The following is a 55057-nucleotide window of genomic DNA, read 5'->3' as shown; positions in this document are numbered from 1 at the left end:
GCGTCTGTGGCGCGAAGCCGCAAAGCGTATCATTTTCGTCCAGGCTGATCATTTTCGCGACTGCGCCGTTTCAAAAAGGTACAGTTTTTGGCGTCTCATCCGCGACGCCCACATCCAGTTATCCATGAAATCGCTGTGCATCCAGCGACCAGCGACGGAACGGCTCAAGCGCCGCGCGTTAGCACGCAATCTGCAGATTAACGAGATATTGCGCCAAGTTGCGTCAAATTGGAACGTGCGGCGGCTACTTGTCGATGCCTGAGATGCGCATTGAAAGACAGCCATTCGGCAATGTGACCCGCCGCACTGCTGAGCAATCAGTTTCCGACGCAAGTTGCGCAATACCTCGGCCAAGCGGACAGGCAACCCCGCTTCAGGCCCAAAACTGGGGATTAGAGCGCTGATGTCGATCGCGAATCCAAAAGAGATGCTGAAGCCCTTCGTCGCGCGCGCCAATGGCGAAGACGTCGAACATGAAATGGCGTCGCATGAAGACGGCGCGCGCGGCACGCTCACGCGCGAGGACATTGCGCTGGCGATCCATCGCCGGCTCGAAGGCATGTCGCGCCGCGAAGCCAAGCGCCTGACCGATCTGGTGATCGAGGAAATGGCGGCGACTCTCGCGTCCGGCGAGTCGCTCAAGCTGCACGACTTCGGCTCATTCATCGTGCGCACGAAACGCGAGCGCGCGGGCCGCAATCCGCGCACCGGCGCGCCGGTGCCGATCGAAGCGCGGCGAGTCATCACGTTCAAGGCGTCGCCCAACATGAAGGCGACCATCAACGGCGAGATTCCTGTGACGAAGGTCAAGAAGCGGGCCCGTGGCCGCGTCGCGCGGCAGCAGAACGGGGCCGAAGTGGTGAGAATCTTCGCCCCATGAACTTCCGGTAGTCCGCGCTCCTCCCTGTGAGCGGACCTTGGGCCCGATCGTTCGCCGCACGCCCCGGCGAACCTTCGGGCCCTCTCTATTTACGGCAAGGCCGCGCGATTGAGCTTGCCATTGGCGTTGCGTGGCAGCGCGTCGAGGAACATCACCGCGCGCGGACATTTGTAGGCGGCGAGATGCGCGCGGCAATATTCGAGGATGGCGGTCTCGTCCCGCGCCACGCCGTCGCGCGTCACGACATAGGCCTTGATGATCGTCGCGGTTGCGTCGCGCCCGGGCCGTTCCGCCGCCGCCGCTTCGACGACGCCGTTGATCTCGAGCAGCCTTTTCTCGACTTCCGCCGGCGAGACCCGGTAGCCGCCCGCGTTCATGACTTCATCGACGCGGCCGTGGCGCCACATGTAGCCGTCGGCGTCGAATTCGACGAGATCGCCGGAGACGAACCACTCGCCGCGAAACGCCTCGCGCTCCTCGTCTTCACGGTTCCAATAGCCGAGCATCATGCCCGGATCGTCCCGGCGCACGGCGAGGAGGCCTGTTTCGCCTGGCGGAAGCGGAGTCTCGCCGCCCTCTTGCGGCAGCGCAGCCACCGCCCTCCCCGGCTGCGGCCTGCCGGGCGAGTCCGGACGCACCGGCGCCGTCGGCCCGCTGGAGATGAAGGTCGAAATCTCGCTCATGCCGAAGGCTTCGAAAATCTCTTTGCTCGTGCGGGCGCGCCAATCGGCGAGCAGGCTCGACGGCAGCGCCGCGCCTGCCGAGAGCGCATGGCGCAGGCTCGATAGATTGGCGCTCTCCGGCGCGCCATATTTGAGGATCTGCCGAAAGACGCCCGGCACAGCGGCAAAGATCGTCGCGCGATAGGTTTCGATGAGACGCGGCCATACCGCAGGATCTGGATGCCCGTTGTAAAGCACCGCGCTGGCCCCGGCCGACAGCGGATCGACGACGCCAACGCCAAGCGTATAGGTCCAATTGATGGCGCCGGCGTGCAACATCACGTCGCCGGGGCCAAGCCCCGTCCAATGCTCCCGCATCGGCCGTCGGCCCCAAGCGGCGCGATGCGCATGCAACACACCTTTCGGCCGGCTCGTCGTGCCTGAGGTGTAAACGAGATAAGCGGGATCGTCGGCGCCGGTGTCCACATAGTCCGGGATGGGCGCGCTCTCGGCGAGCCGCGCCAGATCGGCGCCGCGCAAGATGTGAAAGTCTCCGCTATGCGGCTCGTTCTCCAAGGATGCGCCCAATGCGAGCACGGACGCGCCGCAATCGCGCGCCATGAACTCGGCTTCCTCGAAGGTGAGCTGAGAGGACGCGAGCAGCGCCACATAGCCGGCGGCGATCGCCGCGAAATAGGCGAGCGCGGCGTTGGCCTCATTGCCCATCCGGATCATGACACGCGCGCCCGCCGGAAGGCCGAGCGACCGCAAACCGGCGGCCAGACGCCGCACCTTCAAATCGAGCTCAGCGTGGGTCCAGCGCTGCGCGCTGGCGTCGCCGACGACGGAGAGCGCCGTCGTGTCGGGCCGCAGCCGCGCATTTTCGGCGAGGCAATAGCGCGCGAGATTGAAACGCGGCGGGACGGGGTCGTGCATGAGAGAAATCTTCGCAGTCACACGGCCTTCTGGCATTCGGCGCCAGCTTGGGCAAGAGCGCGCCGCCATTTGACAAATGTCGAAGCAAATGGCCACGGAATTTGGTCGCAGCCACATCGTATCGATTTGAGATTGACGAGCGCCAAGTCGATATGCACGGCTTTGACATGACCCGCTATATCGCGCTGTTGCGCGCCGTAAATGTCGGAGGAACCGGCAAACTCGCCATGACCGAACTCAAGGCGATGTGCGTCGACGCTGGTTTCGATCATGTCCAAACTTATATTGCGAGCGGAAACGTCGTCTTTGAAAGCAAAGCCTCTTCGAGAAGGGTAAAGTCGGAGCTGGAGGCGAGGCTGCTCGCCTATGCGGGAAAGCCCGTCGCTGTTTTTGTGCGCACCGCCGATGAAATGCAGGCAGTTCTCAATCGAAATCCCTTCCCCGAAAAACCGGCCAATTTCACCGTGGCCATTTTTCTCGATGGTCCACCGCCGCCCGATGCATTAGATCGCGCCAAAGGCAAAGCGGACGAGGAAATGCGTTTGGGATCACGCGAGATTTACGTTCACTATGGCGCAGGGATGGGGCGCTCGAAACTCGAAATTCCCGCTGCCATGCATGGCACGGCGCGCAATATGCGCACGATCGCAAAACTCGTCGACATGGCGCGCGAAATATGAAAATGCGCGCCGACGCCACGGCAAGTCGGGACTAGTTGCTACCTGCGCGCATCTCACGCGCGGATTGTCCAAACCGCCGACGGAAGGCGCGGCTGAAATGCGAGAGATCGCTGAACCCCCAGCGGTAGGCGAGTTCGCCGATCGGCGCGCAAACGTCGGCGCAGAGGTCGCGGCGACAATTCTCGAGACGCCTCGCCCATACATAGCGCATCAGCGAGAGGCCCTCGGCTTCGAAAAGCGAATTGAGATAGCGCGACGAGAGACCCAGCGTCTGCGCGGCCATCGTTGGATCGAGCCGCGGATCGCCGAGGCGGCTCTCAATGAACCGCTTCACCCGGCGCAGCGTGGCCTCGCGCCCTCGGTCTATCCGGTGATGTTCGCTGGGTTCTAAGAGCGACAAGGCGATCAGATCGGCGCAGTGACTGGCCATCGCATCGAAGGATTCCCCGGTCAGCTCGCCCGCATTGGCCGCGAAGGACCGGATGTAAGACACAGCCATCGCGCCGACTCCCGCGGTGCCTGAGACTCGCAACGCCGCGCAGCGGTCGACTTCGGGCGAGAACGCACGCGTCGTCGCTCGCGGCAGCGAGACAATCAGCTTGGAGAATTTTCCCGGGCAGTGAATCTTATGCGCCCGCGTTGCGTCGTAAATTGTCATATCGCCGGGCTTCAACGAGACTTGGCGTCCGTCCTGCTCCAGAAAATATTCGCCCGAAAGCAGTACGGCGGCGAGATAAACATCGTGGCTGTCGGGTAGCGACGGCCGGTTGGGCTTTTCGATTAAAATGGCGTTTGAGCGGATCGAAGAAAGACGAACATCCTTCCCCGCATATATCGTCATTTCGTTGAACAGGCGTTGCGCCGGAAGAGGACGCACGTCGACGCGCGCGTATTCGCGTCCGATCACCTCGCATAGCCACTCGCGTCGCCGATTCGGCGGAGCGTGCTCGGTCGAAAGGATCTGCGCCTTCGTCATCGATAATCCCCCTAGAAAGGCAGCGGACGGCCGTTTCAGACAAGTTTATCAGCCGTCCCGGTCAAGCGCTTTCGTGCTGAACGCGGCATGTATCGAGCTTCCGGCGATCGCCAGAGAAGAACCGAGGATGTCGTGATGACGGACAACGCGCAATCGGCCGAGACCACAAATATTATCCTATTGAGGGGCGCCGCCCTGTGGATTCTCGTCGCGCTCGTTCTGGCGTGGTGTCTGGTGTCGCTCAAAATGGAAGCGCCGCTCATGCTGGCGATTTTCCCGGGGAAATTTTCACGGGTCTTGCAGGCGCATATCGATTTTCTGCTGATGAGCGCGCTCCTGCTCGGCTTCTATGGAACGCGCATCCCGTTGGTCTGGCCCGTGCGCTGGGCGATGGTGATCGGCGCTTTCACCAATTCGAGCCTGTTCGTCTTGCAGGCGGCGTTTCCAATCCTCGACGGCGCGCCCGCTGAAGGATGGGGCCCGGCTCTATTCGGCGTCTATCTCAAGGCGAGCATCGTGACGACGACGCTCGGCTTCGCCGGCGCTTGCGTCACCGTCCTCCGCTTCCGTCCGAAACCCTCGCGACTCGATGTCTGACTGACGCAGCTCGGCGGAATGTCTAATCGAACAGGCTGGAGACGCTCTCTTCCCTGGCGGTTCGGGCGATCGCCTCGCCGATCAGATGGCCGATCGGAATGACGCGGATGTTCGGGGCGGATTCGACCGCGGCCGTCGCGCGGATCGTGTCGGTGACGACAAGCTGCTTGAGCTTCGAGTTGGCGATGCGCTCCGCCGCCGCGCCCGACAGCACGCCATGGGTGATGAAGGCGTAGACGGAGCCTGCTCCCGCCGCGAGCAGAGCTTCGGCGGCGTTGCACAGCGTTCCGCCCGAATCGACGATATCGTCGATGAGGATGCAGTTGTGGCCGCTCACGTCGCCGATGATGTTCATGACCTCGGAGTCGCCGGCGCGCTCTCGGCGCTTGTCGACGATGGCGAGCGGCGCGTCGATGCGCTTCGCCAGCGCCCGCGCGCGCACCACGCCGCCGACGTCCGGCGACACGACCATGACATTCTTGAGCTCAAGGTGGGACTTGATGTCCGCCACAATGACTGGCGCGGCGAAGAGATTGTCCGTTGGAATGTCAAAGAATCCCTGAACCTGGCCGGCGTGTAGGTCCACGGTCAGAACGCGGTCCGCGCCCGCCCGCGTGATCAGATTGCTGACAAGCTTGGCCGAGATCGGCGTGCGCGGCCCCTGTTTGCGGTCCTGGCGGGCGTAGCCGAAATAGGGAATGACCGCCGTGATGCGACGCGCCGAGGCGCGGCGCAGCGCGTCGATCATAATCAGGAGCTCCATCAGGTGGTCGTTGGCCGGCGCGGATGTGGACTGGATCACGAACGTGTCCTGCCCCCGCACATTCTCCAGGATTTCGACCCAGATTTCCTGGTCGGCGAAGCGGCGAACCTGGGCCCGACAGAGCTGAACGCCCAGGTGGGCGGCGATCGCCTCCGCCAGCGGCCTGTTGGAGTTGCCCGCCAGGAGTTTCATCGCCGCCATTTAAATCCATCCCCGCGCCTTAAACGCCGCGGCGTCATAGCAGCGATGGCGGCTGCGAACAATATGACGCAGGAATGTCGGATCTGCGAAAAACTTCGACAGGATTGCCTCTTGGACGGGTAATGCTCTAAATGGTGACAGCGGCCTCACCGATGCGCGGCGGGCCGGGGCTTTTGCGCCCTTCACCCATCTCGCCCCACTTTCCGTATAAAAACAGGCGTCGCTTCCGAAAATGACGAATAGCGTATCGGATCATGCGCCGCAGCCTTCCTCGCCGCGCGAGACGCGCGTCGTCGTCGCCATGTCGGGCGGCGTCGACTCCAGCGTCGTCGCCGCTCTGCTGCAGGAGCAGGGCTACGACGTCGTGGGCGTCACGATGCAGCTTTATGATCACGGCGAAGCCACCCACCGCAAGGGCGCCTGTTGCGCGGGGCGCGACATCCACGATGCGCGAAATGTTGCGGCGCGACTGGGCATTCCGCACTTCGTTCTCGATTACGAGAGCAAGTTTCGCGAGAAGGTGATCGACGAATTCGCCGCGAGCTACGCCAGCGGCGAGACTCCCGTGCCCTGCGTCGCCTGCAACCAGTTCATCAAATTCGCCGATCTCATGGAGACGGCGAAGGACCTCGGCGCGCACGCGCTCGCGACCGGCCATTACATTTCCGCTCGCGACGACGGACGCGGCGGCCGTGCGCTCTACCGCGCCAAGGATGCGGCGCGCGACCAGAGCTATTTCCTGTTCGCGACGACCCGCGAGCAGCTGCGGATGCTGCGCTTTCCGCTCGGCGACTATACCAAGGCCGAAGTTCGCGACATGGCCCGTCGCTTCGGACTCGAGGTCGCCGATAAGCCAGACAGCCAAGACATCTGCTTCGTGCCGACGGGGCGCTATACAGACGTCGTCGAGAAGCTTGCGCCAGCTTCGGTGGTGCCCGGCGAGATCGTGCACCTCGACGGCCGTGTGCTGGGACGCCACGCCGGCGTCATCCACTACACCATCGGGCAGCGCCGTGGCCTAGGACTGGGCGCAAAAGTCGCCGGCCGCGACGCGGAGCCGCTTTACGTCTTGCGCCTTGACGCCGCGAAGGCTCAGGTCGTGGTCGGCCCGCGCGAGGCGCTGGACACGCGCGCGGTGCAGCTCCGCGACGTGAACTGGATTGGCGACGGCGCGCTCTCTTCCCTGCCGCCTGAGGGCCTCGACATCATGGCGCGCGTGCGCTCGACGCGGCCGCCAGTCCCCGCGCGATTGATCCCGGGCGGGGAAGGCGGCGCGCTGGTCGTCTTCGCGGCAAGCGAATTCGGCGTCTCGCCTGGGCAGGCGTGCGTCTTCTACGACGCAGACGAAAATGAAGCGCGCGTGCTCGGCGGCGGATTTATCGCCGGGATCGAGCCTGCAGCAATGATGATGGCATCAAAGGCGCCGCCGCTGCGCGCCGCAGAAGTGCGAAGGGCGCCTCGATGAGCGAAGCAAGGAATTTTTTACGGGAAGTCGAAACGCTCGACAACGGCAATGTCGAGGCCGCCTATGCGCGCTGGGCGCCGATCTACGACCTGACGTTCGACATTTTGTTGAAGCCAGGCCGTCGCGCCGCCGCCGCGGCTGCGTCCAACACGCACGGACCGATCCTCGACGTCGGCGTCGGCACGGGACTTGAACTGCCGATGTTTGCGGCCAATACGCAGGTCGTCGGCGTCGATCTGTCGGAGCCGATGCTGCGCCGCGCCGCGCAGCGCGTGCGCCGCGAGCGTCTCGGCCATGTCGCCGGCCTCGTGAAAATGGATGCGACGCGCATGGCGTTCGCCGACGCGAGTTTCGGCTGCGTCGTGGCGCCCTACGTCCTCACGGTCGTGCCAGAGCCGCAGGCCATGCTCGACGAACTCGCGCGCGTGCTGCGTCCGGGCGGCGAGATCGTGCTCGTCAATCATGTGAGCGGCAAGGACGACGCCATCGCGCTGCTCGAGGCGTGGCTCGACCGCCATATGGCGCCGAAACTCGGCTGGCGCCCGCAATTTCCCTGGTCGATCATCGGCGACTGGATCGATCGGAACCCGCAGATGAGGCTCGTCGAGCGCCGCCCGCTGGCGCCCTTCGGTCTGTTTACGCTGACGCGGATCGAGCGTCTCCCAGTGGAGAGAAAAGAACGCGAAAGGTCCGCGCCAAGGGAGTTGGCGCTCGCCTAGAGCGTTTCCGATCACACGGACTCATGTGATCGATAAGGAACTGCTCAAATCGAAATTTGGAGCAGGTTCTAAACGAAAAAGTCCGTCGACTTTATCGGAACCTGCTCTGGCGAAACTCGCAGACGCCACTGGCGCCCGGCCGCGCATAGCGCTACATTCATTGGGCGGCGCTGCGGGGTGCGTGCAGGACTATTATTCCCCGGGGCCTTATCGATCCTTATGGGAGCTGTCCCTGGCCTCGCCCGTGGGCTTGGTCATATGGCGCCCACCTACGTTGTAGGTTCCCGGGATCGATGTCCCACGGCTCTTGTGGCCCGCACTCTTCTTCCCTGTTATTGCTCTCGCATGAGCGATTTGAAAGCCGAGCTGCGGCGCCGTTCGCTGGCGCGCCGCGATCTCATCGCGCCGCACGAAGCGCATGAGGCGGCCGCTTCCGTCGCGCGCCAGGGCGTCGCGCTCGTCGCCGGCATTGCGCGCGATGCGAAACTGAGCGCGCCGCCTGTCGTTTCCGTCTATTGGCCGATCCGCAGCGAGTTGAACACCCGACCGCTCATCGATGCCCTCACAGCCGCAGGTTTTTGCGTGACGCTGCCGGTCATGCACAAGGTCCGCCATCCACTGGTCTTTCGCGTCTTCGCGCCGGGCGACGACCTCGTCAAAGGGCCGTTCGGCCTGTCCGAACCCTCCGACGACAAGCCTGCATACGATCCCGATATTGTATTTTCGCCGCTCGCCGCCTTCGATCGGCGCGGTTTTCGGCTGGGCTATGGCGGCGGCATCTATGACGCCACGCTCTCGACCCTTCGCGCCAAAAAGCCGGTCGTTGCCGTCGGCGTCGCCTATTCCTGCCAGGAAGCCGACCATGTGCCGATCGAACCGCACGACCAGCGGCTCGACGCCGTCATGACCGAGCAGGAGACGCTGCGGTTCGCAACCTCCGCCTAGAGCGCGCTGCGAAAAAGTGGGAACCGGTTTTTCGCGTAGAGCGCGCTCTACACTTTGGGAGTCGATCACGATTATCTGCATTTGGGCGATGCGCCCAAATGCAGCGTGATCTAGGACGCGGAACCAATTAGAACGCAGCACGTTAACGTGCTGATGCGGACTATTTAAATTTCTTTTTCGGAGAGTTTGAGATGAAGGCTTGCTATACAGCGGCCGCCCTCACGGCGGCCCTCTTGTTATTTCCGGCCAGCGCGCAGGCGACCTGCCGGATTTTCCAGCATCGAGACTATGGCGGCTCCGGCTACACGCTCCACAATTTCGAGCGGATGAAGATGGTGCGCGGCGAAAGTCTCGGATGCACGACGAACGGCCACGGCGGCGGGTGTGAAAGCACGATCTACAATCCGTCGTGGAACGATCATGTTTCGTCGTTCCGCGTGAAGGACGGCTGCACGCTCACATTATGGCAGCACGTCAATCAGGGCGGCTCGAGATTTCGTTCGAACAGAAGCTACCGTTACGTGGGCGACCGTTGGAACGATCAGGCTTCCGAAGCGCTCTGCATGTGCTGATTGGGCGCGGACTCGTTCACAGGCGTCTCGGCGGTTCGACAAGAGCCGCCGAGAATTCGCGCCATATACTCCCTCACCTCATCGCGTCGGCGCCGACGGCAGGTTGACGAGCTGACCGGCGCGCAGCTTTTTCGACTTTAGATCGGGATTGCGCTCGGCGATCGCGCGCCATTTGCTGGTTTCGCCGTAGAGCCGCCTGGCGATCGATTTAAACGTGTCCCCCGCGCGCGCCGTATAAACTCCAGGGTCCTTCGCCGCGGTGGCCGAGGGTTCGACAGTCGCCTGGCCGACGGCTTGCGGGGCGTCCGCCGACGCGCTTTCTCGGCTCTCTGTCTTCGGCTCTTCGTTGGTCGCGGACCTATTGGCTTCCGCGGCGGGCTCCTCGCTGGTCGCGGTCTCGACGCTCGGGGCGGTCTCTTCGGTCCGCGCCTCCTGCTGCGCCGGATCCGCCTCCGGCCCGATATGCGCCGCTTGCGGTCCAGCGACGAGCAGAAAGGCGATCGCGATCGCCGCGGCCGCCAGCGAAGCTTCGGCGAGACCGCGACGGCGTTTTGGCATGAAGAGCGGCGGCCGCTCGCGATCGTTGGCCCCAGCAGACGGCGCGGGCTCCTGCGCCTCGCGGCCGCGCAGCCAGACGAGCGCCTCGAATATGAAATACAGGAACAGCGCCGCGGTCACCGGCGGCTTTCGGAATGAGTCCGGCGCAAACATGTAAGCGACGACGCCGAGCTGGATCAGCGCCGAAAGCCAGGGCAGCCCAATCGCGCCGAGCATCATGCGCCGACGCGCCGCAATGCCCGCGGCGAGAAGGAAAAAAACGAGGTAGACCCAAAGCAGGACGCCTTGTCTCTCGAACGTCCAGCCGAAGGCGGTCGCGCCCAATAGATAAAACAGCCCCAGTGCGGCGGCGGCATAGGCCGCGTGAAGCATCCGCTGCGGACCCAGGATTCGACTGAGATGAAAGGGCATCGCCGCCGCAAGCGCCGCCATCAAGACCACCGCCACGTAGGCGGATGAAATATTGGAGTTCATGTAACCGCGCTCCTCAGGGGTCGGTTTTGACTTCAATGCGCTGCGGATGTGACAGTTTCTTGAGTGGAAGCCGCCCTCCGTGAATCATTCCGATTTTTCCGATACGCCCGCGCTATCGAACGTGGCCATGTCGCTGTGACATGCAAGCGCCGCTTTGATCAGACCGATCGCGAGCGCCGCGCCTGAGCCTTCGCCAAGCCGCATGTCGAGATCGAGCAGCGGGCGTTTGCCAAGCCGCGTCAGAACGTCGCGATGCGCCCCCTCCGCCGAGACATGTCCCGCTAGGCAATGGGCGATCGACTCGGGCGCGATCGCATGGAGCAGCGCTGCGGCGGCGCAGGCGACATAGCCGTCAAGCACCACGGGAATGCGGTTGAGACGGGCGGCGGCGATGGCGCCCATCATCGCCGCGATCTCCCGCCCGCCGAGCCGGCGCAGGATTTCCAAAGGATCGGCGAGATCCCGCGCATGCAACGCCAGCGCGGCGTCGATTGCGGCGTTCTTGCGCGAAAGCCCGGCGTCGTCGACGCCCGTGCCGCGTCCTGTCCAGCGCGAGGCCGGCCCGCCGTAAAGCGCGGCATAGATCGCCGCCGCGCTCGTCGTATTGCCAATGCCCATCTCGCCCGGGGCGAGGAGATCGATATCGCCCTGGATCGCCTCCATCCCATAGGCGAAGGTCGCCGCCGCTTCGCGCTCGTCCATGGCGGGAGATTCAGTAAAGTCGGCGGTCGGCCGTTCCAGCGCCAGCTCATAGACCTTCAGGCCGACGCCATAGGACTTGCAGATCTGATTGATCGCCGCGCCGCCAGTGAGAAAATTCGCCACCATCTGTTGCGTGACGCTCGCCGGGAAAGCCGAAACGCCCTGCGCCACGACGCCGTGATTGGCGGCGAAAACCGCGACGAGCGGGCGCTCGATCGCAGGCGCCGCCCTGCCCTGCCAGGTTGCGAGCCATTCAACGATCTCTTCCAGACGACCGAGCGCGCCGGGCGGCTTGGTGAGCCGGCCGTCCCGCGCGCGGACCGCCTCCGCGGCTCGTAGATCGGGGCCGGGCAGCGCCGCCAATAGGATGCGGATTTCTTCAAAGGGATGAATGGCGTCAGACATGCCGCCGGCTTTACCGGGTCGCGGCGACATTGGCGAGCGCTCCGCCTCCTCGCAGCGCCGCTACGCTTCCCGCAACGAAGGTTGGGCCCGCACGGCCTCGAAAGAGGCGAGCGCGCGCTCCCGCGCCTGGGCATGGTCGACGATCGGATGGGGATAGGTGACGCCAAGCACGACGCCGGCCGCGCGCAAGACGTCGTCTGGCGCCGCCCACGGACGATGGATGTAGCGGACGTCGAGCCCCGCGAGCTCCGGTACGTAACGGCGCACATAAGCGCCGTCCGGATCGAATTTTTCACCCTGAAGCGCGGGATTGAAGATGCGGAAGTAAGGCGCGGCGTCGGCGCCGCAGCCCGCCACCCATTGCCAATTGGCGCTGTTGTTGGCGAGATCGGCGTCGACCAGCGTGTCCCAGAACCAGCGCTCCCCCTTCCGCCAGTCAATGAGCAGGTGCTTGATCAGGAAGCTCGCCGAAACCAGACGCGCGCGATTGTGCATCCAGCCCGTGACCCACAATTCGCGCATCGCCGCGTCGACGAGCGGATAGCCGGTCTGACCGTTCCGCCAGGCGTCGAGCGACGTCTCGTCGTCGCGATAGGGAAAGCGCTCGAAACTCCTGTCCAAAGGGCGGTCAGGCAGGTCCCAGTGGGAGATCAGCAAGTGATGGCAGAACTCCCGCCAGCCAAGCTCCCTCAGATAGGCTTCGCCGCCGATGCTCCCGGGGTCGCTGATCGCGTGCCAGACTTCGCGCGGCGACAATTCGCCAAAGTGCAGATGCGGGGAAAGCCTGGAGACGCCGACTCTGCCCATGAAGTCGCGTTCAACCTTGTAGTCGACCACGTGGTGGCGCGCGAAGTCTGCAAGTTCGGCGCGCGCGGCCGTCTCGCCGACGAGCCAGACCTTGCGCATGCCGATCGCCCAATCGGGGTTCTGGGGCAGCAGCCGCCACGCGTCGAGATCGTCGCTGTCGGGCGGAAGCGGCGCGGCGTGCAAAACCTCGGGCGCCGCAAGCGGCCGTTCCGGCATCGGCGCGGCGAGGCAGGCCCGCCAAAAAGGGGTGAACATGCGGAAGCTCTCGCCCTGTTTGGTGCGAAGCGTCTCCGGCTCAAAGAGCAGCGACTCATGGAAACAACGGGCTTCTACTGCATCGTCGGCCAGCTGCGCCTCGAGTTCGGCGTCTCGCCGGATCGCCCAAGGCTCGTAGAGCTTGTTCCAGAAGACGGCGCCGGCGCCGGTTTCGGCGATGATCTGCTCGAAGACATAGGGAGCGCGCCCGCGGCGCAGGGTCAGCGTCAGGCCCCTGCCGGCGAGGCTCTCGGACAGCGCTCTGAGAGAATGGTGCAGCCACCAACGCGCAGCGGCGCCGGTGCGCCATTCTCCGGGACTTTCATCGTCCAGGATGTAAAGGGCGACGAGCGGCGCTCCCGATCGTGCAGCCGCCAGAAGCGCCGGATTGTCAGAGATACGCAAGTCATTGCGAAACCAGACGATCGCCGGCGCATTCATATCGCGAGAACTCCGTTTGACATCCCGAAAGGTCACGACCCGATCATTCCGCTGCGACGAATGATCGGGACTAAGTCGTAACCTCGCCGGCCGCCAAGGGTTCCCCCGTCCGCGCTTTCAGTCCCTCAATCTCGTCGCGCCAGCCGCCTAATGGAGGCGTTTGGCGTGCTTGATGCCATAGAAGAGGTAGATGGCGACGCCGATGACGGTCCAGATCAGCAGCCGCAGCCACGTATCGAGCGGAAGCGCGACCATCAAGGCGAAACAGGACAAAATGCCTGCGATAGGCAGCCAGGGGGTCCCGGGCGCGCGGAACGGGCGGCGGAGTTCCGGGTGCATTCGACGCAGGCGCAGCAACGACAAGCAGACGAGCGCGAAAGCCGCCAGCGTCCCGATGCTCACCATTTCGCCGAGAATATCGAGCGGCAACAGACCCGCCGCGAGCGCCACGACCACGCCGACCAGAATCTGGCTTACGGCGGGCGTGCGCCATGCCGGGTGAAGCTTCGCGAAGATCGGGGGCAGCAGACCGTCATGCGCCATGGCGAAAAAGATCCGCGTCTGCCCATAGAGCAGCACCAGAATCGCCGTCGTCAGTCCCGCCAGTGCGCCGAGCTTCACCGCCCAGGCGAGCCACGAGACGCCGGTGCGATCCATGACGAGCGCCATCGGGTCCGGAACGCCCAGCTCCTTGTAGTTGACGACGCCGGTCGCCACCGCCGCCACGGCCACATAGAGTATCGTGCAAATGATGAGCGAGCCGATGATGCCGATCGGCACGTCCCGCTGTGGGTTATGCGCCTCCTGCGCCGCAGTCGAGACGGAGTCGAATCCGATATAGGCGAAGAACACCACCGAAGCGCCGCGCACGACGCCGCTCCAGCCGTAAGCGCCGAACTCGCCCGTGTTTTCGGGAATGAGCGGCGACCAGTTGGCGTGATCAATATGCGCAGCGCCAAACACAATCACCATCAGCACGACAGTGACCTTGATGGCAACGATGACGTTATTGAACAGCGTCGACTCGGAGGTGCCGCGCACGAGCAATGCGGTGAGCAGCAGGACGATCCCGGCGGCGGGAACGTTGAACAATCCATGCACGGCGCCGGGCGGCGCCCCGTGTGCCGTCGGATCGGCAAAAAAGGCGGTCGTCAGTTCCGGCGGCACATGTATGCCGAACCCTTGCATGACGCGATTGAAATAGCCGCCCCAGCCGACGGCGACCGTCGCCGCGCCGGCGGCATATTCGAGCACCAGATTCCAGCCGATGATCCAGGCAAAAATCTCGCCGAGCGTCACATACGTATAAGTATAGGTGCTCCCGGAGACGGGAATGAGCGACGCAAGCTCCGCATAGCAGAGCGCGACAAAGGCGCAGGCGAGCCCCGACAGCACGAAGGAGATCATGACGCCCGGCCCGGCGTAATTCGCCGCCGCCGTGCCGGTCAGCACGAAAATGCCGGCGCCGATGATTCCGCCGACGCCAAGCGACATCAGCGACGCCCAGCCCATCGCGCGCTTGAGGCCGTCTCCTCCGGCGGCGTGATCGTCGATGATCTTATGGACGGATTTGCGGCTGAGATAGCTCTTGCTGGCGGCTTGGAACAAGCGTCACCCTTTCGAATTCGCGACGTGGCGAGCGCGCCGCGCCTTCGGCGGCGCCGATTATCATTGCGGCGCCAAAACATACAAGCGGAAAGACTACGCGAAGCGAAACGCGATCGCGGCGCGCGTCAATTAGCGTTCCAGATCCATGACTTCGCCCTCGTCTGCGCCCCGCGGCGCGCGCCGTCGGCTTGCCTTGCAGCAGCCTTTGCTATAGCACGACGCGAGCGCGCGGCGTCGGCCGCCTGTTAAGGGGTCGAGCTCGAGAATGACGTCATGAGCCAGAAGCCCATCAATTATCTGCGCCTGTCGACGCTCGTCGCCGTGGCGATCTTAGTTGGCACCGAGCTTGTCGGCGCATCCTGGGCCGCGGGCTGGGCGCTGGGCGGGCTTTTTCAGCTTGATCCCCTCATCAGCCGCTCGCTCGAAATCATCTTCTCCCTCGCCGGACTCATCGGACTCTACTTCTTCATGCGGACCGCCATCCGCAATGAGCCGATTCGCGGCTAATAAGGGTCCTGCGCTTTAATGTCTCGCGCCCCCCGACAGGCTCGCGGCGGCGGTAGACCCAGGCGCGCATCTCCCAAACTTCGCAACAAGGACGCCGAGATGGTCGAGAAGCAGGATCGTCGCTCGTTTATCAAAGCGGCGGCGGCGACGAGCGCCTTGGGCGCCGTCGGCGCGCCCCGCAGCGAGGCGGCGACGAGCGTCTCCAATCTTCGGCTCGGCGAAGCGCGGCCATTCTCCTTCGAGACGCTCAAGCAGACGGCGCAGCGCCTTATCAAAGAGCCTTACCGCAAGCCGAATATCCCTGCCCCCGAGATCACCTCGCAGATCGACTACGAGAAGTGGGGACAGATTACCTACAACACCGATCACGCGCTTTTCGCCGACACCAAGGACCGCTTCCCCGTAGAGTTCTTCCACCTTGGGATGTTCTTCAAGAAAGCCGTGCGCATGAATGTCGTCGAAAACGGCGAGGCGCGCGAGGTTCTTTACGATACGAGCTACTTCAATATGCCGGCGGATTCGATCGCGCGCCAACTGCCGCCCGGCGCCGGCTTCGCGGGATTTCGCATTCAGGAGGCCAAGGACGGCGCGCTCGACTGGAAGAAAAACGACTGGGTGGCGTTTCTGGGCGCGTCATATTTCCGCGCAATCGGCGAATTGCGCCAGTATGGCATGTCGGCCCGCGGCGTCGCGCTCGATACCTGGCAGGCGGGGTCGAACGAAGAATTCCCTGATTTCACGGAAATTTACATCGGCCCGGAGACCGCCGACGGCGTCGTCCTGCATGCGTTGCTCGAAGGGCCGTCGATCGTCGGCGCCTATCGCTTCCTGATGACGCGCGGCAAGGGCGTCATCATGGACATCGACTGCTCGCTGCATTTGCGCGGCGCCTTTACGCGTTTTGGCGTCGCGCCGCTCACCTCGATGTTCTGGTTCTCGGAGACCGCGAAGCCGACGGCGATCGATTGGCGGCCCGAAGTGCATGATTCCGACGGGTTGAGCATGTGGACGGGCGCAGGCGAGCGCTTGTGGCGGCCGTTGAACAATCCGAACCGGGTCATGGCGTCGGCGTTTGGCGACAATAATCCCAAGGGCTTCGGCCTGATGCAGCGCGACCGCAATTACGATCATTATCTCGACAACGTCTTCTATGATCGCCGTCCGAGCGTCTGGATCGAACCCAAGGGCGATTGGGGCAAGGGCGCGATTCAACTCATCGAAATTCCGACGGATGACGAGATCCACGACAATATCGTCGTCATCTGGGCGCCCGAGAAGCCGGCCGTTCCCGGCGCCTCCTTCGAATATTCCTATCGGCTGCACTGGCTTGCGGACGAGCCCTACCCGACCAAACTCGCGCGCTGCGTCGCGACGAGGCTCGGCAACGGCGGCCAGCCCGGCAGGCCGCGGCCCAAGGGCGTCCGGAAGTTCATGGTGGAGTTTCTGGGCGAGCCGCTCGCGAAACTCCCCTTCGGCGTGAAACCCGAACCCGTGTTATGGGCGTCGCGCGGAACGTTCTCCTACGTCTTCACCGAAGCGGTTTTTGACAATGTGCCGGGCCATTGGCGGGCGCAATTCGACCTGACCGTGGAAGGCTCTGAGCCAGTGGAGATGCGCCTGTTCCTCAAGAACGGCGATGACGTGCTTTCGGAAAATTGGCTGTATCAGTATCACCCGCTCTAACGCGGGCGATTGACACTCCCGCCGTCTTCAGGCCAAGACTTCGGTGAGTTGCAAGAGGCATCATACGGAAGGCCTTCCTCGCCTCGTTCGCACCGCCTCTAAGGCTGCGGACGTTCATTCGCGAATGCGCCGGGAAATTGGACAATGACGAAGAGAATTACCAAGTGTCGCGTTAGCGGCTCCACCAATCTCGTCTCGGTTCTGGCGCTCGGCGACCAGGCGCTCACGGGCGTTTTTCCGAGCTCTCGCGAGACGCCTGTCACGGTCGGTCCTCTGGAGCTCGTCTGGTGCCCTGATTCAGGCCTGCTGCAGCTCGCGCACAGCTATGAGGCCAGCGAGATGTATGGCGAGAACTACGGTTATCGCTCGGGCCTCAATCAGTCGATGGTGCGACACCTGACCCAGAAGATCGCCCATCTTGAGCGATTCGCCGATCTCAAGCCCGGCGACGCGGTGCTCGACATCGGCTCAAACGACGCGACGTCTCTCAAGGCCTATACGACGTCGAGCTTGGCGCGCATCGGCATTGATCCCACCGGCGCGAAGTTCCGACAATATTATCCAGACGATATCAAGCTCGCGCCGGAGTTCTTCTCTTCACAGGCGTTTGAAAAGCTCTCGCCGAAGCGGGCGAAGATCGTCACGTCAATCGCGATGTTCTACGATCTCGACGATCCCGTCTGGTTCGCCCGCGAAGTCGCCAAAGCGCTCGCGCCCGACGGGGTATGGCATTTCGAGCAGAGCTATATGCCGTCAATGCTGCGGCTCACCTCCTACGACACGATCTGCCACGAGCACATCGAATATTACTCGCTGGGGGTCATCGAGAAAATTCTCGGCGCGGCCGATCTCCAGATTCTCGACGTGCAGATGAACGCGGTCAACGGCGGCAGTTTCGCCGTCACCGCCGGCCACAAGAACGCGCAGCGCAAGCGCAATCTTGCGGTGATCGACTGGCTGTTGGCGCAAGAGGAGCGGATGGGGCTGAACACGCCTCGTCCCTACCGCGATTTCGAAGATCGCGTCTTCCGCCATCGCGAGGACCTGCGCCGCCTGCTGCGCGCGCTCAAGGACGACAACAAGCGCATCCTCGGCTACGGCGCCTCGACCAAGGGCAATGTGGTGCTGCAATTCTGCGACATCGGCCCCGACCTCGTCGAGGCGATCGCCGAGGTCAATCCCGACAAATTCGGTTGCTTCACGCCCGGCTCACATATCCCGATCGTCTCGGAAGCCGAGGCGCGGGCGATGAAGCCGGATTACTTCCTCGTGCTTCCCTGGCATTTCAAGGACGGGATATTGGCGCGGGAGCAGGAATATCTCGCCAGCGGCGGCAAGATGATCTTCCCCTTTCCGGAGATCGAGATCGTCTGATTGACTCAACGCACCGTCTTGGAGTGAAGCAATGCTAAAGGGCCTCCTTGTATCACACAAAGGCGAACATTGCGGCGTCTATCAATACGGCCGGAACTTGTTTGACGTCTTGACGAAAGATCAGACGATCAACTGGTCTTATGTAGAATGCGCGGGATTCGAGGAATTGAAGACCGCCGTTCACGACGCGAAGCCCGACGTCATTCTCTTCAATCATCATCCTAGCACGATGAATTGGCTTACGACGGCGCCGATGTCGGAACTCGGCGCGACGCTCTTTGGCGTTCTCCATCAGGTGACCCAGGAAATCGCCGACGGCGCGAGTGTCGCACCGTTCGACTTCCTCATTTGCCTCGATCCGACGCTCGTTCCCCGCAATCCCGCGTTACTGCGCGCGCCGCGGTTTCTTCCAGCCCGTCCGGCAAAGTCACCGCAGCCGCCCGAGGTTTTCACGATCGGCTCCTTCGGCTTCGCGACGCCGGGAAAAGGATTCGACCGGCTCTGCGAACTGGTGAACGACCAATTCGACCGCGCCGTGATTCGAATCAACCTCCCCCCGCATGATGACCCCAGCATCGTCCCTGAATCCCGCTTCGCCGAAACTGTCGAGAAATGCAGTAAAGCAATCACCAAACCCGGTATTGAGTTGCAGGCGACGAGCCATTTTTTTGACAATGCGCAGATCGTTGAATTCCTCGCGTCGAATACGATGAATGCTTTCGTCTATGACGACATGTCATCCGGCATATCAAGTTGCGTCGACTTTGCTTTGGCGTCGGGACGACCTTTCGCATTGACGCGCTCGGCGATGTTTCGGCACATGTTTCACGTTAATCCTTCGATCTTCATCGAAGATCGCGACCTGATCGATATCGCCGAAGGCGACACGTCCATGCTCAAAGCGCTGCGCGACGCCGCTGCTCCGGAGAAGGTGGCGGCCGAATTGAACCGGTCCATGATCGGCGCGATGAGAGCGCGCGAGGCGAGCCGCGCCACGCCCGATCGACGCGGCTTTAACAAGATTCTCGACGATCGCTCGCGGGCCGCTTATAGCGACGCGATCAGCGATCTTGCACAACATGTCCCAGACATGCTCGCCCGTAAGATCGAACGCGCGAATATTCAGCAAGGCTTTGCGCTCGACACCGCTCAGCGTTTTCTGGCCGAATGCCCTAACGCCCGCATCTTGGCGGCAGGCTCCTTTGAAGACACCGCCGTCGCGACGCTCTGCGAGCAAGGCTACCGGATCGATGAGATCGACCCGAACGTCAATGGAATGACGTTGCTCGATTTCTATCGCTCTCCCGGGGCCCGGCTAGGTTCCTATGACCTATGCCTGAGCGTATCGGTTCTGGAACATGTGGCGGATGACGAGCAATTCGTCCGCATTATCAGCGAATTTCTCCGACCGGGCGGCCTCGCGGTGCTGACGGTGGATTTCAAGGAAAGCTGGCGACCGGGACAAATCAAGCCGATCGTCGATCACCGCCTGTACACGACTCATGATTTGCGTGACAGGTTGATCAACGCCATGGGAGAATGCGCGCTTGTCGACCCGCCAATCTGGGCCGAAGGGATCGAAGATTTTGAGTATGAAGGCAGCGAATACGGCTTCGCGGGCTTCGTGTTCAGAAAACTCGACGCCGACTCCGTTCGCATGGCGAACGCGCAACCTGTTTGGCGGGAATTGCTCACGCAATCGCCAGCGTCGAGCATTCCTCGAGAGGACAAGATGACCGCCATCAAACGCATTTTTGGCGTCGGGCGGTGAATTGACAATCAAACCACAGGGCGGGACTCCATGACGGCCGAAAAAGACGTGGACATCCTGGTCCACGATAAATTCTTCAAGGATAAGAGCGAGCCGGGCGTGTTCGTCGAGGTTGGCGCCGCCCTACCCGATTATCTGTCCATCAGCGCAAGGTTTCGCGACCTTGGATGGAAAATCATCGCGATCGAGCCAAATCCGGAATTTTGCCAGGCCCATCGAAGCCGCGGGCACCAGATCTATGAATACGCCTGCAGCGACGTCGACGCCGACGACATGGATTTCTTCGTCGTCGACTCTCAGGGCGCCGATTACCTGGGCGGCTCGGTTTCTTTCGAGTCTTTCTCGTCTCTCGGCATAAAAGACGAGTTCGCCGAACTACACGAAACCGTCAAGAACAACACGCGCGTCAAGACCGTGCCGGTCAAAGTGCGGCGGTTAGACACCATTTTGAAGGAACATGAGCCCGAAATCGATCATATCGACATACTCGCGATCGACGTCGAAGGCTGGGAGCTGAACGTATTGCGAGGACTGTCGCTGGAAAAGTATAATCCCAGCGTCGTCATCCTCGAAAACCTCTTTAATAAGGACGAGTACGTCGAGTTCATGAAAAAAGCCGGCTACGCCATGTGGAGTCGCCTTGAGCCAAATGACGTCTATGTCGCGAAAAGCTTCGCCAATATTGAGGAACCGAGAAAGCCTCTATGGACTCGCCTGTTAGACTTTGTGGCGAAGCTTAAAAAATGACGGGTCGCGCTGAACGTGCGCGGCGCCGTTTACGGCACGGCCCACACGGCCAAAAATCCGAGCGCGCTATTCCACCCTTTTTTCATAGGCCGCCCAAAGCCGATCGCCCAATCGCGTTAGAGACTTGGCCTTTGAGTATTTTCCGAGCGTCGACAGGGTTTCTGCGGATTTTTTAAGGACGGAGGCTGGGACGTATCGCTTGACGACTGCGGGTAGCTCTTCTTGCGCGTCGCCTGCGTTCAAGCCGGAGATCAAGCGCTGCCTTGATGGCGGCGAGTTTTCAACGAACTGCTTTGGCCATTCCGTTACGCGGCCTATATGGCGCGCCCAAGCCGCCCTGTAACTACAGAACAATATGTGCTGCGTGTATCCGGAAACGTTCGAACCGCCGGCATGCACGGTGTTATGCAAAAATAGAATGGCGTCGCCCGCTTTCGCCAACAATGTGACAGCCTCCTCCTTCAGGCTCTCCATGTCCGTTCCAGGCTCAAGGTGAAAGTAATTGTGACTGCCGGGCACAACCGCGAATGGGGCGTGCTCGAACGTCATATCACTCAAGTAGCAAGCGACATTGACCCATAAGGCGTTGGAATTCCGGTAGTCGCCCTCGCGCTCCAAGATGCCGTAGTCAACATGCAACGCCGTCCGATGAGGAGTGCTGACGCCTTGCTTGGAATGCTTGGGGACATAAGCGCCTTTAAAGCAGATGAAGTTGGAGCCGAGAATACTCGTGAGCGCTGAAACAAGCTTTGGATGATCGACCATCGGCGCAAAGGACGGCGCGGAACAGAAGGCTTCGCTCATATCGATTTTCTTTTCGGCGAGTCCGTACTGCTCAATTTCCTTGTGCATTAAATCGACTTCTTCGGGGGTAAAAAGCTGAGGGATCACCAAGAAGCCGTTCTTCGCAAAGAACGCGCGTTGGTCGGCTGCACTCATCGCCGCCCAGTCATACTGAAAAATGTTCTTCGGAATCTCCATCTTTACTTCTCCAACCGCTGGCTCGCTCCGCAACTTAGCGGAAAACATGTCCGACCGCCAAACTCGAGGCTACGCACGACGAGAGTAGGGATAAGCGTCGTCTGACAGCGCATTTGTAGTTTTGCTCGTCTCAAAACATTGTTGCTTGCGTGAAGTGGTCATCAAGCGTGCCGTTCGTCCATCTTTCCGTTCGGCGATCTCTGTTTCTCATGATGCGCGCTGAGTTCAGGCTGTTGACGTCTGAAGCGCTCAGCCGACATCGTCGCATAGGCGAATTTCGCGCGCAGATTGCCGATTGAAAAATCGGAATAGACCTTTTTCATCAGGCTATCCATCAGCGTGCGGCTTTCGCCCGCCGGATTGACGAAGCACATGAATTTGCCAAGCTGCATCGCCAGCGGATGGAACTCATGTCTGATCACGCGCCGCACGTGGAAAGCCTCGATGCTGTCGTGGCCGAAGAAGTGGTCGGCGATATTGTGGAATCCGTCGATGGCGATGCGATAGCGATTGACCATGCCGCCGCCTGCGAAGGAGTCATTGTCTGGGCGCCGGTCCAGCAGCGCGCCAGAGAGAACTTTGATGCTCAAGCCGCCGGGCATCAGTTCGAAAAAGCGCGCCACATGCCCCCAGCAGCTGCCGACGAATTTTTCATTGAGCGGCACGCGATTCCACGTCGAGCGCTTCACGATGATGCCGCCGATGAAGCTCAAGAATGCTTCGGTGTTGACCGCTTTGCTGAAATAGTCGTGGCGGCTGCGCGGATCCGAAAGCTCGAAGACGGCGCCGTCCTCGCACGCGACGGTCGGATATTCGGTCCAGCTGTCGTGATAAAAATAATACTCCATGTGCTTGCACAGATAGAGATCATGGCCGCTTTGAATTTCGTTGAGCGCGCGACGCAGCGCGCCCGGCCGCATGATGTCGTCGCCGCTGAACAGCCAGCAATAATCGCCGGTCGCGGGCTCAACGGACTTCGCCATGTCGCGGTCGATGCCGCCTTTCTGAGGCTGACGCACATATTTGATATTGGGATGCTTGCGCTCGTAGCCCGCGAGAATTTCCGCGGTGTTGTCGGTCGAAGCGCCGTCGAGGATGACGATTTGCACCTCATCCCCACCGTCCTGCCCAAGGATCGAATCGAGAGTTTCAGGAATGAATTTCGCGAAATTATAGATGGGAATGCAGATGGAAAGGCTGGCGGTCATCGACGCAAGATCCCTACGAGAGAGTTGAGAGCCCTCGCTGCGCTTCAATCGGCCGGAAGATAGGCGGAAGCGGTCGTTGAGGCAACGCGGCGATCCGCCACTTCATTCGGGGGCTCCAGAACCTTGCCGAGTTCGACGGCGTCGATCTGATAGCGATCTCCCCGCACCATTGAGACGAGACGTGCGGCCGATTGTCGCCAGGTCGTGACCGTCGGGGCTTTCATCTCTCTTACTTCAACGAGCGCTTCACGCACGCGCTCGGCGAGCGCTTGCGCGTCGAGCACATCGAAATAGACAGTCCCGTCGCCGCCGACTTCGCGGAAAACCGGGATATCGCTTGCGATCACCCGCGCGCCGTGATGCGCGGCTTCGATCAGCGGCATGCCGAAGCCCTCGACGAAGGATGGAAAGATCAAACCCCGCGCGCGCGGATAGAGGTGCGAAAGATCGGCGTCGCTCGCATTGTCGAGCCAGAACAGCCGGCGTCCGTATTCGCTGTGCTGTCTTATACGGCGTTGCAGCGCCCGCGTGTTCCAACCCGGCCGGCCGACGATCACGTAACGCGTCTCGCAGCCTTCCGACCAAAGTCGTTCAAACGCGTCCAAAGCGATGGGATAGGCCTTGCGCGGCTCGAGCGTGCCGACGCTCATGAAGAACGGCGTCGGCGCTGAAGCGATCTGCTCGACGGCCTTTGAGGGCGCTTCCTGAGCCCCAGCGCTAAAATCGGCGCCAAGCGGCCACCAGCCGATCCGCATAGTCGCGGGCGTCGCGAGACCCTGTTCCCGCACGTAGTCCACGAGGTCCCTTGCGACGCTCTGCGAAATGCAGACGATGGCGTCGCATTGCAGCAGCACCTTCTCGAACCAGGGCGTGAAGGGCGCGCTGTTCTTTAAGGCGGTCGCGGCGGGATAACGCAAGGGGATGAGATCATAGAGGCCGCCGACGACTTCGGCGCCAACCTCATGCGCTGCGCTCAAGAGCGGCGGATATTCCTCGACGAAGCCCCATCCGGAGTCGAGCAAGAGCAGCGTGTCGCCCGATTGCAATTCAACCGCGTCTGGCAAATTGTCGTGCTGAAAATGGCCATACAAGCGGCCCGCTTCCAGATAGACTGGAAGCGCTTCGCCGCTTTCGACGCAGGCGCGCGCGATTTCACGCACCACGCGCTGGACCCCGGTATGGCCGCGAAAGCGATGCGTCGCCGTCATATCGATGAGCAGACGATTATGCGCCGCTGGCGGCGGGATGACGCCTTGGAGGCGCGTGCGCAGCGCCTGCGCTTGAGCGGCGTCCGGCGCGCGCCAGCGCCCATCGTGCAGGCGGCTCAGCCCGAGCAGGCGAGAGAGCGTCCAATAAAGCTCCAACGCCTTGGCGTAGATGAGACGAATGCGCGGATCGACGTCATACTGCTCGATATCGCTCAACTCGCGATGCAACTCCTTGAGCAGATAGGCGTCGATCTCCTCCTTCATTCCCGCTCTCCGCAGTTCGCTCGCGCCGCCTTCGCCTTGCCGCCTTTTCGGACGGATCTCGCAAGAAAGCTAAAGCGTGCGGCCAACGGCCGCTCTGCTGGAAGGCATCGGAAAAATCACGATATTTCCGCCCTGCCCGGATGCGGCGATCACCGCCGCCGCGATGTCCGCCGACGCTTCGCTCACGCAGCGCCGCAAAAATGAATCGGCGACGCCTTCGTAATTCATGCTCAGCAAGTCATGCGCGCATTGTTCTGCGCGCACGAGCGAGATTTCCGCCAATGGCGGGACAGGATCAGCGCTCGACAGATTGGAGAGTGCGTTCAACTCGCATTCAAGCGCTCGACGCGCGAAATCCGGCAGCGCCGCAAGCACTTGGCGCTCGAAATGGGTCCGAAGCTTATTCGCGGCGTCGTCAAAGAATGCACAAGCTTGGCTGTCCGCCGAAAGCTTAGCATTATTCGCATTCATCCTACATCCTTCCCGAAGCGCAAAGTCTAGGCTTTAAGACACAAGCAAGACGGAAGCTTTTTTGCTCCGGCATCTACCTCAAATACACAATTACGGCAAACAAAAGGAGACGCTAAAATTATCGAGCCAGCGGGCGCTTAGGCGCGGCCCGGCTATGGACGTGTGGCGACAAGCGAAGCGGCATCTACGGTTGCATGAAACTGAGATGTCAGCTCAAGACGTTTTACGCTGGTTCAGTCGCATAGCCCGCCAGTTCGAGAAGACGCCGCACGCCGACCGGCTCTTCGCTTAGCAGCGGCACGACGGCGTAACGGCGCGCATGAGTTGTCGCCACTTTCTCAACCTCGAGCAGTTCATTTTTGGCGCGCTGACGCAGCAAGGGAGAATGCGGACGCGCCGCCGCGACGCTGTTATTGATGACCCACGCCCAAGGCTCGATCCCGGCGCGGCGCAAATCGGCTTGCAGGTTGGCGGCTTCCAAGATGGGCGTCGTTTCCGCGAGCGTCACGAGCAAAACTTTGGTTCTACGCGCGTCCTGTAGCTGCATCATCGGCGTGGTGTAATGCGCGCCCTTGGCGTCCAGCATCCGCGCGACCTCACGATGATAGGCGCCCGTCGCGTCGAGGAGCAGCAGCGTGTGGCCGGTCGGCGCGGTGTCCATGACGACGAACTTCTCGCCCGCTTCGCGGATGACGCGCGAGAACGCCTGAAAGACGGCGATTTCTTCCGTGCAAGGAGAGCGCAAATCTTCTTCGAGCAAAGCCCGTCCTTGCGCGTCGAGCGCCGCGCCTTTCGTTCTCAGCACCTCTTGCCGGTAGCGTTCGGTTTCCGCGTGCGGATCGATGCGGCTCACGGTCAGATTGTCGAGCGAACCATGCAGCGTTTCGGCGAGATGCGCGGCAGGGTCGGAGGTGGTGAGATGGACGGGCAGTCCGCGATGCGCCAACTCGACGGCGACCGCCGCCGCAAGCGTCGTCTTGCCGACGCCGCCCTTGCCCATCAGCATGACGAGGCCATGACCATCGGCGGCGATGCCGTCCACCAGTTCCGAAAGGCTTGGCGCGTGCAGCTCGACAGGTTCGCCGACCGCCGTTTCGATGTGCGTCGGCGTCGCAACGAGGAGCTGACGCAATGCATCAAGTCCGACGAGATTGAACGGCTTCAAAGGCACATAGTCGCGGGGCAAGCTGCGAAGCGCATCGGGCGTCGCCGCCAAAGCAGCCTGCTCGCGCGCGTAAAGGGCGGCGGCGAGCGCATCGAGCGCCGCCTCTTCCTTCGGCAGTAGACCATTCACTACGAGGAATTGCTGATTGAGGCCGATCGCCGCCAGCTCCTCATGCGTGCGCGCGGCTTCACGCAGCGCGGAGTTTTGCGCACGGGCGACGAGGATCAGGCGGGTGCGCTGACCGTCGGCCAAAGCGGCGACCGCGGCGCTGTATTGGGCGCGCTGCTTTTCCAGTCCGGCAAGCGGACCGAGGCAGGAGGCGTCGCCTTTCCCCGCCTCAAGGAAGCCGCTCCAGGCGACGGGGAGCTGCAACAGGCGGATGGTGTGGCCGGTCGGGGCCGTATCGAAAATAATATGATCGTATCCCGATGTAATGGCTTTGTCCGTCAACAGCGCGGTGAATTCGTCGAAGGCGGCGATTTCCGTGGTGCAGGCTCCGGAAAGCTGCTCTTCGATGCCCTTCACCACGGCTTCGGGAAGCTTGCCGCGCACGGGGCCGACGATGCGGTCGCGATAGGCTTGCGCGGCGGCCTGCGGGTCGATTTCCAGCGCGAACAGGTTCGGCACGGCGTCAATCGCCGTGATTTTATCGCCGATGCCGACCCCAAACACCTGCCCGACATTGGACGCCGGATCGGTGCTGACAAGCAGCACGCGGCGTCCGGCTTCAGCGAGTTCTATCGCCGTCGCACAGGCGATCGACGTTTTCCCGACGCCGCCTTTGCCCGTGAAGAAGAGGAAGCGCGGAGCCTGTTCAACAAACTTCATGTCGACCTTTCAGCAGCGCGATGAACCGCTACAGCACGCGCCTGATTTCGCTTCCTCTACCTTTTTGACGCCCGCCCAGCGCGCAAGTTCCTCGCGGTTCGGATAGCGTCCGGCGAGCGATATCTCGCCATCAATGAGGATCAGCGGCAGAGCTTCCTGCCCCGAGCGTTCGAGGAATGCCTTAACGGTCGCATTTTCAGCAAAGACCATTGGCTCCTGAGCGAGATTGAAGCGCTCGATGCGCGCGCCGTTCTGCTTCGCCCATTCAACGTCGGCAGAGAAGGTCACAAGCGCCTGATTGGTCTCAACGCCGCAGACGCCGGTGCTGCAGCACAGGGCGGGATCAAAAACTTGAATGGTCGTCATATTCGTCCTTTCAGGATTGAGGTTGAGCAGCTCTGCCGACGACGACTTCGCCATCTTCCTTGGTGAATTCGCCAATGGCAGGATTGGGGAGGATGTCGAGCACGGCTTCCGAGGGACGGCACAACCGTGCGCCCTTCGGCGTTACGACGATCGGACGATTGATGAGGATCGGATGTTCGAGCATGAAGCCGATTAATTCCTCTTCCGTCCACTTTGGATCGCCAAGGCCGAGCGCCTCATAGGGCGTGCCTTTCTGGCGCAGCAGATCGCGCGCTGAAATGCCCATGGCTTTGAGCAGCTCAACAAACCGCTCGCGCGTTGGCGGGTCTTTCAGATATTCGATGACGACCGGCTCTTCGCCGCTTTGGCGGATCATCGCGAGCGTGTTGCGCGACGTGCCGCAGGCGGGGTTGTGATAGATCGTGATGGTCATCGCTCAGGCGTCCGTTTTGTGGCCATGGCTTACGCGTGAAACGGTCTCAGTCGTTCAGAGCTCCAGAACAACAGGCGGCTTCAGTCACAGGCGCTGGCTTCGCGCCGCAGCAGGCGGAGGACTCCCCCTTAGCGGCGCTCGCGCGGAATCCCGCAAGCGCCACGTCGTCGCCGTAAATCGTGCTTTCGCCGGTCGTCAGGAAGGACTCCCACAACAGCCCTTGCGGGTCGGACGTCCATGCCTTCTCCGATTTGGCGTAGCAGCAGGTTGTCGCGCCCTCTTCCAGCACCGGCCGTTCGGCCTGTTGCAGGCGCTGATAGACTTCTTTCAGCTCTTCCGGCGTCTCGACCTCGATCCCGAGATGATCGACGCCAGCCTCTCCGCCGCGCGACGATATCGCGAAGTTCACGCGCGGATCGTCAAGTATCCATTTCGCATAGTCGGGTTTGGCGACGGTCGGCGCCGACCCGAAAAGCGCGCTGTAAAACCGGATGGAGACCGCAAGCTCATCAACGGACAGGTGTACGTGCAGGCGTTTCATGGCTTCCCTTTGGCTGGCAAGTTGAAGGAGCGGCGGCCTCGCATGAGGCTGCAGCGCCTTGGCAGCAATTCTCGGTCATGTAGGCGAGCAGCGCGTTCATGACCGGATAGACCGCCGAGTAGATCAGCGACCGGCTTTCGCGCCGGAAGGTCACAAGGTCCGCGTGTTTGAGCTGGCTCAGATGGAAAGACAGCGTCGCCGGCGGGAGCGCGAGCCGCTCGCCGATTTGTCCCGCAGCAAGCCCCTTAGGTCCGGCTTGCATGAGCAGTCTGAAAATATCGAGCCGCGTTTCCTGGCCGAGCGCGACAAGGGCGGCAATGGCTGCCTGCTTTTCCATATTTCCAATATGGTCGAAACATAGATCGCGTCAATACCGACGAGACGTCGATTCGCCGTTCTGCCGTCGAGAGACTTCCGGCGCGAAACGCGCGGTCGCACTGAGTCGAAACCGAACGAAAAGTGTCGTATCGAGACGCTGAATGGAGCGTGCATGACGCGACCTGTGCCGTTGAGACTAATTCTACAATGCTGACACATCAGCATATTAGATTCGCCGTGGCGCCGATGATGGATTGGACGGATCGGCACTGCCGATACTTCCATCGCCTGTTATCGCGCCGCGCGCGCCTTTATACGGAAATGCTCACGACGGGCGCGGTGATCCACGGTGACCGCGCGCGGCTGATGGCGTTCGATCCGTTTGAGCAGCCCGTCGCCATGCAGCTCGGCGGCGCCGCACCCGCTGCGCTGGCGAAGTCGGCGGCGCTTGTCGAGAATTTCGGCTACGCCGAAGTCAATCTCAACGTCGGCTGCCCGTCGGATCGCGTGCAAGATGGCGCGTTCGGCGCCTGTCTCATGCGCGAGCCTGCGCGCGTCGGAGACTGTATCAAAGCGATGAAGGACGCCGTCGCCATTCCCGTAACCGTGAAATGCCGCATCGGCGTCGACGATCAGGAGCCGGAACAGGCTCTCTTCACACTCGCCGAGGCCTGCGTCGAGAGCGGCGCCGACGCGCTGTTCGTGCATGCGCGAAAGGCTTGGCTGAAGGGGCTGTCACCCAAGGAAAACAGGGACGTTCCGCCGCTGGACTATCCGCTGGTGCACCGTCTCAAGCGCGCCTTGCCGGACTTTCCGATCGCCATCAATGGCGGGCTGACGCGGATCGCCGAGATGCAAGAACAGCTGCAGTTCGTCGATGGCGTGATGATCGGGCGCGCCGCCTATCATGATCCCGCGCTGCTGCTTGAGGTCGACCCACAATTGTTTGGACAGTCGGCGCCGGTCGCCAACCTATTCGACGCCGTGGACGCGTTCCTTCCCTACGTCGAGCGCGAACTCGCGAAGGGCGAGCGGCTCTCAGCGATGACGCGTCATCTGCTCGGCCTCTTCGCCGGAATGCCGGGCGCACGGTCGTTCCGTCGGCGGCTGGCGCTCGAAGCCGTCAAACCTGGCGCCGGAGTCGAAACGCTGCTTGGGGCCGTGAATGAAGTTCGCGCGGCCATTGCGCGCTTCGCCGAAGCGGAAGCAGGGAAACCCGTCAACGCCGAACCTGCCGAGATCGCCTGACGATCAAACCGCCGATAGCGCCGCAAGAATGGCGAACTCCGCGAGTTGCTGCGCGGCGCCGAGCACATCGCCCGTGTAGCCGCCAATCTGCTTTTTTGAGAGGTTGGCAATAAGCGCAGCGATGACGAAGGCGGCGAAGATCGCGACTGCGATCTCGATTAAGCCGGCGCCGGCGAGCCACGGCGCGAGACCAAAGCCGGCGGCGACGAGCCAGGCGCGTGTCCAAATCTCGCGCGAGGGCGCCGAGACGCTCGCGCCCAGCCCATCGGCGCGCGCCCTCGAAAGCCGCATCATCGGCGCCAGTCCGGCTACGCGCGACAAGGCGCCCGCAAAGATGAGGGCGCCGGCCGCGAGTGCGACGCTTCGCTCAAGGAGTGACGCGAGCGCCGCGACGCGCAGCAGGATCGAGAAACACAACGCCAGGACGCCATAGGTCCCAACGCGGCTGTCGCGCATAATGGCGAGCTTCGACTCGCGCGTCGCGCCGCCGCCGAACCCGTCCGCGACATCCGCGAGTCCGTCCTCGTGCAGCGCGCCTGTGGCCAGCACGAGGACCGCGACAGCGACGAGCGCGCATACGAGCGCAGGAAGATGGCAGGCGCGCGCCACGAACAGACCCGCCGCGCCTGTGGCGCCGATTACGGCGCCGGCGATCGGCAGCGCAGGCGCCATGCGCGCGAAATCAAGCAGCGCATGCGCGCCCTCGCCGATCGGAAGGCGCGTATAGAACCGCAAAAAGCTTAGGACATCGGCGAGGAGCGCGCGCTGCATCGGTTCTATTTTCGGCGCCGCGTTGGATTTGTCGAGAACCCCAACGCCTCCGCGCGGCTCTAAATCGTCTGGTTGTAGGCGCCGACCTCTGGATTTTCGCGCAGCACGCCGTCGATCGCCGTAAACATTTCCTTCATGCGCGCTTGCGACACCGGGCTCTCGACCACGACGACGAGTTCCGGCTTGTTCGACGACGCGCGCACGAGGCCCCAGGTGCCGTCGGCGACCGTAACGCGCACGCCGTTGATGGTGACGACGTCGCGGATGGGCTGGCCGATGATCTGCTCGCCCTGCGCGCGCATCGCCTCGATGCGCGCCGTCACCTTGTCGATGACGCCGTATTTCTTTTCGTCGTCGCAATGCGGCGACATCGTCGGCGAGCCCCAGGTCTTCGGTAGCTCGGCGTAGAGCTCGGCCATCGACTTCGTCGGATTGCGATCGAGCATTTCGAGGACGTGCACCGCGGTGAGCAGCCCGTCGTCATAGCCGCGTCCGATCGGCTCGTTGAAAAAGAAGTGCCCCGACTTTTCGAATCCGGCGAGCGCCTTGCGCTCGCTGACGCGGCGCTTGATGTAGGAATGCCCGGTCTTCCAATATTCCGTGACGACGCCGCGCGCGACGAGCTCGGGATCGGTCGCGAAAAGCCCGGTCGACTTCACGTCGACCACGAATGACGCATTCGGATGGACCTTGGAGAGATCGCGCGCGAGCATGACGCCGATCTTGTCGGCGAAGATTTCGTCGCCATTATTGTCGACAACGCCGCAGCGATCCCCGTCGCCGTCAAAGCCGAGACCGACGCAAGCGCCGGTCTCGCGCACCTTGTCGGCGATGGCGTGCAGCATGTCCATATCTTCGGGATTGGGATTGTAGCGCGGGAACGTGTAGTCCGGCGAGACGTCAAGTGGGATCACGTCGCAGCCAAGGCGCTCCAGCATCTGCGGCGCGAAGGCGCCGGCGGTGCCATTGCCGCAGGCGGCGACGACCTTCATCTTGCGGGTGAAGGGCGGCCGGCGGGTGAGGTCGTCGATGTAGCGCGCGCCAAAATTTTCGATGTAGCGATAGGAGCCGCCTTCCGCCTCGTGAAATTCGCCGGCGAGAACGATCTCCTTCAGGCGTCCCATCTCCTCCGGCCCAAAGGTCACGGGCCGCCGCGCGCCCATCTTCACGCCCGTCCAGCCGTTGTCGTTATGCGAGGCCGTCACCATCGCCACCGCGGCGACATCGAGATCGAACTGCGCGAAATAGGCCATCGGCGACAGTGCGAGACCGATATCGCGCACGCGCACGCCGGCGGCCATCAGCCCGCTCACCAGCGCCAGTTTGATCGATGAAGAATAGCTGCGGTAATCATGGCCGACGACGATTTCGGGCGCGACGCCCAATTCGCGCAGCAGCGCGCCAAGGCCCATGCCGAGCGCCTGCACGCCCATCAAATTGAGGTCGGCGCCAAACAGCCAGCGCGCGTCATATTCGCGAAAGCCGGTCGACTTGATGAGCGGCGCCTCTTCATATTCGAATGTATTCGGGCGCAGATTCGGGACGGGCTTGGGAAACATCAACGATCCTTCACTGGTCGAGCGTCGACTTGGCCGCCTTGGCATAAGCGAAAATCGGCGCCGCGCCAAATTCGGCGTGGGAGATGATGCAATTTAAGCTTGCAGAGCCCTACGAGCGCTCGTAGATTTTCGTGCCGTATTTGCATTATTTTTTCGAGGTTTCGCTATGGCCAAGAAAATTGTTCTGCTCGCCGATGGCACCGGAAACGGGCGACTGGTACAAGTCTCAAATATCTGTCGGCTTTCGCAAGCGCTCTGCCTCTCAGACAAAGATCAGGTGGTTTATTACATTCCCGGCGTCGGCACCGAGGGTTTCAAGCCGCTCGCGATGCTCGACGGCGCGACAGGCTTTGGCGTGCCGTCGAACGTGCGCAAGCTATACCGTTTCCTGTCTTGGAATTGGGAGCCTGGCGCAGCCATCTATATGTTCGGCTTTAGCCGTGGCGCCTTCACCATTCGGATGCTGATCGACCTCATTCGCGCGCAGGGTCTGTTGCCGACCGAATTCAACGGGCGGCGCGTGTCGCACCAGGAGATGCTTCGCAATTCCGAAGACGCTTGGCGCGCCTTCTGCGGGCAAGACGAGGAACGTAAAAAGAATATCTGGGTTTTTTTGGGCCTGCCCAAGCTGCGAGACGCCATCTTGGGCGTCTGGAAAAAGCTTCGAGGGCAGCCAAGCTATGCTGACGTGCAAAAGGCCGCCTCGGACCGCGACCCCGAGAAACTGTCCATCGACTTTGTCGGCCTATTCGACACAGTGGAAGCCTATGGGGTGCCTATCGAAGAAATGCGCGAGGTCGTTCATCGCTTTGTGTTCCCCATCAAGTTTGGCGGCGATCATACGATCTGGAAGAAGGTCCACCGGATACGACAGGCTCTCTCGCTCGACGATGAGCGCCTCACTTTCCATCCGATCCGCGTGTCCTTAAAGCCCGATGAGCCGGACTTACGCATACAGGAAGTTTGGTTCGCGGGCGTGCATTCCGACGTCGGCGGCGGCTATCCTGACGACATGACGGCGCATTGCCCGCTGGTCTGGATGGTTCGGGAACTTCAGACAGCCGCGACCGACAGAGCGCTCACTTTTCACGAAACGGCGTTGGCCGAATTCAGAAGAACGGCCACGCCATTCGGGCCGCTGCATGACTCTCGAGCAGGCGTGGCGGTGTTGTATCGCTACGATCCACGGCAAGTGACCCTGACGGATCCAGCCGGTAATCCCTACTACCGACCGACCGTCCACCACACGGTTGTTGAACGCTTAGTAGACGGAGGCGGCGATTACGCGCCGCTGGCGCTTGGCGGGACGAGCGCGCATCAAGCCCAAACCGGGCCTAAGGGCGCCGACGTCTTCATGCCCGACGGCTCCATCGCGCGCGCGGAGACTGGACCGGATTACGCCCTCGTTCGACAAGCGGACCCGGCGTTTGAACCCGCAAACATACGCAGCGATGGCCGCGAACTCGACTTTGCCCGGGGAGCGATGAAGAGCCTGGACGCGCCCAACCGGGAACAGATGGAGATCGCCCGCGACTACGTATGGCTGAACCGAATTGCATATTTTTTCTTCGTGGCCCTGTTCCTCACGGCGCTCGCTCTTCCGTTGCTCGATTCAACGATCGACGACTCCAACGAAGGCATATGGAACCAGATCTCAGTAGTTGCGCTCCCGTTCCAATGGCTTCTCCGCGTGCTCGGCCCAGTTGGCGACGCTCTGTCGCGGTTCATGTCCGGCACTGAAAATGTCCTTCGCGGCGTGGGCGACACGATCCTATCCTTCACGCCGTCCTATCTCTACGTTCATGTGAAAGCTGCGCTGAATCATCCGTTTTTCAGCATAGCGCTGGTGCTCGCCTATTTCGTTCTTCGCAATAGGAGCGACGCCTATGAGGACGCCACGCGCTACCACGCCCGCGTGGCTTGGAACATTCAGAACGACAAAGTCAAAAGCGGCATTCAATCCAAACCGAGCGCAACGTCACAACTCGTGCGCACGATACGAAGCTCGCCTGCAGCGAGATCTGTCCTTGGGGTCGGCCGCGCGATGTTGCCTGCCGCTTACGCGATTATCTTTGTGTTCACGCCCCTGCTTCTCGCCGCCAATCGAATTGGCTTCAATTACCTCGAGGGATCTGGTCGCGTCTGCGTGGATTCAAGCGCTTCCGAGTGGGTGGCGAGCGCATCTGCACGATTTGCCACGAATGATCCCTGCTGGGCGAGCCGCTGGACGGTTGAACGCGGCGGCGTCTATCGCCTGACGATCAGCATCGACCCCAAGAGCGATGATCCCTGGCTGGATCAGCTGATGCTCACCGATCCCTACGGCTTCGATGCGAAAGGTTGGGTTCAGACCGCCGGCGTCGCCTTACGTCGTTGGCCTTCAGCCGCTTGGTTCCATCCTATCGCCCGCATCGGAGCGCGAGGGGATTCTGAGTGGCCGCTGGTCCCGATCGACGGCGGCGGGGCTCTCTCCCCACGCGGTCGGCGATGCTCGATGCTCCCGCTAGATTACAGCGAAACCGCCGAACATAAGTCTTTTTGCGCGGATCACCCCCGTGCGAAATCCTGTGTCGACGGCGGCCTGTCGCTGAGCATCGATTCGTTGCCCGCCGACGAATTGGACGCCGCCAAGGCGGCCTGGGTTCGAGACAGCTACTCTTACGACGGCAAGAGCTGCAATTCGGCTTTCCCTCGCAAAACCTTCGTGTCGGAATTCGTTGCGAGCGATACGGGAGAGCTATTCCTTTTCGTCAACGACGCTGCGCATGTGTCCTTAAACGGTCGCAAGCAAATCTTTTACGACAACAACACCGGCACAGCGAAAGTAACGATTGAGCGATTGCCGCGCGACGCCGCGCGCGCCACGACTGCAAGCGCGCCATAGGTTCCGCGCTTCGCTCGGCCGCAGGGCTCACGAGCCACGCGGCTTGGCGCGCGTCGTCGGCTGCGCGGCCGCCGGATCGTCCGGCCAGAGATGGCGCGGATAGCGCCCTCTCATCTCCTTCTTCACCTCGCTCCAGGAGCCTTTCCAAAAGCTCGGCAGATCGCGAGTCGTCTGAATCGGCCGATGCGCCGGCGACAGCAGTTCGAGCGTCAAGGGCGCACGTCCGCGCGCAAGCGTCGGGTGACTCGAAAGGCCGTAAAGCTCTTGCACGCGCACCGAGAGGATTGGTCCGTTCTCGGTGGAATAATCGAGCGCGTGACGCGCGCCGGCGGGCGTCTCGAAATGAGAGGGCGCTTCCACATCGAGCCTGCGCGACAACTCATAGGGGAGAAGCTGAACGAGCGCGGCCTCGAGCTCGTCGGCCGCAATATCCGCGAGCGACGTGCGCCCCGCAATGAACGGCGCAAGCCACTCTTCGGCGCTTGCCGCCAGAGCGGCTTCGGACAGGTCCGGCCACTCGTCTCCTTCCGCGCGGCGCAGAAAGGCGACCCGGTCGCGCCGTTGCATCTGCGACTTCGTCCATGGCAGCCGCGCGACGCCAACCGCGGCCGCGCCGCGCGCAAGGATCCGCGCATTTTGGTCAGACGCCTCGACCGCCAGATTGCGCTCGGAGAGTCGTATCGCGCCGAGGCGCCGGAAGGCGCGCCGCCGCAGGCTCGCGTTCGCCGCGTCGAAAACGGTTTCATCGCGAGTCTCGATGCGCTCGCCGGCGATCGCCTCGACCTCCTCGGCGGTGAGCGCGCAAGCGGCAAGGATGCGCGCCTGCGCCGCCCGGCCAGTGAGTTCGGCGACGGCGAGAAATGGCGCGCGTGACAAAGGATCTTCTATCGGCAACACCGCCGCGCGGCCGTTCGCCATCAGGAACTCGCCACGCGCGCCGCGCGATTTGGCGATGCGGTCGGGATAGGCGAGCGCGATCAGCGCGCCGTCGGATAACAGCCCCCTCCCTGTCCCTCCCCCGCTTCGCGGGAGAGGGGACGCGAACGATCGGCGATTCGCGGCAGGAAGCGCCGGGTCTGCTCCTTCTACCGTGCAAGCGGGGGATTGGAGTGAGGGCGATCGAGCAGCCGCCGCCATCGCCTGCCGCGCCCATTGTGCAGCGAGGCGCAGGGCGTCGCGCGCGCGTTTGGAGTTTTCGCCGTGCAGGCGCTCGACCCGATGCGAAAGGTCGGCGTCGGCGCCGCCGATCACGCGCTCCGAGAGCAGCATGGCGAGTTCGGCAGCGCGCTTCGCCTCGCCGTGATCCGCCGCCTCGACCACCATTCGCGCCAATCTGGGCGCAAGCGGCAGCGCCCGCATGGCGCGGCCCATGTCCGTGAGCCGCCCGTCGTCGAGCGCGCCGAGTTCGCGGTCGAGCGCGACGGCCTCCTTCCAAGCGGGCGCCGGCGGGAGATCGAGCCATTTGAGCTGAGCCGGATCGCTGACGCCCCAGGCCGCGAGATCAAGCGCAAGCCCGGACAGATCGGCGTCGAGAATTTCGGGCGCGGCGAAGGCCGGGAGCGCCGCCGTCTGCGGCTCGTCCCACAGGCGATAGCAGACGCCCGGCTCCGTGCGACCGGCGCGGCCGCGGCGCTGATCGACGCTGGCGCGCGAAGCGCGCACGGTCTCGAGCCGCGACAATCCGAGATCCGGCTCGAAGCGCTGCACACGCGCCAGCCCGCTGTCGATGACGATGCGGACGCCTTCTATCGTGAGCGAGGTTTCCGCGATCGACGTGGCCAGCACGATCTTGCGACGGCCAGGCCGCGCCGGCGCGATGGCCCGGTCCTGCTCGCCGCGATCGAGCGCGCCATAGAGCGGGGCGACGTCGACGTCGTCCGGCAGCCGCGACTCGGCGAGGCGTGAGGCGACGCGCATGATCTCGCCCTGCCCCGGCAGAAACGCGAGGATCGAACCTCGCTCCTCGCGCAGCGCCAGAAGGATCGCGCGCGTCATCGCCTCGTCGATGCGCGCATTGGCGTCACGGCCGAGATAACGCGTCTCGACGCCAAATGCGCGCCCCTGGCTCTCGATCGTCTTGGCGCCCATCAGCGCGGCGACGCGCGCGCCGTCGAGCGTCGCCGACATGGCGATGAGCCGAAGATCCTCACGCAGCCCAGCCTGGGCGTCGAGCGCCAGCGCGAGGCCGAGATCCGCGTCGAGCGAGCGTTCGTGATATTCGTCGAACAGCACGCCGGCCACGCCCTCGAGCCCCGCATCGTCGAGGATCATCCGCGCAAACACCCCTTCGGTGACGACCTCGATGCGCGTTCGCGCCGAGATTTTCGATTCGAGGCGCATCCGCAAGCCGATCGTTTCGCCGACGGCCTCGCCAAGCGTCGCCGCCATGCGGCTCGCCGCCGCGCGGGCGGCGAGACGTCGCGGCTCCAGCAAAATGAGCTTGCCGCCCTTCGCCCAGTCGGCGTCGAGCAGCGCAAGCGGCGCGCGCGTGGTTTTGCCGGCGCCAGGCGGGGCGACGACGACCAGGTTGCACGACGCCTCAAGCGCCGCGCGGATCGCCGGCAGCACATCGTCGATCGGCAGCGCAGAAAGATCATGCAGCATCGGAGGCGCGCGCTTCAAAAGGTCCAAATTCTACGGCCCGACGCATTGCGGACGTCGGTCAAAGGGTCAAGACGCTGGTCGCGTCGGACCGGCAATAAAAAAGCCCCTCCCTTGCGGGAGGGGCAAAAGATTGCAGCCCAATGCTGAACTTACGCGGCCTGCTGAATCGCCGAGAGCTTCCACTCCTGCGGTCCGGCGCCCGCCGGTCGGCGGAAGGTCCAGGCCTCGGACGTCTCCGTCGGCCCGGGCGAACCGGGCGCTGGCTTGCCGGTGGCGCGATCCTCGATCACGTCATTGAGCGCAAAGCGCATGGCGACGGTGGCGTATTCTTCGACGCCTTCACGCCACGCCTCCGACAAGTCGCCTTGCAGCAGCTTTACGTCAGAGACGCGGTTGATGACGCCCTTGCGGCGGTTCTCCTCCAATTCGTCGTCGAAATAGGAGGCCATTTCCGGCGTCGACATGCCGCGCAGCGCGCCAAGATCCTCGCGGCTATAGGCGGCCTGCGATTCGCCGAGCAGGCGTTCGAAGGCGTTGAAGTCCTCGGGCGCAATCTTGATCGGCTTCGCCATCGCCGCCTCCGGAGAAGCGCCGGAGCCGAAGCCCGCCGCCCCAAATGGCGCGCGCGCCGTGAAGGGCGAGGTGAAGCCCGGGCTCGGACGGTGACCCGCCCCCGCCATGGCGTTCGCATTGCGACGCGTCCACCAATTGAAAGCCATGCGGGCCAGGAAGACGACCAGCGCGATCTGCAACAGTAGGCCGATGACCGACATGAAGCCGCCCATGCCGCCGAAGAGGCCATGGCCCGTCAACAGGCCGAAGAGGCCGGCGCCCAGCAGGCCGCCGGCGAGGCCGCCCAGAAGGCCGCGACCCAAGGAGCCGCCAAAGAGGCCGCCAGGCTGCGACATCGGCCCTGCCATGCCAGGCGTTGGACGCGGCGTGCCGCTGCGCTCGAAGGGCGAGGCCTGGCCCGGCATGGTGCGGGTCGACGGCGGGGCCGACCAGCTGCGCGAGCCGCGGCTGCCAAAGCTGCCGCCGCCGCCCATGCGCGCTTCAGCGATGGCGGGCGCAAGCGCCAGCAGCGTCGCAAGCGCAAGAGAAATCAGCGATCCACGCTTAAGGGCGAAGAAACGCGACATGTTTGTATCCTCGAAATTGCGGGGAAACAGACTCCCCTAACCGCGCTTATATAGGAACGCCGGGGTCAGCGCGCAAAGGCTTGGCCGCAAGATCGTAGCCCGCATCTTGCGCACCCATACCATCACGCTAAACTAGTCACCATGACTAGATTTTCGAAATCAACGCAAAAGGAGCCGACTTCACCGGGTCGGTGGGTCCTTCAAGACGCCAAGGCGCGCTTCAGCGAACTGGTGCGGCGCGTCCGCAGCGAAGGGCCTCAGCATGTGACTGTGCACGGACGCGACGCCGTGGTCGTAGTGTCGGCGGAGGAATTTCGTCGGCTCGAGGGAGAGCGTACGGGGGACGCGTTGATCGCCGCGATGCAGACGTCGCCCGCGCGCGACATCGACATTGAGCCCAAACGGGAAGCGATGCCCGTGCGCGAGATCGAATTGTGAGCGGATGGCTGCTCGACACCAATGTGCTTTCGGAACTGCGTCGTCCGAGGCCCAATGCAAAGGTCGTCGCATTCGTAGCTGCGCAGCCGCTCGATCGGCTCTATGTCAGCGTGGTCACTTTTGCGGAAATCCGCTTTGGAATTGAGCTTGTCGCCGACCCTTCGAGACGGGCCGAATTGCACGACTGGCTCACGCTCAAAGTGCGGCCGCTGTTTACACAAAGGACGCTGCCGGTTAGCGAGGATGTCATGTTGAAGTGGCGCCTGCTCGTCGAAGAAGGGCGCAAGACGCGATATACTTTCTCCCAGCCTGATCTCATCATCGCCGCCACAGCTCTTCTCCACGGCTTGACGGTCGTGACGCGAGATACTGGCGATTTCGAGAAAGCGCGCGCGCCGGTTGTCAATCCGTGGGAATGAACGCCGCAGCCCTTTGCTTCGTATGGCGCGCACGGAGTATGGAGTGAGCGTCGTAACCTTCGGCTAAAAAAGATTGAATCGGCGACATGCGTCAATATCTCGACCTTCTGGATAAGGTCCTGCACGAAGGCGTGCGCAAGGACGATCGCACCGGCGTCGGAACGCTATCGCTGTTCGGCCATCAGATGCGTTTCGACCTTTCGCAAGGCTTCCCGCTGGTCACGACCAAGCGCGTGCATCTGAAATCGGTGATTCACGAATTGCTGTGGTTCCTGCAGGGCGACACCAACGTCAAATATCTGCGCGACAATGGCGTCACCATCTGGGACGAATGGGCGAATGAAGACGGCGACCTTGGTCCGATCTACGGCATGCAATGGCGGCGCTGGCCCGACGGCGACAGGGATATCGACCAGCTCGCCCATGTCGTCGAGGAGATCAAGCGCAATCCCTTCTCGCGCCGGCTGATCGTCTCGGCATGGAATCCAGCCCAGGTCGACGACATGGCGCTGCCGCCCTGCCATTGCCTCTTCCAGTTTCATGTCACGGAAATTGACGGCGTGAAGCGCCTCTCCTGCCAGCTCTACCAGCGTTCGGCCGACGTCTTCCTCGGCGTGCCTTTCAACATCGCGAGCTATGCGCTGCTGACGCATATGGTCGCGCAGGTCACGGGCTGTGTTCCGGGCGATTTTGTGCACAGTTTCGGCGACGTGCATCTCTATTTGAATCATGTCGAGCAGGCGCGGCTTCAGCTCTCACGCGAGCCAAAACCCCTGCCCCGCCTGAAACTCAATCCGTCAGTGCGCTCGCTCTTCGACTTCAGATACGAAGATTTGAGCGTCGAGAATTACGACCCCTGGCCGGCGATCGCCGCGCCGATCGCGGTGTAGGCCGCGATGGAGCCCAAAATCGTCGCCGTCGTGGCGCGCGGACGCAGTGGCGTGATTGGCGTCGCCAACGGCCTTCCCTGGCGGCTCTCGAGCGACCTCAAGCGCTACAAGGCGCGTACCTGGGGAAAGCCGATGATCATGGGTCGGCGCACCTTCGAATCGATCGGACGGCCGCTGCCGGGGCGCGAAAGCGTCGTGCTGACGCGCGATCCTCATTTCAAGGCCGAAGGCGCGCATGTCGCGGCGAGTCTTCAGGAGGCTTTGGCGACGGCGCGTCGGCTGGCCGCGCTGCTTGGCGTCGACGAGATCATCATCGCGGGCGGCGAGGAGATCTATCGCGCCTTTCTCGATCTCACCGACGTCATCGAACTGACGGAGGTCGCGCTCGAAATCGAGGGCGACGCGCATTTTCCGGCGCTCGACCCCAAAGACTGGCGCGAGGTCGCGCGCGAAGCGCCGCCGCGCGGCGCCAAGGACGAAGCGGACTTCGCTTTTGTCACGCTTGAGCGGGTCCGTCCCTAGAGCGCCGGAAACCAGTTGCGGCGCAATCCTGCTATGGCTATAAACCGGCCCGAAGCGGCTTCGGCCATTTCTGTCGGAGTGTAGCGCAGCCTGGTAGCGCACCTCGTTCGGGACGAGGGGGTCGGAGGTTCGAATCCTCTCACTCCGACCAATGTTCTCAAAAAAGCTAAGATGCGTTGACGCTCCGGCGACCACTGGAAGGCGCGGTATTCAGCGCGCATCCCAGCAAAAGCTCCGGGCGGAGCGTCTGAACGCGACCTGATTCTTTCAGCCTCGACGAAGCGCGCCAAGAATGCGAGGCTTGCATAGGGCTATAATGGCGTGCGCCCCCATAGCTCGCTCGGCAATAAAGCGCCGAGAGCGTCAGCGGATGAACCGGTATTTCCCGGTAAAGCCCGACCAACTGGGAGAAGTTCAGGCCCTCCCTTACGCGATCATTGAACGCCACTGGCGCCGGCCTGCAGCAGCTTGTCATCACGAATATTATCGTCGTCATCTATTCTTCTGGAGGGTATTATGACCCCTACGACATGCAAAACATCTCAACCGCTATCCTTTGGAGATTCTTCTCAGCAAACCTTCAAGGTATGCACGTTCCTTGTGAACGTGCTCAGTCATATGTATGAACAATGGCTAAATGCCGGCTCGCCGCGAGACTTTGATTGGCAGCCGGCTAACGCCTGCCCGATCACCAAAGATTTCAAAGTGGAAGACTACGCTTTTGGTCAGCTGATTTGGAGCACGTTCACTTTAGAGTTTAAAAAGACAGTCACTGAACCTTTCGGATGCCTGGTTAAATCCAAGACCGACGGCAGTCTTTATCTCGTTTTCCGGGGCAGCAAAAGCCTTGAGGACTTCGAAGTCGATATTGAATTCAAACCGGTAGCGTATAGCGCGCCGACGCCCAATCCTCCTCCCGGCATTCTCGTCGCAAGAGGTTGGTACGCAGTTTACACCGGACTTGTGGAGGCGCTGGACGCCCAGCTCAAAACAATCGGCCCTAAACCTCTTACCATCACCGGCCACAGTCTCGGCTCGGCGCTTGCCACGCTTGCTGTGCCATTGGCGGCTTCTCACAATATTGCGGCCCGACACTATAATTCGGCAAGTCCAATGGTTGGGCTAAAACCCTTCCACGATTACTACGAAAACTTAAAGGTTCAAACATTCCGTCTTGTGAACACCGCCGACACCGTACCGAATCTTCCGCCAAAGCGTAGCGGCGACTATCAACACGTCGGCATTGAGGTCCCCTTCAACGCGGACTATGGCGCTGAGAAGAAAACACACAACCCGTGTTGCAGCTACGCCTATGCAATCTACAATCCGGGTGCGCCCTGCAATAAAGACTTTGACGCCTGCGCCCCGACGCTCAGTCAAGCCCACGACTAAACCGACGATCGCCGGATGACCGGCGGCGTCTGACTGGGTCACGGCCCGCGTATTGAATCTATGCGGTGAGAAAGAGAAAGCCCAGCCGCGAGGGCTGGGCTTTCCTGGATCCGTCGTGCTTGAATGATCGATCAGTATTTCGCCAACACCGGCGCCGAAGAGCCGAAATTGAAGTGGTAATTCACGCCAAAGCGAATCGTGTGGAAGCGCGTGCGGTTGTTGACGTTGTTCAAGTTGAGGCCGAAATTGAAGCCGTTGTTGTTGTTGCCGCTGAGCTGCGTATAGAGATACTCGGCCTTGACCGACCAGTTCGGGAGCGCAACGAACATATACTCGGCGCCGCCGCCGGCGGTCCAGCCCGTCTGCACCGTGCTGTTCTGGTTCCACCAGCCGTTGCGTTTCACCTCGCCATAAGCGAAGCCGCCTGTGCCATAGACCAGCAATTGCGGGCTCAGCAGGTTGACGCCGACGCGGCCACGCACGGTGCCGAACCAGTTCAGGGTCGCGGTGGTGACGGGAGGGACGCCAAAGAGCCAGGCGTAGCTGTTGCCGCCCGCGCCAGAGCCGATGCTGGTGCCCTGGAAATCGGTCTCGATGCCGACCACGAACATCGGCGTGATCTGGTAATTGTAGCCAATCTGACCGCCGCCGACGACGCCCGCCCGGCTACCGCCGTGATTGTTGACGCCCCAGCCCCAGGCGTTGGATGAATTTTGGGCGTAAAAGCCGACGCCGAAGTTGAGACCGGCGTAGAAGCCCGTCCAGGTCATGATCGGCGGCGGGGGCGGCGGCGGCGGCGCCTTGTAGGACGGAAGGTCGGCGGCCATGGCCGACCCTGCCGTCAGCGCGAGGGCCAAAGCGGCAAAAGTTGCCTTCTTCATTATACCTTCTCCTAAAGCTTAAAACGGCTTGGGCCGAATTCCCGCACCAAAGGCGGCTTCCGTAAAGAAAGCGACCAGCCCTGCACAGTCAAAGCAATTTAGAAGCTATTCGGCCCTCCCAGCACGCTTTTCACCCGACTGTGGCAGTGGCGCCACAACGCTGAAAGCGGGTTCTCATCGAAAAAATCTCTCAACCTTTTCGTAGCCTTAGGGCCGCAGAGAAATTCGCCTAGTTTCGAGAGTGGGCCAGATCGGCGTTTATCAAACTTGCCGTGGCCGGCTGACGCGCTGAGCGTCGCTCGCCCCGCCCACGCCTGACGCCCTCAGTGTCCGTCATTGGAAAAGTGCTGATAGTCGACGCTTCGCTTCCAATGTCCGCCCCAGCGCCAGCCTTGTCGCGCGAAGGCCCTGGTCACGACGTCGCCGTCGACGATGATCCCGACGATGTCTCTCCTGCGCTTGGAGGGCTCGTCATAGGCGCGCCCGGCTTCAGGCTCGGTCAGCTGTCCTTCCCGGTAGGGATTTTGAACGGGATTGATGTCCACAGCCATTCCATAGGCGTGTCGCGACATCGCGCCACGATCGGTCGTTCGGCAATTGAAGGCGCTCGTATTATTCGCCGCCATCGATCGCGCGTCATCCCCTCCGAATTCATCGATCAGCGACATTCGATAGATTCGAAATTTCCCGCTGTCGTAGATTTCCTCAAAGGCGGCTGCGACCGCTTTTGCGACGCTTCTTGCGACAATCAAAGAGCCAGTCTGCGCGTTGCCGTCGAAATCGAGGTAAGGGACTCTCAAGAGAACGAGCTGGTCCCGTCCGGGACATGGAAGGTCGGCGCGCCACGACCTTCCCTGCATGTAAGCCCATACGGCGTCGGGTATGGGTTCAGCCGTGACCTTCGCGACGCGCGCATTTGCTTCTGCGCCAGCGAGAAGCAAAAACAGAAGCGCAACCGCTCCGACTCGTGAGCAGCGCATCGTCAAATTCATTTGCGCGCCAATCCGCATCTTCGTTCGGCCAGTGCTTCATCTGCCCAATTCTCGGAGCACTCTCAACGGCCTTTGATCATCGAGACGATAACACGGTTGAATTGGCATATTCCGATGCGCGCCAACGTAAGAAAGGCAACGCCTCGATCGTCAGCGCCGCAATGCACACGAATTCGCCGACCCCATCGGCGATCACCATGTCGCCGATCGTGAGTATCGCGAGTCCCTTGCATATTTCCGAGACGGCAAAAATTCCGTTTGCCCTGGCCATGCAAACGAACTTGCCGAGCGGACGGTCAGTTCGAGCAGTAATTGCATTCGCCGAAAGGAGGGCGATCTCTTTTTCTCCGGGCGACAGCCCGACAGAAGATGGCGCCCGTGGAAAGCCCATGCCTGCCCTTCCTGTATGGAGGTGCTGTTCCTCTACCTTGAATTGCGAACGCCAATATGGCCGACATGCGGCCCCACCTAGGCAGAAGGCGCGATGAAATGACTGCGCGCTCTGTCTCCGCCGCTCAGCGGTAGTCGCCGCGCATTTCCGCGGCCAACTGCGGCGATCTTTGACTTGGGCGAAGCGAACTCATGAGCGTCAATAGAAACGCCCCGACTGCACAGCGGGGCGTTTCTTGCGTCTCATCGAACTGGCGTGTTGCTCAGCACACCCACACCCAGTTGCCGACGGAATCGCTCCACTGCCAGCACACGCCGGGGTTAAGAGGCCGCCAGGGCGTGCTATAATCCCTCTTCTGATAGCGCCAGAGCCCGCCATAGGACTGGACGTTGCCATCGTAAGGGTAAGATCGCTGCGCTTGAGCCATCGGAGCGAAAGTAAAAGACGCCCCGATTATCAATAGCACGAGCTTGCGCATTTTTTCCTCCAGATTGGTTGGCTGTTAGCCAGTTCAACTGGGTCAGGCGCAAGGTCATTCAACCCGCCGGCGAACGCTTACATAGTCAAGCGTATCCGACGCAGCCTATTGTTTAATCCTAGGCTTGCACGGCCGAGGCAGTCGCAACGCTTAATGTTTTGCAAAACGCTCTATGGCGTTGATAAACGCCTCCGGCGAAGCGGCAATGCGTCGAGCGATATGCTTGGGCGCTCGGATGAGCATTTGAACGGTTGAGAAGTTGACGATGACTTTCGACGCGGAAACGAGACGCTGCATTCGGCTCTCCATACTTGGTCTGCGCGGCGCTGCTGTGCGGGGAGGCGTTCGGCGGCGCTAAGCGAGCAAATCCTGATATTGCGAGCGCACACTTAAGCATGCCAGCGTTTCGGCTGGGTTGCCGCAATGTTGCCGGTTGTTTCGGGCTTGGGGCAAATTTGTGCGGCGCATCACCCCGCTTCGGTTATTTGCCCAGAATGTCCGCGCGCAGTCTGTCCGCGACAAGGTCGACCGCCGCCGCCACCGCCGGCGACATCGACGCGCCGATATCGAAGGTTCCGCCTTCGATCGCATAGACGACGCAGCGCGAGGGCAGCGCGCCCAGCGCGCGGGCGAGTTCCAGAGCTTCGGCGAGGCCGAAGCCATGCGTCGATGCGCCGAAAGCCGCTCGCGGAAGCGAGCCTGCGCCGACGTCAAAGCGGCGGATCTCGCCGGGCGTCGCCCCGGAAACGCAGGCGTCGACAATGTAGGCGGCGTCCGCGCCCTCGAGCCGCGCCAAGACGCGCGTCGCCTCGCCCTCCTCCTCGATAATTTCGACGTCGACCCGCAACGCTCTCAGCGCATGCGCGACCGCGCGGCCAGCCGCATCGTCGCCGCGCTGGGGATTTCCGATACAGAGCACAATGATGCGCGGTCCTTCGCGCGCACTATCCGCCCCGGTCGACATCGAGCCGCAAGAAATGCGTCGCGCAGGAAATGCAGGGGTCGTGATTGCGAATGGTCTGCTCGCAGCGGTGACGCAAAGCGTCGTCCGGCAGATCGAGCCACGCCGTCGCGAAAATCTTCAAATCCTCTTCGATGCTCGGCTGGTTCTGCGACGTCGGGGGGACGATGCGGGCGTCGGCGATCTTTCCATCGGCATGAAGCTGATAGCGGTGATACAGCATGCCGCGCGGCGCCTCGGTCGCCGCAAAGCCAACCCCCGCACGCGGTTCGAGATCGACGGCCGGGCGGTCAGGCTCTTGATATTGGTCGATGATCCGTAGCGCCTCGTCGCAGGCGTAAAGAACTTCCACGGCGCGAACGATAATGCTGCGGAAGGGATTGGCGCAGACCGATCCAAGTCCCGCTTCGCGCGCGGCTTCGCGCGCGATCGGCGAGAGAGACGCGGCGTTCAGCGCATAGCGCGCCAGAGGCCCCGTGAGATAAGCGCCGCGCGCCTTGAGATGCGCGTGCAGCGCGGTCGAATGTTCGACGTGGCTCTCTTCGAAATGTTCGTCATATTCCGCGGCGGCGATGTCGAGCCCGCGGCTTGAGACGATGCGGCCCTGGTTCAAGGGATATTCGCCGTCGCCGCGCAAAGCGACGAATTCATAGTCGCGCTCGACGTCAGGAAAATCAAAACCGGCCGTCCAGCGCACGGTCGCGAGCGCTCCGTCCCGCGCGCGCTTTAACTCTTCGGCGAGCGGCTGAAGTTCGCGCCGGCGCGGCGCACGATAAAAGCCGCCGACGCGGACATTGATCGGATGAATCTCGCGGCCGCCGAGAAGCGCGATGATCGCATTGCCGGCCTTTTTGAGATCGAGGCCCCGACGCACGATATCGGCGTGGTCGCGCGCCATCTCGATTGCGCCCGCATAGCCGAGGAAATCCGGCGCGTGCAGCATGTAGACGTGCAGCGTGTGGCTCTCGATCCACTCGCCGCAATAAAGAAGCCGTCGCAGGTCGCGCAACGGTCCATTGACAACGACGCCGAGCGCGTTCTCCATCGCGTGAATCGCGCTCATCTGATAGGCGACCGGACAGATGCCGCAGATGCGCGAGGTGATATCGTGCGCCTCGCTATACATGCGGTCGCGCAGGAAGGCTTCGAAGAAGCGCGGCGGTTCGAAAATATTGAGCTCCGCCGACTGCACGACGCCGTCGCGCGCGACGACCTTGAGCGCGCCCTCGCCTTCCACCCGGGCGAGCTGATCGACCTTGATCGTCTTAACGATCATGACGTTCGCTCTCCTCGCGGAAGGCGTCGGCGTTGGCGTTGAAGGTTCTGTAGACGCGCTTCAGCGCATCCTCGTCCATGCCGAGCTTGCTCAACCATACCGACAGCGACGGCGCGTTGGGCGTCTCCATCGGCCCATAGCAGCCATAGCAACCGCGATTGTAGGAGGGACAGAGCGCGCCGCAGCCCGCATGCGTGACGGGTCCCAGACAGGGCGTGCCGTGACCGACCATGACGCAGAGATTGCCGGCGATCTTGCATTCGACGCAGACGCTGTGCGGCGGCGTTTGCGGCTTGCGTCCGGCGAGGAAGGCAGAAATCACCTCGACGAGCTGCCGCGTGCTGATCGGACAGCCGCGCAGTTCGAAGTCAACCTTCACGTGATCGGAGATCGCGGTCGACGTCGCAAGCGTCTGGATATAATCCGGCCGCGCATAGACGATCGCGGCATATTCGCGCACGTCGGCGAAGTTGCGCAGCGCCTGAATGCCGCCTGCGGTGGCGCAGGCGCCAATCGTAATTAAGAATCGCGACTGTTTACGGACCTCCTGGATGCGCGCCGCGTCATGCGCGGTCGTCACCGAACCTTCGACGAGGGAAAGATCGTATGGACCTTCGACCGACGCGCTCGTCGCCTCGAGGAAGTGCGCGATCTCGACCTCGCCGGCGATCTCCAGCAATTCGTCCTCGCAATCGAGGAGGCTGAGCTGGCAGCCGTCGCATGAGGCGAATTTCCAGACAGCGAGTCTTGGTCGAATGCGCGCCACGTCACAGCTCCCGATAAGCGAGAAGATCGCGCACGCGATCATAGCGGTGGACCGGCCCGTCCTTGCAGATGAACAGCGGACCGAATTGACAGTGGCCGCAATGGCCGATGGCGCATTTCATGTTGCGCTCCATCGAGACAAAAATTCGCGAATCCGCAATGCCCGCGTCTTCAAGCGCGAGCGCGGTCGCGCGGATCATCACTTCCGGTCCGCAGATCATGGCGATGGCGTCCGCCGGATCGTAGCGAAGCTTGGACAGCAAAGGCGTCACATAGCCGACGTCCCCGGTCCAATCTGGTCCGGCGCGCTCCACCGCGACGCGCAGCTGGAAGTCAGGCGTCTTCCGCCATTCTTCGAGTTCGTTGACAAAGATGAGGTCGTCCGGCGTGCGCGCGCCATAGAGCACGCCCACCCGGCCGTAAGCGGCGCGATGGCGCAGCAGCCAGTAGATCGCCGGCCGAAGCGGCGCGAGGCCGATGCCGCCGCCAATCAGCAGGACGTCGAACCCCTTTGCTTCCTCGACCGGCCAGCCGACGCCGAAAGGACCGCGCAAGCCCACTTGGTCGCCAGCCTTCAATCTGCCGAGCGCCGCGCTCACCGGCCCGACGGCGCGGATCGTATGGGTCAATCGCTCCGGTTCCTGCGAGTCGCCGCTGATGCTGATCGGTATTTCGCCGACGCCGAATGCGTAGAGCATGTTGAACTGCCCCGGCGTGTACGGCGTCGCGCGCTCAGGCGCGAGATCGAAGGTGAACACCTCCGCCGACTCGCGAATGAAGCGCGTCACCCGCGTCATGCTCGGCGCCATGGGATAGGGCGGCGGCGTGCAGGCTTTAAGCGTTTGCGGCATCATACATCCCGAGCGCCTGCATGCGCGCCGACTGCAAGCGTTTGACGAGCGGCGGAATGAAGCGCTTCATCATTTCATAGCCGACGCGGGGATCCGCCTCGCATTTGCCGCGCAGACACTTTCCATCAAAGGAAATGGCGCGCGTCAGTTCGACGGCGCGCGCGTCGAAGGACGAACGATAGGGCGGAATGAGCCAGTCGGCGCCGAGAATTTCGCCGCTCTTGACCGTTAGAAAGGTGAAAGCTCCGCGCCCGGGCACGAAAGTTTCGAGCGCCACGGCGCCATGTCGCAGGAGATAGAAGGAATCCGCCGCGGCGCCTTCGCGATGCAGATAATCGCCCGGCTGCAGGACGACATTTTTGGCGCATCCGGCGATAAGCGCCAATGTTTCTTCGTCGAGCCCCTCCGCGAAGGGATGATGTCGGAGCAGATCGGCAATGTCCTTCATGGCCAGTCCCCGGAGGACGTGTCACAGCCGCGGATGGCGCGCACCTCTTCGGTAATGTCGATGCCCACCGGACACCAGGTGATGCAGCGCCCGCACCCCACGCAGCCCGACGAGCTGAACTGATCGATCCAAGTCGCAAGCTTGTGGGTCATCCATTGGCGATAGCGCGATTTCGCGCTGGCGCGCACGCTGCCGCCATGAATATAGGAAAAATCCATCGTGAAGCAGGAATCCCAGCGACGCCAGCGTTCCGCGCGTTCTCCGGAAAGATCGGAGACGTCTTCCACAGACGTGCAGAAACAGGTCGGACAGACCAAGGTGCAGTTGGTGCAACTCAGACAGCGGGTCGCCACCTCGTCCCAGCGCGGATGCTCGAGATTGCTCATCAGCAGTTCGTTGAGGTCGTCCGAACGCATTTCGCGGCCCATCGAGGATGCGGTGTGTTCGATGACAGCTTCACCGGCTTCGACCTCGCGACTTGATGCGAGCCGATGCGGAACCTGCGCCAGGAGCGCACGCCCCTCGTCGCTGCCGGTCTCGACAAGAAAGCTATGCTCGGTCCCATCGAGAAGCTCGGTCAGTGCGATGTCGAAGCCCTGCTGGACGCGCGGACCCGCCTGCATCGAAACGCAGAAGCACGTGCCTCCCGCCTGGCCGCAATTGACGGCAACGATCAGCGCGCGCTCGCGCAGCGCTTTGTAGTGCGGATCGACATAGAGATCGCCGACGAGAACCCTGTCTTGGATTTCAATCGCGCGAATTTCACAGGCCCGCACGCCGACGAAGGCGAGACGATCAGATGGCGAGGGTTCGGGCGTGACGCTTGCGGTCTCGCCGTCGCGTTCGGCCGTCCAAAGCCGCAGCTTCGGCGCGTGTAGAAATTTTTTCCACGACTGCGGCCCGACGGAATATCCAAAGAGCGCATCGTCATCGCGTCTGGCCAATCTGTAGCGGCCGCCGTCCTGCTCGTCCATCCACCCGCGGGGCAGATCGTCGACAGATTCGATATCGTCGTAAACAATCGCCTGATTTTGCACGGTGGGGCCGATGGGGCGATAACCGCCGGCCCGGATCGCCCGCAGCAGATCTTGCAGGCCCTCGACCGTGATGATCGCCGCCGCGTCGTCAGCTTTGGCCATGAGCGCTCCTAACCCAGCTTCCCTGCCCGCCGATATCAAAACGAACGACGTCGGATGTTTCGTCAAGTCTAGCCTTTGCCGGCGCCCTTGTGACGCGAGGATGACATTAGGCCGACGTCCAGCATCATGCGCTATCGTCTTCTCCGCGATAGAGCCCGAGTTTACCAGCAGCCGGACATGCCGGCCCAATTCCCATCTCGCCGGTTGCTCGGTTCCCGTGCACGAACTATCTTGAGCTTCTAATTCGGCCAACAGGCGCGAGGGACTAGCGGGGATCGTCGCCGCTGCGTTTGCGCCCGAACCAATAGGGATTGCTCATGTCCAATAGCTCCGGCCCGGCCGAACCCCAAGAGCCCCACGTTACGCCGGAGCATGAGAGCTGGGCGACGACGATCGAGCATGGCATCGAAGAGATCCGGACCCAGTCGGCCGGCGTTCTTTTCCTCGACGTCATCAAAATCGACCTGCCCTATATCGTGATGCTGTCGACGGCCGTGCTCGGCATCGGCATCGTGACCTTCACGGGACAGGCGGTCGCCTACTACTGGGAGTTCCTGACGCCAGTCTATTGCGCGATCTGCATTTATATCGGCTGGCGGCACACGGAAACGACGCATGAGCGCACGCGGCTGGTCTGGACCCAAATATTGCACTGGGCGGCGTTTCTCTTCGGCATGTGGCTGATCTATTCGCCGCCGCTGCGCCAGCTGATCGACGTCAACGCCGCCGGCCTCAATCTGATGGTGTTGCTTGCCGTTGCGACCTTCGTGGCGGGCGTTCACGCGGCGGCATGGCAGATCTGCGTCGTGGGCGTTATTCTGGGACTGTTCGTGCCCGCGGTGGCGATCATTCAGCGTTCGTCGCTGTTCATTATCGTTTCCCTGCTCGGCATCGCCTTTGTCGCCGCCAGCATCTACATCACGCTGCACTCCCATCGCCGAAAAGCGCGCGAAGCGGAGGAGACCCTCTAAGCAGGAAGTTGACAGACTTTTTCGATGAGAAACTGCTCCAACATTTTGATTTAGAGCGCTTCCCGATCACATGAGTCCATGTGATCGGAAGCGCTCTAAGAGGCGCGCGCCGAAGAGCTACTCGGCGCGCGCTCCGATCAGGCCGAAGTCGGTTGCGCCGCCAGCGCGGCGCGGATGGCGTCGTCTTTGGACTTATCGAATGACGTCCGCAGCACCACGCCGCCGACTCCTTTCAGTCCTTCGAGAACCTTGTCGGTCGTCATCTTGCGCACGAGCAGGAACAGCGCGGCGCCGCCGGGCGGAACCGCGGCCGCCACGTCCTTCATGAATTTGTCGTCAATGCCAAAGTCAGTCAGCGCGCCCGAGACGGCGCCGGCGCCGGCGCCGATCGCGGCGCCTGCGAACGGCATCATAAAGATCAATCCGATCAGAGCGCCCCAAAAAGCGCCGGAAACTCCACCAAGGGCCGTTGTGTTGAAAAGCTGATTGAGCTTTATCGCGCCATCGGCATTCTTTACGGCGACGACCGCGTCGCCGAGTTCGATCAGATATTCCTTCTGCATGGTGAAAAGCTTCTGCCGAACTTCTTCGGCCTTTTCTTCCGACGGAAATGCAATCACGAGAAGATCATTCATTGGCCTCTCCTGTTCGGCGCGGGGGTCTCGCGCGCCGCCATTGACGATCTAGTTCAGTGAAAGAAGCAAGACAATGCGCCGAGGAGCGGCTGAGGCTGAATGAAGAATCTAACGACGGTCGGCGGACGCCGCCGTCATCGCGTTCACAGCGACGCTGGCGGGCCAGCCTTCCATCAAGACACTAATCCTGGCGACGTCGCGAAGGCGCGAATTCGCAGCGGGCGCGCTGCGGGAGCCGACGCGGCGCGGCATACAGGAAGCAGAGCGGCGAGAGCGCCGCGGCCAGCAACAGCATGACGATCACCATAGGAGTTTCTCCCTTTTTGTTTTGACGCCGCCCGCCACAAGGCGGGCGGCGAAGTCTCGGATTACTCGGTCAGGAGGGCGACGCCTTCCTTGCCGATCAGGCGCTGAATGTTCATCAGCAGCTGAAGCACGACGCCGAACACGCCGAGCGCCATCCAGCCGAAGAACACGAAGCCCCAATGCAGCGGCGCAACGAACAGTTCTTCCATGAACCAGAACGTGTGGCCCCACTCATTCAGGCCGACGTTCGGGATGATCATGAACGGGCCAATCGCCACGATCAGATAGGCCACCGAATAGCCCTTGGAGAAATACGGAAGACGCGTCTTCGCATAGAAGAAGCCGCCCACCGCGATCACCGAGTAAATCGGGTAGCTCATGTAGAACTCGATGATGTGCGACGGCGTGAAGTCCGTGTCGCGAATCACCGTCATGTGCCAGGTGCCGTCCTGCTCCGTGAAGAACGACGCGCCCCAGTAAATGGCCGCGGCGTAAACAACGAGCCATTGCACTTCGACAACCAGGCGGCGCATCTCTTCGCGCGGCGCCAGGTTCGAGAAGTCGCGCGTGCGCGTCTTCCAAAGAAAGCCCGCAAGGCCAATGCCGGAGATCAGCTCAAGCGGAATCTCGGTCCAAAGGATCGACATCCAATATGTCTGAAACTCCGGAGCGAACGAATCAAGGCCGGCGCGCCAGCCAAAAACCTGCTCGTAAATCCGGACGACCAGATAGAACCCGTTCAGAACGGCCAAGCCGATCCACATGCCCTTCAGGTCTACTACAGCTTCCGTGCCAGCAGCAGCGCGGGCTGCTGTGTCAGTCGTTGAGCTCATTATGACTCCTCCATAAAATTTGTCTCGAAGAGACGCTCTTCGAGGCTGACGCATTTTGCTCGTTATGGCGCATTGAAACAGTGACTTTGTCGCCAAATACGGCGCAGAACCCGCCACGCGGAGGAGCTCGAAAACGCGCTTCCGGTCCTCTCGCGTTGCAAAAAAAAAGCCCGGCGCAGACGCCGGGCCTTTCTTTTCAATCGCCACAGTTTAGACCGGCTGCGGCTCCATGCCGCCGACGTCCGGCTCTGGCTTTTGCCCCGTCGTCGGCACCGCCGAGCCGCGCGGCGGCGGCGTGGGCGTCGTCTCTTCGCGCACCGGCCGCTTGCCGGCGAGCAGGCCCTTCATCTCGTCCCCGGACAGCGTCTCGAATTCGAGAAGCGCGTTGGCGAGCGTGTCGAGTTGGCTGCGCTTTTCCGACAGGATGCGCATCGCCTCGTCATAGGCCTCCTGCACCAATCGGCGCACCTCGGCGTCGATTGTCTGCTGCGTCGCCTCGGAAATCGTCTGCTGACGCCCGAGGGAATATCCGAGGAACTGCTCTTGCTCGGGATTCGCGTAGGCGACGGTGCCGAGCTTGTCCGAGAAGCCGAGCTGCGTGACCATCGCACGCGCCACACGGGTGCATTGCTGGATGTCCGAGGCCGCTCCCGACGTCACCTTGTCGTGGCCAAAGATCATTTCCTCGGCGACGCGGCCGCCCATGGCGATGGCGAGCATCGCGGTCAGCTGCTCGTAAGTTTGCGAGATCTGATCGCGCTCGGGAAGGCCCTGCACCATGCCGAGCGCTCTGCCGCGCGGAATGATCGTCGCCTTGTGGATCGGCATCGCGCCAGGAACCGAGAGCTGCACCAGCGCATGGCCGCCTTCGTGATAGGCGGTGAGTTTCTTCTCCTCATCCGTCATCACCAGCGTGCGCCGCTCGGCGCCCATCATGATCTTGTCGCGGGCGTCCTCGAACTCCTGTTTCGTGACGATCCGCTTCGAGCGCCGCGCCGCGAGCAGCGCCGCCTCATTGACAAGATTCATCAGATCGGCGCCCGAGAACCCCGGCGTGCCGCGCGCGACGATCTTCAAATCCACGTCCGGCGCCAAAGGCACCTTGCGGGCGTGAACCTTTAGGATCTTCTCGCGGCCGATGAAATCCGGGTTCGGCACCTGGATCTGCCGGTCGAAACGGCCCGGACGCATCAGCGCCGGATCGAGCACGTCCGGACGGTTGGTCGCGGCGATCAGGATGATGCCCTCATTCGCCTCGAAGCCGTCCATCTCGACGAGCAGCTGATTCAGCGTCTGCTCGCGCTCGTCGTTGCCGCCGCCAAGGCCGGCGCCGCGATGGCGGCCGACCGCGTCGATCTCGTCGACGAAGATGATGCAGGGCGCGTTCTTCTTCGCCTGTTCGAACATGTCGCGCACGCGCGAAGCGCCGACGCCGACGAACATTTCGACGAAGTCGGAGCCCGAGATCGAGAAGAACGGCACGCCCGCCTCGCCGGCGATGGCGCGCGCCAGCAGCGTTTTGCCGGTGCCGGGCGGGCCGACGAGCAAGACGCCGCGCGGAATGCGCCCGCCGAGCCGCTGGAACTTCTGCGGATCACGCAGGAATTCGACGATCTCCTGCAGATCCTCCTTGGCTTCGTCGACGCCGGCGACGTCCTCGAAGGTGACGCGCCCCTGTGTCTCCGTCAGCAGTTTCGCTTTCGATTTGCCAAAGCCCATCGCGCGGCCGCCTGCCCCGCCCTGCATCTGCCGC

The 55057-nt window shown here is 62.2% G+C and carries 53 protein-coding genes, 1 tRNA gene and 1 other RNA gene; 22 read left to right on the top strand and 33 right to left on the bottom strand.

The genetic code is table 11. The features are described 5' to 3' along the window. The first annotated feature begins 403 nt into the window (after positions 1–403). Positions 404–880, top strand: coding sequence for an integration host factor subunit alpha (locus ACPS74_RS00275; RefSeq protein ID WP_029648056.1), 477 nt, complete (start codon positions 404–406; stop codon positions 878–880). A gap of 89 nt (positions 881–969) precedes the next feature. Here the strand turns inward: ACPS74_RS00275 and ACPS74_RS00270 are convergent, their stop codons facing one another. After that, entirely contained in the window at positions 970–2478 is a 1509-nt protein-coding gene (locus ACPS74_RS00270) for an acyl-CoA synthetase (protein ID WP_029648055.1), read from the bottom strand. A gap of 167 nt (positions 2479–2645) precedes the next feature. Here ACPS74_RS00270 and ACPS74_RS00265 point away from each other — a divergent pair, with 167 nt between their 5' ends. Then, positions 2646–3158, top strand: a complete 513-nt coding sequence (locus ACPS74_RS00265) for a DUF1697 domain-containing protein (RefSeq protein WP_029648053.1) — start codon at positions 2646–2648, stop codon at positions 3156–3158. A 31-nt stretch (positions 3159–3189) separates the two neighbouring features. Here ACPS74_RS00265 and ACPS74_RS00260 read toward each other — a convergent pair whose 3' ends face one another. Continuing rightward, complete coding sequence (locus tag ACPS74_RS00260; protein WP_029648052.1) at positions 3190–4134, bottom strand: helix-turn-helix domain-containing protein; 945 nt, start codon at positions 4132–4134, stop codon at positions 3190–3192. Positions 4135–4269: 135 nt separating this feature from the next. On the opposite strand from ACPS74_RS00260, the gene ACPS74_RS00255 reads away from it, so the two are divergent. Beyond that, positions 4270–4731 (top strand): hypothetical protein, encoded by a 462-nt coding sequence (locus tag ACPS74_RS00255; RefSeq protein WP_029648051.1) that lies wholly within the window; start codon positions 4270–4272, stop codon positions 4729–4731. A gap of 22 nt (positions 4732–4753) precedes the next feature. Here the strand turns inward: ACPS74_RS00255 and ACPS74_RS00250 are convergent, their stop codons facing one another. Further along, on the bottom strand, positions 4754–5686 hold the full coding sequence (locus ACPS74_RS00250; protein WP_026222902.1) for a ribose-phosphate pyrophosphokinase: 933 nt from the start codon (positions 5684–5686) through the stop codon (positions 4754–4756). A 241-nt stretch (positions 5687–5927) separates the two neighbouring features. Between ACPS74_RS00250 and mnmA the strand changes: the two genes are divergently transcribed. The 5 genes from mnmA (at position 5928) to ACPS74_RS00225 (ending at position 9396) form a co-directional block, all read left to right on the top strand. Continuing rightward, the gene (mnmA, locus tag ACPS74_RS00245; RefSeq protein WP_029648049.1) at positions 5928–7160 is read left to right on the top strand and encodes a tRNA 2-thiouridine(34) synthase MnmA; all 1233 of its coding nucleotides are present in this window, start codon (positions 5928–5930) and stop codon (positions 7158–7160) included. Continuing rightward, entirely contained in the window at positions 7157–7879 is a 723-nt protein-coding gene (locus ACPS74_RS00240; RefSeq protein WP_029648048.1) for a class I SAM-dependent methyltransferase, read from the top strand. The genes mnmA and ACPS74_RS00240 overlap by 4 nt, the downstream gene beginning before the upstream one ends. A 164-nt stretch (positions 7880–8043) precedes the next feature. Continuing rightward, positions 8044–8198, top strand: a non-coding RNA gene (gene ssrS / locus ACPS74_RS00235) — 6S RNA. A gap of 26 nt (positions 8199–8224) precedes the next feature. Next, positions 8225–8824 carry a 5-formyltetrahydrofolate cyclo-ligase gene (locus ACPS74_RS00230; RefSeq protein ID WP_029648046.1) on the top strand — a complete coding sequence of 200 codons (600 nt, stop codon included), beginning with the start codon at positions 8225–8227 and terminating at the stop codon, positions 8822–8824. Between the two features lie 191 nt (positions 8825–9015). After that, positions 9016–9396: a hypothetical protein gene (locus tag ACPS74_RS00225; RefSeq protein WP_029649763.1), complete on the top strand. Its 381-nt coding sequence runs from the start codon at positions 9016–9018 to the stop codon at positions 9394–9396. A 78-nt stretch (positions 9397–9474) separates the two neighbouring features. On the opposite strand, the gene ACPS74_RS00220 is transcribed toward ACPS74_RS00225, so the two are convergent. The 4 genes from ACPS74_RS00220 to ACPS74_RS00205 form a co-directional block, all read right to left on the bottom strand. After that, complete coding sequence (locus ACPS74_RS00220; protein WP_029649760.1) at positions 9475–10428, bottom strand: LysM peptidoglycan-binding domain-containing protein; 954 nt, start codon at positions 10426–10428, stop codon at positions 9475–9477. Positions 10429–10512: 84 nt separating this feature from the next. Continuing rightward, on the bottom strand, positions 10513–11535 hold the full coding sequence (gene cobT / locus ACPS74_RS00215; protein WP_029649758.1) for a nicotinate-nucleotide--dimethylbenzimidazole phosphoribosyltransferase: 1023 nt from the start codon (positions 11533–11535) through the stop codon (positions 10513–10515). Positions 11536–11595: 60 nt separating this feature from the next. Continuing rightward, positions 11596–13038, bottom strand: a complete 1443-nt coding sequence (locus tag ACPS74_RS00210; RefSeq protein ID WP_029649755.1) for a cryptochrome/photolyase family protein — start codon at positions 13036–13038, stop codon at positions 11596–11598. A gap of 147 nt (positions 13039–13185) precedes the next feature. After that, positions 13186–14532, bottom strand: coding sequence for an amino acid permease (locus ACPS74_RS00205; protein WP_425622403.1), 1347 nt, complete (start codon positions 14530–14532; stop codon positions 13186–13188). A 387-nt stretch (positions 14533–14919) separates the two neighbouring features. Here ACPS74_RS00205 and ACPS74_RS00200 point away from each other — a divergent pair, with 387 nt between their 5' ends. From ACPS74_RS00200 to ACPS74_RS00180, 5 genes are all read left to right on the top strand, one after another. Then, positions 14920–15153: a hypothetical protein gene (locus ACPS74_RS00200; protein ID WP_014890049.1), complete on the top strand. Its 234-nt coding sequence runs from the start codon at positions 14920–14922 to the stop codon at positions 15151–15153. A 99-nt stretch (positions 15154–15252) separates the two neighbouring features. After that, on the top strand, positions 15253–16836 hold the full coding sequence (locus ACPS74_RS00195; RefSeq protein WP_029649751.1) for a glucan biosynthesis protein: 1584 nt from the start codon (positions 15253–15255) through the stop codon (positions 16834–16836). Positions 16837–16980: 144 nt separating this feature from the next. Next, positions 16981–18210 (top strand): class I SAM-dependent methyltransferase, encoded by a 1230-nt coding sequence (locus tag ACPS74_RS00190; protein ID WP_029649749.1) that lies wholly within the window; start codon positions 16981–16983, stop codon positions 18208–18210. A 31-nt stretch (positions 18211–18241) separates the two neighbouring features. Further along, the gene (locus tag ACPS74_RS00185; RefSeq protein ID WP_029649747.1) at positions 18242–19981 is read left to right on the top strand and encodes a methyltransferase domain-containing protein; all 1740 of its coding nucleotides are present in this window, start codon (positions 18242–18244) and stop codon (positions 19979–19981) included. 30 nt (positions 19982–20011) lie between these two features. Next, the gene (locus ACPS74_RS00180; RefSeq protein WP_029649744.1) at positions 20012–20728 is read left to right on the top strand and encodes an FkbM family methyltransferase; all 717 of its coding nucleotides are present in this window, start codon (positions 20012–20014) and stop codon (positions 20726–20728) included. 66 nt (positions 20729–20794) lie between these two features. Here the strand turns inward: ACPS74_RS00180 and ACPS74_RS00175 are convergent, their stop codons facing one another. The 9 genes from ACPS74_RS00175 to ACPS74_RS00135 form a co-directional block, all read right to left on the bottom strand. Beyond that, on the bottom strand, positions 20795–21709 hold the full coding sequence (locus ACPS74_RS00175) for a phytanoyl-CoA dioxygenase family protein (protein ID WP_029649743.1): 915 nt from the start codon (positions 21707–21709) through the stop codon (positions 20795–20797). Between the two features lie 161 nt (positions 21710–21870). After that, positions 21871–22917 carry a glycosyltransferase family 2 protein gene (locus tag ACPS74_RS00170; RefSeq protein WP_029649741.1) on the bottom strand — a complete coding sequence of 349 codons (1047 nt, stop codon included), beginning with the start codon at positions 22915–22917 and terminating at the stop codon, positions 21871–21873. Positions 22918–22961: 44 nt separating this feature from the next. Continuing rightward, on the bottom strand, positions 22962–24389 hold the full coding sequence (locus ACPS74_RS00165; RefSeq protein WP_036241691.1) for a glycosyltransferase family 4 protein: 1428 nt from the start codon (positions 24387–24389) through the stop codon (positions 22962–22964). Positions 24390–24458: 69 nt separating this feature from the next. Continuing rightward, a complete protein-coding gene (locus ACPS74_RS00160) occupies positions 24459–24860 on the bottom strand; it encodes a hypothetical protein (RefSeq protein ID WP_029649735.1) in 402 nt (133 codons plus the stop codon). Positions 24861–25083: 223 nt separating this feature from the next. Then, a complete protein-coding gene (gene arsA / locus ACPS74_RS00155) occupies positions 25084–26853 on the bottom strand; it encodes an arsenical pump-driving ATPase (protein ID WP_029649733.1) in 1770 nt (589 codons plus the stop codon). 9 nt (positions 26854–26862) lie between these two features. Further along, complete coding sequence (gene arsD, locus ACPS74_RS00150) at positions 26863–27219, bottom strand: arsenite efflux transporter metallochaperone ArsD (RefSeq protein ID WP_029649731.1); 357 nt, start codon at positions 27217–27219, stop codon at positions 26863–26865. A 10-nt stretch (positions 27220–27229) separates the two neighbouring features. Continuing rightward, entirely contained in the window at positions 27230–27652 is a 423-nt protein-coding gene (arsC, locus tag ACPS74_RS00145) for an arsenate reductase (glutaredoxin) (RefSeq protein ID WP_029649728.1), read from the bottom strand. A 46-nt stretch (positions 27653–27698) separates the two neighbouring features. Then, complete coding sequence (locus ACPS74_RS00140) at positions 27699–28193, bottom strand: ArsI/CadI family heavy metal resistance metalloenzyme (protein ID WP_029649726.1); 495 nt, start codon at positions 28191–28193, stop codon at positions 27699–27701. Beyond that, positions 28162–28455 (bottom strand): ArsR/SmtB family transcription factor, encoded by a 294-nt coding sequence (locus tag ACPS74_RS00135; protein ID WP_239755346.1) that lies wholly within the window; start codon positions 28453–28455, stop codon positions 28162–28164. The genes ACPS74_RS00140 and ACPS74_RS00135 overlap by 32 nt, the downstream gene beginning before the upstream one ends. Before the next feature lie 263 nt (positions 28456–28718). On the opposite strand from ACPS74_RS00135, the gene dusA reads away from it, so the two are divergent. Further along, entirely contained in the window at positions 28719–29759 is a 1041-nt protein-coding gene (gene dusA, locus ACPS74_RS00130) for a tRNA dihydrouridine(20/20a) synthase DusA (RefSeq protein WP_036241689.1), read from the top strand. Positions 29760–29762: 3 nt separating this feature from the next. Here the strand turns inward: dusA and cobS are convergent, their stop codons facing one another. Both cobS and ACPS74_RS00120 read right to left on the bottom strand, forming a co-directional pair. Continuing rightward, a complete protein-coding gene (cobS, locus tag ACPS74_RS00125) occupies positions 29763–30530 on the bottom strand; it encodes an adenosylcobinamide-GDP ribazoletransferase (RefSeq protein WP_029649720.1) in 768 nt (255 codons plus the stop codon). A gap of 59 nt (positions 30531–30589) precedes the next feature. After that, complete coding sequence (locus tag ACPS74_RS00120) at positions 30590–32089, bottom strand: phosphomannomutase/phosphoglucomutase (RefSeq protein ID WP_029649718.1); 1500 nt, start codon at positions 32087–32089, stop codon at positions 30590–30592. A 166-nt stretch (positions 32090–32255) separates the two neighbouring features. Here ACPS74_RS00120 and ACPS74_RS00115 point away from each other — a divergent pair, with 166 nt between their 5' ends. Further along, on the top strand, positions 32256–34973 hold the full coding sequence (locus ACPS74_RS00115) for a DUF2235 domain-containing protein (RefSeq protein WP_029649716.1): 2718 nt from the start codon (positions 32256–32258) through the stop codon (positions 34971–34973). A gap of 27 nt (positions 34974–35000) precedes the next feature. Here ACPS74_RS00115 and hrpB read toward each other — a convergent pair whose 3' ends face one another. Both hrpB and ACPS74_RS00105 read right to left on the bottom strand, forming a co-directional pair. Then, positions 35001–37577, bottom strand: coding sequence for an ATP-dependent helicase HrpB (gene hrpB / locus ACPS74_RS00110; RefSeq protein WP_029649714.1), 2577 nt, complete (start codon positions 37575–37577; stop codon positions 35001–35003). 149 nt (positions 37578–37726) lie between these two features. Beyond that, on the bottom strand, positions 37727–38716 hold the full coding sequence (locus ACPS74_RS00105) for a Tim44 domain-containing protein (protein ID WP_029649711.1): 990 nt from the start codon (positions 38714–38716) through the stop codon (positions 37727–37729). Positions 38717–38857: 141 nt separating this feature from the next. On the opposite strand from ACPS74_RS00105, the gene ACPS74_RS00100 reads away from it, so the two are divergent. From ACPS74_RS00100 to ACPS74_RS00075, 6 genes are all read left to right on the top strand, one after another. After that, a complete protein-coding gene (locus ACPS74_RS00100) occupies positions 38858–39154 on the top strand; it encodes a type II toxin-antitoxin system Phd/YefM family antitoxin (RefSeq protein WP_029649709.1) in 297 nt (98 codons plus the stop codon). After that, a complete protein-coding gene (locus tag ACPS74_RS00095; RefSeq protein ID WP_029649708.1) occupies positions 39151–39573 on the top strand; it encodes a type II toxin-antitoxin system VapC family toxin in 423 nt (140 codons plus the stop codon). Before ACPS74_RS00100 ends, ACPS74_RS00095 begins: the two co-directional genes overlap by 4 nt. An 86-nt stretch (positions 39574–39659) precedes the next feature. Then, entirely contained in the window at positions 39660–40463 is an 804-nt protein-coding gene (locus ACPS74_RS00090) for a thymidylate synthase (protein ID WP_029649707.1), read from the top strand. 6 nt (positions 40464–40469) lie between these two features. Continuing rightward, positions 40470–40985 (top strand): dihydrofolate reductase, encoded by a 516-nt coding sequence (locus ACPS74_RS00085; protein WP_029649705.1) that lies wholly within the window; start codon positions 40470–40472, stop codon positions 40983–40985. 74 nt (positions 40986–41059) lie between these two features. Beyond that, a tRNA-Pro gene (locus ACPS74_RS00080) sits at positions 41060–41136 on the top strand. Between the two features lie 365 nt (positions 41137–41501). Further along, positions 41502–42377, top strand: a complete 876-nt coding sequence (locus ACPS74_RS00075) for a lipase family protein (protein ID WP_083481339.1) — start codon at positions 41502–41504, stop codon at positions 42375–42377. Positions 42378–42508: 131 nt separating this feature from the next. Here ACPS74_RS00075 and ACPS74_RS00070 read toward each other — a convergent pair whose 3' ends face one another. The 9 genes from ACPS74_RS00070 to ACPS74_RS00030 form a co-directional block, all read right to left on the bottom strand. Beyond that, positions 42509–43258 (bottom strand): outer membrane protein, encoded by a 750-nt coding sequence (locus ACPS74_RS00070; RefSeq protein WP_029649702.1) that lies wholly within the window; start codon positions 43256–43258, stop codon positions 42509–42511. A 323-nt stretch (positions 43259–43581) separates the two neighbouring features. Further along, complete coding sequence (locus ACPS74_RS00065) at positions 43582–44250, bottom strand: M15 family metallopeptidase (RefSeq protein WP_029649700.1); 669 nt, start codon at positions 44248–44250, stop codon at positions 43582–43584. A gap of 76 nt (positions 44251–44326) precedes the next feature. Continuing rightward, complete coding sequence (locus ACPS74_RS00060; RefSeq protein ID WP_157055228.1) at positions 44327–44641, bottom strand: hypothetical protein; 315 nt, start codon at positions 44639–44641, stop codon at positions 44327–44329. A 959-nt stretch (positions 44642–45600) separates the two neighbouring features. After that, positions 45601–46083 carry a hydrogenase maturation protease gene (locus tag ACPS74_RS00055; RefSeq protein ID WP_029649697.1) on the bottom strand — a complete coding sequence of 161 codons (483 nt, stop codon included), beginning with the start codon at positions 46081–46083 and terminating at the stop codon, positions 45601–45603. Next, the gene (locus ACPS74_RS00050) at positions 46064–47356 is read right to left on the bottom strand and encodes a Ni/Fe hydrogenase subunit alpha (RefSeq protein WP_029649696.1); all 1293 of its coding nucleotides are present in this window, start codon (positions 47354–47356) and stop codon (positions 46064–46066) included. Before ACPS74_RS00050 ends, ACPS74_RS00055 begins: the two co-directional genes overlap by 20 nt. After that, complete coding sequence (locus ACPS74_RS00045; protein WP_029649694.1) at positions 47346–48122, bottom strand: oxidoreductase; 777 nt, start codon at positions 48120–48122, stop codon at positions 47346–47348. The genes ACPS74_RS00050 and ACPS74_RS00045 overlap by 11 nt, the downstream gene beginning before the upstream one ends. Before the next feature lies 1 nt (position 48123). After that, positions 48124–48975, bottom strand: coding sequence for an FAD/NAD(P)-binding protein (locus ACPS74_RS00040; protein WP_157055227.1), 852 nt, complete (start codon positions 48973–48975; stop codon positions 48124–48126). Continuing rightward, positions 48956–49420 carry a cyclic nucleotide-binding domain-containing protein gene (locus tag ACPS74_RS00035; RefSeq protein ID WP_029649691.1) on the bottom strand — a complete coding sequence of 155 codons (465 nt, stop codon included), beginning with the start codon at positions 49418–49420 and terminating at the stop codon, positions 48956–48958. The genes ACPS74_RS00040 and ACPS74_RS00035 overlap by 20 nt, the downstream gene beginning before the upstream one ends. Beyond that, on the bottom strand, positions 49417–50559 hold the full coding sequence (locus ACPS74_RS00030) for a 4Fe-4S dicluster domain-containing protein (RefSeq protein WP_029649689.1): 1143 nt from the start codon (positions 50557–50559) through the stop codon (positions 49417–49419). Before ACPS74_RS00030 ends, ACPS74_RS00035 begins: the two co-directional genes overlap by 4 nt. Positions 50560–50876: 317 nt before the next feature. Here ACPS74_RS00030 and ACPS74_RS00025 point away from each other — a divergent pair, with 317 nt between their 5' ends. Continuing rightward, positions 50877–51530, top strand: coding sequence for a hypothetical protein (locus ACPS74_RS00025; protein ID WP_029649687.1), 654 nt, complete (start codon positions 50877–50879; stop codon positions 51528–51530). 137 nt (positions 51531–51667) lie between these two features. Here the strand turns inward: ACPS74_RS00025 and ACPS74_RS00020 are convergent, their stop codons facing one another. From ACPS74_RS00020 to ftsH, 4 genes are all read right to left on the bottom strand, one after another. After that, positions 51668–52165: a DUF1269 domain-containing protein gene (locus ACPS74_RS00020; RefSeq protein ID WP_029649685.1), complete on the bottom strand. Its 498-nt coding sequence runs from the start codon at positions 52163–52165 to the stop codon at positions 51668–51670. A 181-nt stretch (positions 52166–52346) separates the two neighbouring features. Next, positions 52347–52472, bottom strand: coding sequence for a hypothetical protein (locus tag ACPS74_RS00015; RefSeq protein ID WP_255722949.1), 126 nt, complete (start codon positions 52470–52472; stop codon positions 52347–52349). 61 nt (positions 52473–52533) lie between these two features. Beyond that, entirely contained in the window at positions 52534–53304 is a 771-nt protein-coding gene (amoC, locus tag ACPS74_RS00010; protein ID WP_026222791.1) for a bacterial ammonia monooxygenase, subunit AmoC, read from the bottom strand. 210 nt (positions 53305–53514) lie between these two features. After that, a complete protein-coding gene (gene ftsH / locus ACPS74_RS00005; protein ID WP_425622386.1) occupies positions 53515–55023 on the bottom strand; it encodes an ATP-dependent zinc metalloprotease FtsH in 1509 nt (502 codons plus the stop codon). Positions 55024–55057: the final 34 nt, after the last annotated feature.

Source organism: Methylocystis sp. SB2 (assembly GCF_049817085.1).
Classification (GTDB): domain Bacteria; phylum Pseudomonadota; class Alphaproteobacteria; order Rhizobiales; family Beijerinckiaceae; genus Methylocystis; species Methylocystis rosea.
This window is presented reverse-complemented; position numbering and strand designations above follow the sequence as displayed.

Bases quoted from the DNA above. Each gene is read 5' to 3' on its own strand.
- ACPS74_RS00120 (WP_029649718.1), bottom strand. From the start codon at position 32,089: ATGTTTCCCAAGCCCGTCCCGAATCTGCGCCCGAATACATTCGAATAT.
- ACPS74_RS00105 (WP_029649711.1), bottom strand. From the start codon at position 38,716: ATGTCGCGTTTCTTCGCCCTTAAGCGTGGATCGCTGATTTCTCTTGCG.
- ACPS74_RS00135 (WP_239755346.1), bottom strand. From the start codon at position 28,455: ATGCAAGCCGGACCTAAGGGGCTTGCTGCGGGACAAATCGGCGAGCGG.
- ACPS74_RS00065 (WP_029649700.1), bottom strand. From the start codon at position 44,250: ATGAATTTGACGATGCGCTGCTCACGAGTCGGAGCGGTTGCGCTTCTG.
- ACPS74_RS00090 (WP_029649707.1), top strand. From the start codon at position 39,660: ATGCGTCAATATCTCGACCTTCTGGATAAGGTCCTGCACGAAGGCGTG.
- ACPS74_RS00020 (WP_029649685.1), bottom strand. From the start codon at position 52,165: ATGAATGATCTTCTCGTGATTGCATTTCCGTCGGAAGAAAAGGCCGAA.
- ACPS74_RS00175 (WP_029649743.1), bottom strand. From the start codon at position 21,709: ATGGAGATTCCGAAGAACATTTTTCAGTATGACTGGGCGGCGATGAGT.
- ACPS74_RS00275 (WP_029648056.1), top strand. From the start codon at position 404: ATGTCGATCGCGAATCCAAAAGAGATGCTGAAGCCCTTCGTCGCGCGC.
- mnmA (WP_029648049.1), top strand. From the start codon at position 5,928: ATGACGAATAGCGTATCGGATCATGCGCCGCAGCCTTCCTCGCCGCGC.
- ACPS74_RS00255 (WP_029648051.1), top strand. From the start codon at position 4,270: ATGACGGACAACGCGCAATCGGCCGAGACCACAAATATTATCCTATTG.
- ACPS74_RS00025 (WP_029649687.1), top strand. From the start codon at position 50,877: ATGTCCAATAGCTCCGGCCCGGCCGAACCCCAAGAGCCCCACGTTACG.
- ACPS74_RS00035 (WP_029649691.1), bottom strand. From the start codon at position 49,420: ATGAAGGACATTGCCGATCTGCTCCGACATCATCCCTTCGCGGAGGGG.
- arsA (WP_029649733.1), bottom strand. From the start codon at position 26,853: ATGAAGTTTGTTGAACAGGCTCCGCGCTTCCTCTTCTTCACGGGCAAA.
- ACPS74_RS00160 (WP_029649735.1), bottom strand. From the start codon at position 24,860: ATGAATGCGAATAATGCTAAGCTTTCGGCGGACAGCCAAGCTTGTGCA.
- amoC (WP_026222791.1), bottom strand. From the start codon at position 53,304: ATGAGCTCAACGACTGACACAGCAGCCCGCGCTGCTGCTGGCACGGAA.
- ACPS74_RS00100 (WP_029649709.1), top strand. From the start codon at position 38,858: ATGACTAGATTTTCGAAATCAACGCAAAAGGAGCCGACTTCACCGGGT.
- ACPS74_RS00190 (WP_029649749.1), top strand. From the start codon at position 16,981: ATGACGAAGAGAATTACCAAGTGTCGCGTTAGCGGCTCCACCAATCTC.
- ACPS74_RS00015 (WP_255722949.1), bottom strand. From the start codon at position 52,472: ATGGTGATCGTCATGCTGTTGCTGGCCGCGGCGCTCTCGCCGCTCTGC.
- ACPS74_RS00180 (WP_029649744.1), top strand. From the start codon at position 20,012: ATGACGGCCGAAAAAGACGTGGACATCCTGGTCCACGATAAATTCTTC.
- ACPS74_RS00060 (WP_157055228.1), bottom strand. From the start codon at position 44,641: ATGGGCTTTCCACGGGCGCCATCTTCTGTCGGGCTGTCGCCCGGAGAA.
- ACPS74_RS00040 (WP_157055227.1), bottom strand. From the start codon at position 48,975: ATGATGCCGCAAACGCTTAAAGCCTGCACGCCGCCGCCCTATCCCATG.
- dusA (WP_036241689.1), top strand. From the start codon at position 28,719: ATGCTGACACATCAGCATATTAGATTCGCCGTGGCGCCGATGATGGAT.
- hrpB (WP_029649714.1), bottom strand. From the start codon at position 37,577: ATGCTGCATGATCTTTCTGCGCTGCCGATCGACGATGTGCTGCCGGCG.
- ACPS74_RS00240 (WP_029648048.1), top strand. From the start codon at position 7,157: ATGAGCGAAGCAAGGAATTTTTTACGGGAAGTCGAAACGCTCGACAAC.
- ACPS74_RS00200 (WP_014890049.1), top strand. From the start codon at position 14,920: ATGAGCCAGAAGCCCATCAATTATCTGCGCCTGTCGACGCTCGTCGCC.
- ACPS74_RS00260 (WP_029648052.1), bottom strand. From the start codon at position 4,134: ATGACGAAGGCGCAGATCCTTTCGACCGAGCACGCTCCGCCGAATCGG.
- arsD (WP_029649731.1), bottom strand. From the start codon at position 27,219: ATGACGACCATTCAAGTTTTTGATCCCGCCCTGTGCTGCAGCACCGGC.
- ACPS74_RS00085 (WP_029649705.1), top strand. From the start codon at position 40,470: ATGGAGCCCAAAATCGTCGCCGTCGTGGCGCGCGGACGCAGTGGCGTG.
- ACPS74_RS00030 (WP_029649689.1), bottom strand. From the start codon at position 50,559: ATGGCCAAAGCTGACGACGCGGCGGCGATCATCACGGTCGAGGGCCTG.
- ACPS74_RS00210 (WP_029649755.1), bottom strand. From the start codon at position 13,038: ATGAATGCGCCGGCGATCGTCTGGTTTCGCAATGACTTGCGTATCTCT.
- ACPS74_RS00165 (WP_036241691.1), bottom strand. From the start codon at position 24,389: ATGAAGGAGGAGATCGACGCCTATCTGCTCAAGGAGTTGCATCGCGAG.
- ACPS74_RS00230 (WP_029648046.1), top strand. From the start codon at position 8,225: ATGAGCGATTTGAAAGCCGAGCTGCGGCGCCGTTCGCTGGCGCGCCGC.
- ACPS74_RS00205 (WP_425622403.1), bottom strand. From the start codon at position 14,532: ATGTCGCTTGGCGTCGGCGGAATCATCGGCGCCGGCATTTTCGTGCTG.
- cobT (WP_029649758.1), bottom strand. From the start codon at position 11,535: ATGTCTGACGCCATTCATCCCTTTGAAGAAATCCGCATCCTATTGGCG.
- ACPS74_RS00195 (WP_029649751.1), top strand. From the start codon at position 15,253: ATGGTCGAGAAGCAGGATCGTCGCTCGTTTATCAAAGCGGCGGCGGCG.
- ACPS74_RS00265 (WP_029648053.1), top strand. From the start codon at position 2,646: ATGACCCGCTATATCGCGCTGTTGCGCGCCGTAAATGTCGGAGGAACC.
- ACPS74_RS00075 (WP_083481339.1), top strand. From the start codon at position 41,502: ATGACCCCTACGACATGCAAAACATCTCAACCGCTATCCTTTGGAGAT.
- ACPS74_RS00170 (WP_029649741.1), bottom strand. From the start codon at position 22,917: ATGACCGCCAGCCTTTCCATCTGCATTCCCATCTATAATTTCGCGAAA.
- ACPS74_RS00055 (WP_029649697.1), bottom strand. From the start codon at position 46,083: ATGTCGACCGGGGCGGATAGTGCGCGCGAAGGACCGCGCATCATTGTG.
- ACPS74_RS00070 (WP_029649702.1), bottom strand. From the start codon at position 43,258: ATGAAGAAGGCAACTTTTGCCGCTTTGGCCCTCGCGCTGACGGCAGGG.
- ACPS74_RS00050 (WP_029649696.1), bottom strand. From the start codon at position 47,356: ATGATCGTTAAGACGATCAAGGTCGATCAGCTCGCCCGGGTGGAAGGC.
- cobS (WP_029649720.1), bottom strand. From the start codon at position 30,530: ATGCAGCGCGCGCTCCTCGCCGATGTCCTAAGCTTTTTGCGGTTCTAT.
- ACPS74_RS00140 (WP_029649726.1), bottom strand. From the start codon at position 28,193: ATGAAACGCCTGCACGTACACCTGTCCGTTGATGAGCTTGCGGTCTCC.
- arsC (WP_029649728.1), bottom strand. From the start codon at position 27,652: ATGACCATCACGATCTATCACAACCCCGCCTGCGGCACGTCGCGCAAC.
- ACPS74_RS00220 (WP_029649760.1), bottom strand. From the start codon at position 10,428: ATGAACTCCAATATTTCATCCGCCTACGTGGCGGTGGTCTTGATGGCG.
- ACPS74_RS00225 (WP_029649763.1), top strand. From the start codon at position 9,016: ATGAAGGCTTGCTATACAGCGGCCGCCCTCACGGCGGCCCTCTTGTTA.
- ACPS74_RS00250 (WP_026222902.1), bottom strand. From the start codon at position 5,686: ATGAAACTCCTGGCGGGCAACTCCAACAGGCCGCTGGCGGAGGCGATC.
- ACPS74_RS00185 (WP_029649747.1), top strand. From the start codon at position 18,242: ATGCTAAAGGGCCTCCTTGTATCACACAAAGGCGAACATTGCGGCGTC.
- ftsH (WP_425622386.1), bottom strand. From the start codon at position 55,023: ATGGGCTTTGGCAAATCGAAAGCGAAACTGCTGACGGAGACACAGGGG.
- ACPS74_RS00115 (WP_029649716.1), top strand. From the start codon at position 32,256: ATGGCCAAGAAAATTGTTCTGCTCGCCGATGGCACCGGAAACGGGCGA.
- ACPS74_RS00270 (WP_029648055.1), bottom strand. From the start codon at position 2,478: ATGCACGACCCCGTCCCGCCGCGTTTCAATCTCGCGCGCTATTGCCTC.